50 protein-coding genes and 2 tRNA genes are annotated in these 48,334 nt (G+C 36.2%); 51 read left to right on the plus strand and 1 reads right to left on the minus strand.

Going from position 1 to position 48,334, the window contains the following annotated elements; all coding sequences use genetic code 11:
- Positions 1-225 precede the first annotated feature (225 nt).
- The 9 genes from BAU27_RS20805 to rsmI all read left to right on the plus strand — a co-directional run bounded on the left by BAU27_RS20805 (position 226) and on the right by rsmI (position 6,725).
- The gene (locus BAU27_RS20805; RefSeq protein WP_000842053.1) at positions 226-405 is read left to right on the plus strand and encodes a sigma factor G inhibitor Gin; all 180 of its coding nucleotides are present in this window, start codon (positions 226-228) and stop codon (positions 403-405) included.
- 71 nt (positions 406-476) lie between these two features.
- Positions 477-1,898: an aminotransferase class I/II-fold pyridoxal phosphate-dependent enzyme gene (locus tag BAU27_RS20810; protein ID WP_071771795.1), complete on the plus strand. Its 1,422-nt coding sequence runs from the start codon at positions 477-479 to the stop codon at positions 1,896-1,898.
- Position 1,899: 1 nt separating this feature from the next.
- Complete coding sequence (gene tmk, locus BAU27_RS20815; protein ID WP_071771796.1) at positions 1,900-2,526, plus strand: dTMP kinase; 627 nt, start codon at positions 1,900-1,902, stop codon at positions 2,524-2,526.
- Positions 2,527-2,561: 35 nt separating this feature from the next.
- On the plus strand, positions 2,562-3,545 hold the full coding sequence (holB, locus tag BAU27_RS20820; protein WP_071771797.1) for a DNA polymerase III subunit delta': 984 nt from the start codon (positions 2,562-2,564) through the stop codon (positions 3,543-3,545).
- 5 nt (positions 3,546-3,550) lie between these two features.
- Positions 3,551-4,378: a PSP1 domain-containing protein gene (locus tag BAU27_RS20825; RefSeq protein WP_002107285.1), complete on the plus strand. Its 828-nt coding sequence runs from the start codon at positions 3,551-3,553 to the stop codon at positions 4,376-4,378.
- A gap of 14 nt (positions 4,379-4,392) precedes the next feature.
- The gene (gene yabA, locus BAU27_RS20830; protein ID WP_000412059.1) at positions 4,393-4,743 is read left to right on the plus strand and encodes a DNA replication initiation control protein YabA; all 351 of its coding nucleotides are present in this window, start codon (positions 4,393-4,395) and stop codon (positions 4,741-4,743) included.
- Positions 4,744-4,863: 120 nt separating this feature from the next.
- Positions 4,864-5,604, plus strand: a complete 741-nt coding sequence (locus tag BAU27_RS20835) for a tRNA1(Val) (adenine(37)-N6)-methyltransferase (RefSeq protein ID WP_071745145.1) — start codon at positions 4,864-4,866, stop codon at positions 5,602-5,604.
- Positions 5,591-5,881 carry a GIY-YIG nuclease family protein gene (locus BAU27_RS20840; RefSeq protein ID WP_016131051.1) on the plus strand — a complete coding sequence of 97 codons (291 nt, stop codon included), beginning with the start codon at positions 5,591-5,593 and terminating at the stop codon, positions 5,879-5,881. Before BAU27_RS20835 ends, BAU27_RS20840 begins: the two co-directional genes overlap by 14 nt.
- A complete protein-coding gene (gene rsmI, locus BAU27_RS20845) occupies positions 5,850-6,725 on the plus strand; it encodes a 16S rRNA (cytidine(1402)-2'-O)-methyltransferase (protein ID WP_071771798.1) in 876 nt (291 codons plus the stop codon). The genes BAU27_RS20840 and rsmI overlap by 32 nt, the downstream gene beginning before the upstream one ends.
- A 20-nt stretch (positions 6,726-6,745) precedes the next feature.
- Here the strand turns inward: rsmI and BAU27_RS20850 are convergent, their stop codons facing one another.
- Positions 6,746-7,030, minus strand: coding sequence for a transition state genes transcriptional regulator AbrB (locus BAU27_RS20850; protein WP_071745147.1), 285 nt, complete (start codon positions 7,028-7,030; stop codon positions 6,746-6,748).
- Positions 7,031-7,397: 367 nt separating this feature from the next.
- On the opposite strand from BAU27_RS20850, the gene metG reads away from it, so the two are divergent.
- From metG to lysS, 42 genes are all read left to right on the plus strand, one after another.
- On the plus strand, positions 7,398-9,380 hold the full coding sequence (gene metG, locus BAU27_RS20855; RefSeq protein ID WP_071771799.1) for a methionine--tRNA ligase: 1,983 nt from the start codon (positions 7,398-7,400) through the stop codon (positions 9,378-9,380).
- Positions 9,381-9,548: 168 nt separating this feature from the next.
- Positions 9,549-10,316: a TatD family hydrolase gene (locus tag BAU27_RS20860; RefSeq protein ID WP_071771800.1), complete on the plus strand. Its 768-nt coding sequence runs from the start codon at positions 9,549-9,551 to the stop codon at positions 10,314-10,316.
- A 259-nt stretch (positions 10,317-10,575) separates the two neighbouring features.
- Positions 10,576-11,133 (plus strand): ribonuclease M5, encoded by a 558-nt coding sequence (gene rnmV, locus BAU27_RS20865; RefSeq protein ID WP_071745150.1) that lies wholly within the window; start codon positions 10,576-10,578, stop codon positions 11,131-11,133.
- The gene (gene rsmA / locus BAU27_RS20870; RefSeq protein WP_071745151.1) at positions 11,130-12,008 is read left to right on the plus strand and encodes a 16S rRNA (adenine(1518)-N(6)/adenine(1519)-N(6))-dimethyltransferase RsmA; all 879 of its coding nucleotides are present in this window, start codon (positions 11,130-11,132) and stop codon (positions 12,006-12,008) included. The genes rnmV and rsmA overlap by 4 nt, the downstream gene beginning before the upstream one ends.
- A 110-nt stretch (positions 12,009-12,118) precedes the next feature.
- Entirely contained in the window at positions 12,119-12,982 is an 864-nt protein-coding gene (gene yabG / locus BAU27_RS20875) for a sporulation peptidase YabG (RefSeq protein ID WP_071771801.1), read from the plus strand.
- 238 nt (positions 12,983-13,220) lie between these two features.
- Positions 13,221-13,484 (plus strand): biofilm formation stimulator Veg, encoded by a 264-nt coding sequence (gene veg / locus BAU27_RS20880; protein ID WP_000044339.1) that lies wholly within the window; start codon positions 13,221-13,223, stop codon positions 13,482-13,484.
- Between the two features lie 91 nt (positions 13,485-13,575).
- Positions 13,576-13,755 carry an acid-soluble spore protein SspF gene (sspF, locus tag BAU27_RS20885; protein ID WP_002094215.1) on the plus strand — a complete coding sequence of 60 codons (180 nt, stop codon included), beginning with the start codon at positions 13,576-13,578 and terminating at the stop codon, positions 13,753-13,755.
- A gap of 196 nt (positions 13,756-13,951) precedes the next feature.
- The gene (gene ispE / locus BAU27_RS20890; RefSeq protein WP_000772102.1) at positions 13,952-14,821 is read left to right on the plus strand and encodes a 4-(cytidine 5'-diphospho)-2-C-methyl-D-erythritol kinase; all 870 of its coding nucleotides are present in this window, start codon (positions 13,952-13,954) and stop codon (positions 14,819-14,821) included.
- Between the two features lie 54 nt (positions 14,822-14,875).
- The gene (purR, locus tag BAU27_RS20895; protein ID WP_071745153.1) at positions 14,876-15,724 is read left to right on the plus strand and encodes a pur operon repressor; all 849 of its coding nucleotides are present in this window, start codon (positions 14,876-14,878) and stop codon (positions 15,722-15,724) included.
- A gap of 123 nt (positions 15,725-15,847) precedes the next feature.
- Positions 15,848-16,222, plus strand: a complete 375-nt coding sequence (locus tag BAU27_RS20900) for a RidA family protein (RefSeq protein ID WP_000869819.1) — start codon at positions 15,848-15,850, stop codon at positions 16,220-16,222.
- A gap of 152 nt (positions 16,223-16,374) precedes the next feature.
- A complete protein-coding gene (gene spoVG / locus BAU27_RS20905) occupies positions 16,375-16,668 on the plus strand; it encodes a septation regulator SpoVG (RefSeq protein WP_000454041.1) in 294 nt (97 codons plus the stop codon).
- A gap of 324 nt (positions 16,669-16,992) precedes the next feature.
- On the plus strand, positions 16,993-18,372 hold the full coding sequence (gene glmU / locus BAU27_RS20910; protein ID WP_071771802.1) for a bifunctional UDP-N-acetylglucosamine diphosphorylase/glucosamine-1-phosphate N-acetyltransferase GlmU: 1,380 nt from the start codon (positions 16,993-16,995) through the stop codon (positions 18,370-18,372).
- Positions 18,373-18,390: 18 nt separating this feature from the next.
- Positions 18,391-19,344: a ribose-phosphate diphosphokinase gene (locus BAU27_RS20915; RefSeq protein ID WP_000107420.1), complete on the plus strand. Its 954-nt coding sequence runs from the start codon at positions 18,391-18,393 to the stop codon at positions 19,342-19,344.
- Positions 19,345-19,416: 72 nt separating this feature from the next.
- Positions 19,417-19,977 (plus strand): aminoacyl-tRNA hydrolase, encoded by a 561-nt coding sequence (gene pth / locus BAU27_RS20920; RefSeq protein WP_000767700.1) that lies wholly within the window; start codon positions 19,417-19,419, stop codon positions 19,975-19,977.
- 70 nt (positions 19,978-20,047) lie between these two features.
- Positions 20,048-20,272, plus strand: a complete 225-nt coding sequence (locus BAU27_RS20925; protein WP_000399437.1) for an anti-sigma-F factor Fin — start codon at positions 20,048-20,050, stop codon at positions 20,270-20,272.
- 105 nt (positions 20,273-20,377) lie between these two features.
- Entirely contained in the window at positions 20,378-23,908 is a 3,531-nt protein-coding gene (gene mfd, locus BAU27_RS20930) for a transcription-repair coupling factor (protein ID WP_071745156.1), read from the plus strand.
- Between the two features lie 136 nt (positions 23,909-24,044).
- Positions 24,045-24,581, plus strand: coding sequence for a stage V sporulation protein T (gene spoVT / locus BAU27_RS20935; protein WP_071745157.1), 537 nt, complete (start codon positions 24,045-24,047; stop codon positions 24,579-24,581).
- Between the two features lie 231 nt (positions 24,582-24,812).
- Positions 24,813-26,414 (plus strand): putative polysaccharide biosynthesis protein, encoded by a 1,602-nt coding sequence (locus tag BAU27_RS20940; RefSeq protein WP_071771803.1) that lies wholly within the window; start codon positions 24,813-24,815, stop codon positions 26,412-26,414.
- Positions 26,415-26,426: 12 nt separating this feature from the next.
- The gene (gene yabN, locus BAU27_RS20945) at positions 26,427-27,887 is read left to right on the plus strand and encodes a bifunctional methyltransferase/pyrophosphohydrolase YabN (protein WP_071745159.1); all 1,461 of its coding nucleotides are present in this window, start codon (positions 26,427-26,429) and stop codon (positions 27,885-27,887) included.
- 14 nt (positions 27,888-27,901) lie between these two features.
- Positions 27,902-28,177, plus strand: a complete 276-nt coding sequence (locus BAU27_RS20950; protein ID WP_001234880.1) for an RNA-binding S4 domain-containing protein — start codon at positions 27,902-27,904, stop codon at positions 28,175-28,177.
- A gap of 58 nt (positions 28,178-28,235) precedes the next feature.
- Positions 28,236-28,544: a sporulation protein YabP gene (yabP, locus tag BAU27_RS20955; protein ID WP_071745160.1), complete on the plus strand. Its 309-nt coding sequence runs from the start codon at positions 28,236-28,238 to the stop codon at positions 28,542-28,544.
- The gene (gene yabQ / locus BAU27_RS20960; protein ID WP_071745161.1) at positions 28,541-29,194 is read left to right on the plus strand and encodes a spore cortex biosynthesis protein YabQ; all 654 of its coding nucleotides are present in this window, start codon (positions 28,541-28,543) and stop codon (positions 29,192-29,194) included. Before yabP ends, yabQ begins: the two co-directional genes overlap by 4 nt.
- Positions 29,191-29,550, plus strand: coding sequence for a cell division protein DivIC (gene divIC, locus BAU27_RS20965; protein WP_001208735.1), 360 nt, complete (start codon positions 29,191-29,193; stop codon positions 29,548-29,550). The genes yabQ and divIC overlap by 4 nt, the downstream gene beginning before the upstream one ends.
- An 87-nt stretch (positions 29,551-29,637) precedes the next feature.
- Positions 29,638-30,126, plus strand: a complete 489-nt coding sequence (locus tag BAU27_RS20970; protein ID WP_000021449.1) for a S1 domain-containing RNA-binding protein — start codon at positions 29,638-29,640, stop codon at positions 30,124-30,126.
- A 160-nt stretch (positions 30,127-30,286) separates the two neighbouring features.
- Positions 30,287-30,360, plus strand: a tRNA-Met gene (locus BAU27_RS20975).
- Between the two features lie 13 nt (positions 30,361-30,373).
- Positions 30,374-30,445, plus strand: a tRNA-Glu gene (locus BAU27_RS20980).
- 258 nt (positions 30,446-30,703) lie between these two features.
- Complete coding sequence (gene spoIIE / locus BAU27_RS20985) at positions 30,704-33,175, plus strand: stage II sporulation protein E (protein WP_071771804.1); 2,472 nt, start codon at positions 30,704-30,706, stop codon at positions 33,173-33,175.
- A gap of 204 nt (positions 33,176-33,379) precedes the next feature.
- Positions 33,380-34,810: a tRNA lysidine(34) synthetase TilS gene (gene tilS, locus BAU27_RS20990; protein ID WP_071771805.1), complete on the plus strand. Its 1,431-nt coding sequence runs from the start codon at positions 33,380-33,382 to the stop codon at positions 34,808-34,810.
- Entirely contained in the window at positions 34,807-35,349 is a 543-nt protein-coding gene (gene hpt / locus BAU27_RS20995) for a hypoxanthine phosphoribosyltransferase (protein ID WP_000981839.1), read from the plus strand. The genes tilS and hpt overlap by 4 nt, the downstream gene beginning before the upstream one ends.
- Positions 35,350-35,434: 85 nt before the next feature.
- Complete coding sequence (ftsH, locus tag BAU27_RS21000; protein ID WP_071745164.1) at positions 35,435-37,336, plus strand: ATP-dependent zinc metalloprotease FtsH; 1,902 nt, start codon at positions 35,435-35,437, stop codon at positions 37,334-37,336.
- 224 nt (positions 37,337-37,560) lie between these two features.
- Positions 37,561-38,349 (plus strand): type III pantothenate kinase, encoded by a 789-nt coding sequence (locus BAU27_RS21005; RefSeq protein ID WP_002144522.1) that lies wholly within the window; start codon positions 37,561-37,563, stop codon positions 38,347-38,349.
- A 6-nt stretch (positions 38,350-38,355) separates the two neighbouring features.
- Positions 38,356-39,231 carry a redox-regulated molecular chaperone HslO gene (hslO, locus tag BAU27_RS21010; RefSeq protein ID WP_071745165.1) on the plus strand — a complete coding sequence of 292 codons (876 nt, stop codon included), beginning with the start codon at positions 38,356-38,358 and terminating at the stop codon, positions 39,229-39,231.
- Between the two features lie 117 nt (positions 39,232-39,348).
- Positions 39,349-40,272, plus strand: coding sequence for a cysteine synthase A (cysK, locus tag BAU27_RS21015; RefSeq protein WP_071771806.1), 924 nt, complete (start codon positions 39,349-39,351; stop codon positions 40,270-40,272).
- A 222-nt stretch (positions 40,273-40,494) separates the two neighbouring features.
- Complete coding sequence (gene pabB / locus BAU27_RS21020) at positions 40,495-41,892, plus strand: aminodeoxychorismate synthase, component I (RefSeq protein ID WP_071771807.1); 1,398 nt, start codon at positions 40,495-40,497, stop codon at positions 41,890-41,892.
- Between the two features lie 5 nt (positions 41,893-41,897).
- Complete coding sequence (pabA, locus tag BAU27_RS21025) at positions 41,898-42,485, plus strand: aminodeoxychorismate/anthranilate synthase component II (protein ID WP_071771808.1); 588 nt, start codon at positions 41,898-41,900, stop codon at positions 42,483-42,485.
- The gene (gene pabC / locus BAU27_RS21030) at positions 42,479-43,351 is read left to right on the plus strand and encodes an aminodeoxychorismate lyase (protein WP_071771809.1); all 873 of its coding nucleotides are present in this window, start codon (positions 42,479-42,481) and stop codon (positions 43,349-43,351) included. Before pabA ends, pabC begins: the two co-directional genes overlap by 7 nt.
- Positions 43,326-44,186: a dihydropteroate synthase gene (gene folP / locus BAU27_RS21035; protein WP_071745169.1), complete on the plus strand. Its 861-nt coding sequence runs from the start codon at positions 43,326-43,328 to the stop codon at positions 44,184-44,186. The genes pabC and folP overlap by 26 nt, the downstream gene beginning before the upstream one ends.
- Complete coding sequence (gene folB / locus BAU27_RS21040; protein WP_000358063.1) at positions 44,187-44,549, plus strand: dihydroneopterin aldolase; 363 nt, start codon at positions 44,187-44,189, stop codon at positions 44,547-44,549.
- Positions 44,546-45,061: a 2-amino-4-hydroxy-6-hydroxymethyldihydropteridine diphosphokinase gene (folK, locus tag BAU27_RS21045; RefSeq protein WP_071745170.1), complete on the plus strand. Its 516-nt coding sequence runs from the start codon at positions 44,546-44,548 to the stop codon at positions 45,059-45,061. The genes folB and folK overlap by 4 nt, the downstream gene beginning before the upstream one ends.
- The gene (locus tag BAU27_RS21050; protein ID WP_000387027.1) at positions 45,013-45,216 is read left to right on the plus strand and encodes a helix-turn-helix domain-containing protein; all 204 of its coding nucleotides are present in this window, start codon (positions 45,013-45,015) and stop codon (positions 45,214-45,216) included. Before folK ends, BAU27_RS21050 begins: the two co-directional genes overlap by 49 nt.
- A gap of 23 nt (positions 45,217-45,239) precedes the next feature.
- Positions 45,240-46,238, plus strand: a complete 999-nt coding sequence (dusB, locus tag BAU27_RS21055; RefSeq protein WP_000912239.1) for a tRNA dihydrouridine synthase DusB — start codon at positions 45,240-45,242, stop codon at positions 46,236-46,238.
- 160 nt (positions 46,239-46,398) lie between these two features.
- Positions 46,399-47,898 (plus strand): lysine--tRNA ligase, encoded by a 1,500-nt coding sequence (gene lysS / locus BAU27_RS21060; protein ID WP_071771810.1) that lies wholly within the window; start codon positions 46,399-46,401, stop codon positions 47,896-47,898.
- Positions 47,899-48,334: the final 436 nt, after the last annotated feature.

Raw genomic sequence — 48,334 nt, forward strand, 5'->3', positions numbered from 1 at the left:
GGACCTTGTCCCTGTGAGAGTAGGACGTCGCCAAGCAACTAAAAACACAAGTCTTTTGACTTGTGTTTTTTTGTATTGTTAAACAGTACGTAAAAGAAGTAATGATAATACAAACACGTTGCCCAAGAGTTAATCATATTATATAAGAGATTGATGTATATTTTTCTGTAAATTGTTAAGGAATAGAAGTATAAAATATGTCCATTTAAATAGGGAGGGAAGGTTATGAAATCGCAAAGCGAAGTTTGCATTGTTTGTGAGACAGAAAGAAAAGAAGGTATATATGTTTATAATAATTTGATTTGTTATGAATGTGAAAAAGATATGGTGAATACGGAGACAAATGATCCGAAGTATATATATTATTTAAAACAACTTCGAAAATTAGAAGTATCATATTTTTAAATAGGCATATGCCTATTATTTTTTTTGTTCTGTATAATAGATATAGAATGAATAATAAGGAAGAGATATAGATGAATCAAAATCGTATGCCTTTATATGAGGCTTTAATGGAATTTAAAGAAAGACGACCACTATCTTTTCATGTTCCAGGTCATAAGAATGGTTTAAACTTCCCTGAGGAAGCTACAGGAGGGTTTAAAGACATATTATCGATGGATGTAACAGAGTTAACAGGATTAGATGATTTACATAGTCCGTTTGAATGTATAGATGAAGCACAGCGATTATTAGCTGAAGTATATGGCGTGCAAAAAAGTTATTTTTTAATTAATGGTTCAACAGTTGGAAATTTAGCGATGATTTTGTCTTGCTGCGGCGAACATGATATTGTCCTCGTGCAAAGAAATTGTCATAAATCAATCATTAACGCTTTGAAATTAGCAGGGGCTAACCCCGTCTTTTTAAATCCATGGATTGATGAAGTACATAACGTACCAGTAGGTGTTCATGATGAAGCTATCAAGGAGGCGATTACAAAGTATCCGAATGCTAAAGCACTTATTTTAACACACCCTAATTACTATGGTATGGGGATTGATTTAGAGGCAAGTATCGCTTACGCACATGAACATAAAATTCCTGTTCTAGTAGATGAAGCACATGGGGCACATTTTTGCATAGGGGATCCATTCCCAAAGTCAGCATTAGCTTATGGTGCGGATATTGTGGTTCATTCCGCACATAAAACATTACCTGCAATGACAATGGGATCTTATTTACATATAAATAGCCATTTGGTGAGTAAAGAAAAAGTGTCCTCCTATTTAAATATGCTACAATCTAGTAGCCCATCGTATCCAATTATGGCATCCCTTGATATAGCCCGTTTTGCAATAGCGGTTATAAAGGAAAAAGGTCATGATGATATTGTTGAGTTTTTACGCCGATTTAAAGAAGAATTGCGATCAATCCCGCAAATAGCTATTTTACAATATCCGTTGCAAGATGAATTAAAGGTTACGGTGCAAACTCGTTGTCAGTTATCAGGGTATGAATTACAGTCCGTATTTGAACAGGTTGGTATATATACGGAAATGGCAGATCCATATAATGTCCTATTTATATTACCGTTACAAGTAAATGGGGAGTATATAAAAGCTATAGAGATAATTCGAGCAGCTTTGCAGCAATATAAGGTAAAAGACAAGACAGCATCAATTCGTTATACTTATAAAGGAGAAATTTCTCCTTTACCGTATACGTATAAACAATTAGAGAGATACGAGACGAAGTTAGCATCTATAGAAGAAGCGGTTGGTATGATAGCTGCAGAAATGGTGATTCCGTATCCACCTGGAATTCCATTGATCATGTATGGAGAGAGAATTACTCAGGAACATACAAATCAAATTACTCATTTAGAGAAAACAGGTGCTCGTTTTCAAGGTAGTACGAAATATATGAACGTGTATGATATAGAAAGTAGGTTTTAGGATGAAGGGATTATTTGTGACAATTGAAGGGCCAGAAGGTTCGGGTAAAACAACGTTAATTAAAAGTTTATTGCCATATTTTGAGCAAAAGGAACAAAAGGTAATGGTGACCAGGGAACCGGGTGGTATTGCAATTTCTGAAGATATTAGAACAATTTTACATAAACAAGAATATACGATGATGGAAGCACGTACAGAGGCACTTTTGTATGCTGCTGCACGTAGACAACATTTAGTGGAAAAAGTTATGCCAGCACTTGAGGAAAACTATCTTGTACTATGTGATCGTTTTATAGATAGCTCTTTAGCGTATCAAGGATATGCAAGAGGCTTAGGTATGGATAAAGTATTTGAAATTAATCGTTTCGCAACGGAAGATTGTATGCCTAGTTTAACAATTTATTTAGACATTGAGCCAGAGGTTGGGTTAGCACGAATTGAAAAAGATGCAGGACGCGAAGTAAATCGACTAGATATGGAAGACATCGCTTTCCATAAACGCGTGCGTGAAGGGTATTTACAAGTTGTAGAGCGCTTCTCTGATCGTATTGTAGTAGTGGATGCTGATCAACCAATGGAAAAACTTATAGAAGAAGTTATTCAGATTGTAGAAGATAAATTGTTATAATAGAAGGAAAGAATGAAATAAGTGAGGTATGCATTATGATAAAGACGTGGGAGCAGCTTTCTGCTATACAGCCCATCGGTGTCAAAATGTTGATGAATAGCATTGCAAAAGAGCGTATATCCCACGCTTACTTGTTAGAGGGAGGAAAAGGGACTGGGAAGTTCGCAACAGCAATTCAAATGGCAAAAAGTTTTCTCTGTTCACAAAGAAATGGTGTAGAGCCTTGTCATGTATGTACGAATTGTCGCCGAATTGATTCAGGTAACCACCCAAACTTACATATTGTAAAACCAGATGGATTATCTATTAAAAAACAGCAAATTCAAGATTTACAAGAAGAGTTTTCAAAAACAGGATTAGAAGCAAATAAAAAAGTATATATTATTGAGCATGCAGATCGTATGACAGCAAATGCAGCGAATACACTCTTAAAGTTTTTAGAAGAACCAAGTAGTGATACAACAGCCATTTTACTTACTGAACAAAGTCATCAGATTTTAAATACAATCTTATCTCGTTGTCAAGTTGTTACATTTAGGCCGTTACCTACAGAATCCTTAATTAAGAGATTAGAGGAAGAAGGTATTACAGTTTCTTTATCTACACTGGCTGCACAGCTTACAAATAGTTTTGAAGAAGCTTTATTAATGTGTAATGATGAATGGTTTGCACAAGCGAGAGCTTTAGTGATAAAATTATGTGAAGCGCTCGAAAAAGATAAGGCCTCTATTTTTTTTGTACAAGAAAAATGGGGGAAGCACTTTGGAGAGAAAGAACAATTACAGCAAGGCTTAGATATGTTACTCCTTATTTATAAGGATTTATTATATGTTCAACTTGGAGAAGAAGATCGTCTTGTTTTTCATGAGCAGAAAGAGATGTTTGAATCCTTTTCTTATGCTCAGAAGCGCATTGTATCAGCTCTCTTTCATATATTAGAGGCAAAAAATAGAATCAACGCTAATGTAAATGCGCAGCTTGTGTTCGAACAGTTAGTGTTGCGGTTGCAGGAGGGATGACCGTTTTGTATGATGTAGTAGGTGTTCGCTTTAAGAAGGCCGGGAAGGTATATTACTTTGATCCAAATCAGTTCGATATCTCAGAAAATGAGTTTGTAATTGTAGAAACGGTAAGGGGTATTGAATACGGAAAAGTAGTTATTACCAAAAAGCAAGTTGATGAAAATGACGTTGTATTACCGCTTAAAAAGGTTATTCGTATTGCAAATGAAAATGATCGTACCATTGTTGAAGAGAATAGGCATGCTGCGAAAGAAGCATATCAAGTTTGTCAACAAAAGGTAGGAGAACATAATCTTGATATGAAGCTTGTAGATGTAGAGTATACGTTCGATCGTAATAAGATTATTTTCTACTTTACTGCAGATGGTCGGATTGATTTCCGTGAACTGGTAAAAGACCTAGCAGCAATTTTTAGGACAAGAATCGAGCTAAGACAAATCGGTGTTCGTGACGAAGCAAAAATGCTTGGTGGTATTGGTCCATGTGGTCGTATGCTTTGTTGTTCTACTTTTTTAGGAGATTTTGAACCTGTATCCATTAAAATGGCAAAGGATCAAAATTTATCATTAAATCCTGCAAAAATCTCTGGTTTATGTGGTCGCTTAATGTGTTGCTTAAAATATGAGAATGATGAATATGAGGCAGCAAAGGAACAACTTCCTGATTTAGATCAACGTATACAAACCCCGCATGGTACTGGCCGTGTTATCGGATTAAATATTTTAGAAAGATTAATTCAAGTGGAACTAGTAGACAAGGAACGGATAGTAGAATATACGTTAGATGAATTAATTAATAAAGGGGTCGTTTCGAGTCAAACCACAGATTAATGAGGTGGGTGCTTGTGGAGAAAAAGGATATTTTTGCATCGGTTTCTAGTATGGAAGAGCAAATTGGACATTTATACAAACAGTTGGGAGAATTAAAACAACATCTTGCAGAATTATTGGAAGAAAACCAGCATATAAAAATGGAAAATGAAAATTTGCGACATCGTTTTGAAGAAGTGCAGAATAAGGAAAAACAAAAAACTCAAAAACGCAAAGAAATGAAGCCAAAAACAGATATCGGTGAGGGCTACGATAACTTAGCGAGACTGTATCAGGAAGGTTTTCATATTTGCAATCTACATTATGGAAGTGTACGTAAAGAGGGAGATTGTTTATTCTGTCTGTCATTTTTAAATAAAAAGTGAGATTACCTTTCCAATATAATTGGAAAGGTAATTTTTTATACATGAGAGTAGAATGAAATTTATTTTTACATTAATAGAGGATGAAATAGGGTAGGTTAAGTGTAAGAAAGGGAGCAATATATGAATTTATACGAAGATGAACGTTTAGATTACTTATTAGCACAGGATATGAAGATTATACAAAGTCCATCAGTATTTAATTTCTCTTTAGATGCTGTGTTACTTGCAGATTTTGCTTGGGTACCAATTCAAAAAGGTAATTTACTTGATTTGTGTACGGGGAATGCGGTTGTACCTCTTTTATTGAGTACAAGGACAAAGGGGACAATTACAGGTGTAGAGATTCAAGAGCGCTTATATGATATGGGAATAAGAAGCATTCAATACAATAATTTAGAAGAAAGAATTCATTTAATCCATGGAGATTTGAAAGATATGCCGGAGAAACTTGGACGCCATCAATATGATGTTGTAACGTGTAATCCTCCTTATTTTCAAACACCGCAAACTTCTGAGAAAAACATGAATGAACATTTAGCGATAGCTCGTCACGAAATTATGTGTACATTAGAAGATGTTGTATATGCAAGTAGCCAGTTGGTAAAACAGGGTGGGAAAGTTGCATTTGTACATCGTCCAGGTCGTTTTCTCGATATCGTTACATTGATGCGTAAATACAAAATTGAACCGAAACGTGTGCGATTTGTTTATCCTAAGGCTGGTAAAGAAGCGAATACATTGTTAATTGAAGGAATTAAGGATGGAAATGCAGATTTAAAAATCTTGCCACCTCTTTTTGTATATGAAGAGAATAACGAATATACAGAGGAGATTCGTTCAATTTTATATGGAGACGAATAAGCATTGTTTTTATGTGGTAGAGTGTTCTGATGGAAGTTATTATGCTGGATATACAAATCATATAGAAAAGCGGATTCAGACTCATAATAATGGAAAAGGTGCTAGATATACACGTGCTAGACTTCCGGTTGTTTTAAAATATGTAGAGGATCATGAGGATAAACGAACGGCTATGCAAGCTGAATATCATTTTAAGCAGTTAACGAGGAAACAAAAAGAAGAATACATGCAAAAAGGAGAACGCTATGTGGCAGCAAAAAAGCTTTCAGCAAAATGAAAAGGGAGTTTTATATTTAGTACCAACTCCAATCGGAAATTTAGAGGATATGACATTTCGTGCAATCCGAATTTTAAAAGAGGCAGATATTATTGCTGCTGAAGATACAAGACAAACGAAGAAGCTTTGTAATTATTTTGAAATTGAAACACCAGTTATGAGTTATCACGAGCATAACAAAGAAGTAAGTGGACGAAAAATTTTAGATAAGTTAGAAGATGGTAAGACTGTAGCCATTGTGAGCGATGCCGGTATGCCGTGTATTTCTGACCCTGGTTACGATATTGTTGTAGAAGCTGTAGCAGAACAATATCATGTTATCCCGCTTCCTGGAGCGAATGCGGCTCTTACAGCATTAATCGCATCAGGACTTGAAACAAAGCAGTTTTATTTCTATGGATTTTTGCAAAGAAATAAAAAGGAAAGAAGAATGGAATTAGAGAAGATTCGTTACGTACAAACTACAATGATGTTTTACGAAGCACCTCATCGTCTAGATGATACTTTAATCTCAATGCAAGAAGTTTTAGGGAATAGGGAAATCGTATTATGTCGCGAGCTAACGAAAAAATTTGAAGAATTTATTCGTGGAACAATTGAGGAAGCGATTGAGTGGACGAAGCAAAATGAAGTCCGTGGTGAGTTTTGTATTTTAGTAGCTGGTTCAACGGAAGAACCTGCTCCAGAAGAACAATGGTGGGAATCTGTTTCAGTATATGATCATATTGAACATTATATAAATGAAAAAGGCATGAATTCAAAAGAAGCGATTAAAACAGTCGCTAAAGATCGAGATTTGTCGAAAAGGGATGTATATCAAATCTATCATGTCGATAAAAAATAAGCTTCTCATAATTGAGAAGCTTATTTTGCTGTTTCGATATAATCATGAAGTTCGTTTAAGATTTGCTCAGCGCCTTCTTTGCTTAAGATAATTTTTCCTTCAGCTAAAGATAGGTTACCATCAGATACTTCACCAGTTACTTGGCAAGTCATGTTTGGTTTATATTTTTTTAAGATGATTTTTTCGTCATCAACGTAGATTTCAAGAGCATCCTTTTCTGCAATACCTAAAGTACGGCGTAATTCGATTGGAATTACCACACGACCTAATTCATCAACTTTACGAACGATACCAGTAGATTTCATAATTCTTTTCCTCCTAAATAAATAGTTTATAAGTTACGAGTCTATTTTTTTGATTCGTCATTTTTCGACAAAATACCCTATGGACATATGATACCAATCATTTACATTTCCGTCAATTCTTAAATTCTATATTTTTTAAAAAGATTTATAGATTTCTTACTTCTTATATATAATAGAATGTGGGTAATTACTATAATTATTTCGTTTTATTCTCTGAAAAATATATATATTTCAGAGAAGGGTTGTATAATTTTTAAAAATATGAGTAATAGATGATAAAGATATCGAGCATTAACTCGTTTTTATATGTGAGTTTTTGATATACTGTTTATAAATACATATGAGGTCATCCGGGAGGTCCAAAACAATGACAGAGGAAAATAAGTCCTTTTATATTACTACCCCAATTTATTATCCAAGTGGAAAGTTACACATTGGACATGCTTATACGACAGTAGCAGGAGATGCGATGGCACGATATAAGCGTATGCAAGGATACAATGTTCATTATTTAACAGGAACTGATGAGCATGGACAGAAGATCCAAAAGAAAGCAGAAGAACTAAATGTTACACCACAAGCATATGTGGACAACATTGTATCAGGGATTAAAGAACTTTGGGAGAAGATGGATATTTCTTATGATGATTTTATTCGTACAACTGAAGATCGTCATAAAGATGTCGTTGAGAAAATCTTCAAGCAGCTAGTAGATCAAGGTGATATTTATCTTGATGAATATGAAGGTTGGTATTCTGTACAAGATGAAACATTCTATACAGCGCATCAATTAGTAGATCCAATTATGGAGGGCGACAAAGTAGTTGGTGGAAAAAGCCCAGATAGTGGTCATGATGTAGAGCTTGTTCGCGAAGAGTCTTATTTCTTTAGAATGGGTAAATATGTAGACCGACTATTAAAGTTCTACGAAGAGAACCCTCATTTCATTCAACCGGAGTCTCGTAAAAATGAAATGATTAATAATTTTATTAAGCCAGGGTTAGAAGATTTGGCTGTTTCTCGTACTTCATTTGACTGGGGAGTTCGTGTTCCAGGGAACCCAAAACACGTTATTTATGTATGGGTAGATGCTTTGTCTAATTACATTACTGCATTAGGATATGGAACAGAAAATGAAGAGAAATATAAAAAATTCTGGCCAGCAGATGTTCATTTAGTTGGAAAAGAAATCGTTCGTTTCCATACAATTTATTGGCCAATTATTTTAATGGCGTTAGATTTACCACTTCCGAAGAAAGTCTTTGCTCATGGCTGGATTTTAATGAAGGATGGAAAAATGAGTAAGTCAAAAGGAAACGTAGTAGATCCAGTTACACTAATTGATCGTTACGGATTAGATGCATTACGTTACTACTTACTTCGCGAAGTTCCATTTGGATCTGATGGCGTATTCACACCAGAGGGATTTGTTGAACGAATTAATTTTGATTTAGCAAATGACTTAGGAAACTTATTAAATCGTACAGTAGCTATGATTGATAAATACTTTAATGGGGAAATCCCTGCATTTAAAGCGAATGTAACTGAGTTCGATGAAACGCTAGTTACATTTGCGAAGGATACATTGAAAAAAGTAGAAGAGGCAATGGAGAATATGGAGTTCTCTGTAGCACTAAGTTCTATTTGGCAGTTAGTTAGCCGTACGAATAAATATATTGATGAAACACAGCCGTGGGTATTAGCGAAAGATGAGAATGATCGTGAAAAGTTAGCTTCTGTAATGGCTCATTTAGCAGAAGTACTTCGTCAAACAGGTATTATGCTTATGCCATTCTTAACAGTAGCACCAAGCAAGATGTTTGCTCAACTTGGACTTACTGAAGAGGCACATAAATCTTGGGAAAGCCTATCTACAATTGGCTGTATTCCAGCTGGAACAAAAGTAGAAAAAGGAAACCCGATTTTCCCTCGTTTGGAAATGGAAGTAGAGGTAGCGTATATTAAAGAACAAATGCAAGCCTCTGCTCCTAAAGTAGAAGAGAAAAAAGAAGAAGAACCGAAAGCAGAAGAAATTACAATTGATGATTTCTTTAAAGTAGAATTACGAGTAGCTGAAGTAATATCGGCTGAACCTGTGAAAAAAGCAGATAAGTTATTAAAAATTCAGCTTGATTTAGGAACAGAAAAGCGTCAAGTTGTTTCGGGAATTGCAAAATTCTACTCACCAGAAGATCTAAAAGGTAAAAAGGTAATTTGTGTAACAAACTTAAAACCTGTAAAATTACGTGGCGAATTATCCCAAGGTATGATTTTAGCAGGTGAAGAAAATGGCGTATTGTCATTAGCAACAATCGACCAAAATTTACCTAATGGCACAAAGATCAAGTAATTGAGACAAGAAAAGAGATGTTTCACGTGTAACATGTGTGAAGCATCTTTTTTCTTTTTAAATTCCCTTTTTTTGCATTAAAATTGTAGTATTGTTATCGTTAAGTTAGAAAAGGCTTAATTTTTTTCTAGGATAGAATTGATTTCAATATAAAAGGAGTTATTTATTATGTTGTTTGATACACATTCACATTTAAATGCAGAGCAGTTTGAAGAAGATTTACAAGAAGTTATTGCAAGGATGAAAGAAGCAGGAGTTACATATACAGTTGTTGTGGGATTCGATGAAGTAACAATAAAAAAAGCGATTGAACTAGCTGAAGCCTATGATTTTATTTACGCTGCAGTTGGATGGCATCCCGTTGATGCAATCGACATGACAGAGGAACATTTGGCTTGGTTAGAAGAATTAGCTGCTCACCCTAAAGTAGTTGCTCTTGGAGAAATGGGATTAGATTATCACTGGGATAAGTCTCCAAAAGAAATACAGAAGGAAGTATTCCGTAAACAAATTGCATTAGCTAAAAAGGTAAAATTACCGATTATTATACATAACCGCGATGCAACTCAAGATATTGTTGATATCCTAGAGGAGGAGAATGCAGCTGAAGTGGGAGGCATTATGCATTGCTTTAGCGGCAGTGTAGAAGTAGCACAGCGATGTGTCGATATGAACTTTTTAATTTCATTAGGTGGGCCTGTTACATTTAAAAATGCGAAAAAACCGAAAGAAGTTGCTATGGAGATTCCATTAGAAAAATTATTGATAGAGACAGATTGTCCATATTTAACACCACATCCATTTCGAGGGAAACGAAATGAACCTAGTTATGTAAAACTAGTAGCAGAAGAAATTGCGAATTTAAAAGGAATTTCTTATGACGAGGTAGCACAAATAACAACAAAGAATGCAAAAGCTTTATTTGGTGTCGAATAAAAAAGAGTGGGGGAGCCCCATTCTTTTTTATTTTTTAGAAGAGGGATAGTAGAAATGCTAAGGGCCCATTATTTACTCATAACATAAGTGTAGAAATATTGCGGATAAATTAGGATGGAGATAGAAGTGTTACAATAAGAATAGTGAACAAAGATTTTTCTCTTCTACTTTTTAAAATGTACGATTGGGAAAATAATAATGGAAAAGTCGTCATTTTTTTGTTTTACTAAGTAGAGACGAAACGAGTGTGGAGGCAAGCATGAAAATTAAAGAGATTATCGTTGTAGAAGGTAAAGATGATACAGTTGCGATTAAACGTGCTGTTGATGCGGATACAATCGAAACGAACGGTTCAGCAATCGGTGATCATGTTATTGAGCAAGTTAAATTAGCGCAGCAAAAACGAGGCGTTATTATTTTCACAGATCCGGATTATCCTGGAGAGCGTATTCGAAAAATTATTTCTGACAAGGTTCCTGGATGTAAGCATGCTTTTTTACCGAAGGAAGAAGCACTTGCTAAAAGGAAAAAAGGTGTTGGTATCGAACATGCTTCTAATGAGTCGATTCGCCGTGCTTTAGAGAATATACATGAAGAAATGGAAGCTTACACAAGTGAAATTAGTTGGAGTGATCTAGTCGATGCGGGCTTAGTGGGCGGAGAAATGGCAAAGAGTCGCAGAGAAAGAATGGGTAAGCTATTAAAGATTGGTTATACAAATGCAAAACAGTTACATAAACGTTTACAAGTGTTTCAAGTTTCAAAGGAATCATTTGCAGAAGCTTATAAGCAAGTAATACAGGAGGAAAAAAAATGAAGGATATCGCAACACCAAATCGTACAAAAGACATTGTTGAAAAGTATGGATTTTCATTCAAAAAAAGTTTAGGGCAAAATTTTTTAATTGATACAAATGTATTAAATCGTATCGTTGATCACGCTGAAATCGGTTCAGAAAGTGGCGCAATTGAAATTGGACCAGGTATCGGTGCATTAACAGAGCAATTGGCAAAGCGCGCTAAAAAAGTAGTGGCTTTTGAAATTGATCAGAGATTATTACCAATTTTAGACGAGACGTTAGCTCCATATAGCAACGTTACAGTTATAAATAAAGATGTACTAAAAGCAGATGTACATGAAGTGTTTAGTGAGCAATTCGAAGAAGGACAAGATGTAATGGTAGTAGCTAACTTACCATACTACATTACGACGCCAATCTTATTTAAATTGCTTGAAGAAAAATTACCCGTTCGTGGATTTGTTGTTATGATGCAAAAAGAAGTTGGAGATCGTTTAGCTGCTAAACCTGGAACGAAAGAATATGGTTCTTTATCAATTGCCATTCAGTATTATACAGAGGTGGAAACAGTTATGACTGTACCGCGTACAGTGTTTGTACCACAACCAAATGTTGATTCTGCGATTATCCGTCTTCTAAAGCGTCCTAAACCAGTTGTAGAAGTGGCAGATGAAACTTTCTTCTTTGAAGTAGTACGAGCGAGTTTCGCACAGCGTCGTAAAACGTTAATGAATAATTTATCAAATAATTTAAATGGTTTCCCGAAAGATAAAGAGTTATTGGATCGAATTTTAACAGAAGTAGGGATTGATCCGAAGCGAAGAGGAGAAACGCTATCTATCGAAGAGTTTGCAACATTAAGTAATGCATTAGTTCTTCATAAATTGTCATAAGAATATGAAAGGGACAGTTCAACTTGAGCTGTCCCTTTTGTCACCTTTCCTTTCCTAAATTCATACTTTAAAAGCAGGTAAGATGGCCTAACGAGTTTGGAGGTAGGAGAATGGCTTTACATGTTGGAGAATTAGTGGAACGATATTCTCATAATAGGGATATTCTTTTTCGTATTATAGAAATAAAAGGCGAGATCGCGATATTGTTTGGGGAAGAAATTAGACTTGTGGCGGATGCGCCGCTTGAAGATTTAATTAGTATAGATCAAAGAGAACATAAAAAAAGAGTGAAGCGTGAAAAAGAAACAATGGAGCGTACGTACCGTTTATTTCAACAAGATTATGTATTAATGAAACAAAGACATGAACACACTTCAACAGGTGGATATACAAGTGAAGTGAATTATTTTCAAATGCCAGGGCGTGTATTGCATATAGATGGAGATCCTTTATATTTGCGCAAGTGTTTAGATTTATATAATAAAATAGGCGTTCCTGTACAAGGTATTCATTGTAAGGAAACGGAGATGCATGAAAAGGTAGTAGACTTAATCGATCATTTTCGTCCAGATATTTTAGTCATTACAGGACATGATGCATATACAAAGTCAAAAGGAGTTATGGGAGATTTAGCAGCATATAGACATTCTAGACATTTTGTACAGGCTGTTCGAGAAGTGCGAAAAAAATATCCATCATTAGATCAACTCGTTATTTTTGCTGGAGCTTGTCAATCACACTTTGAGGCGCTGATTCGAGCAGGTGCTAATTTTGCTAGTTCGCCATCTAGAATTAATATTCATGCTCTAGATCCTGTATATGTAGTTGGCAAAGTCAGTTTCACTTCATTTATGGAAAGAGTCAATGTATGGGATGTTGTGCGTAATACAATTACTGGTGAAAAAGGACTAGGCGGAATTGAAACGAGAGGGATTTTACGAACTGGATTACCCTTTCAACTTTATGATGAATGAGCAAGGTACATACGTATCTTGCTTTTTTATGTGGAAATGATGTAAATGGGTTTGGATAAAAAGTTTCAAGAACGTGCAGACTATACAATGATACTTGTACAATATAGTATTTCTTCTATCTATTCAAACGCATGATGTTTTTATAATGATATTGTCTGTAAATTGCGGTTAATAATTGGGATAGATATATCGTGTTTTAAGTGTTCAATCTAAATTACAGCGAGGTGTAGCAAGGGATATGTCAAAACGTTTAGATGATATTAAAAACGAATTAGATCACCATCTTGGACAGCGACTGATGTTAAAGGCGAATAGTGGAAGAAGAAAAACTGTGGAGCAATCGGGTGTACTTGCAGAAACGTATCGTTCGGTCTTTGTTGTACAATTAGACCAACAAGAAGACGCGTTGCAACGTGTATCGTATAGTTATGCAGATGTTTTAACAGAGACAGTAGAGTTAACATTTTACGATGAACCCCATAATGAAGCATTTTATAATTAATGTGTTATTTGTTACATATATTCCCACAAATGAAAAGCTATATTATTTTGCATACTAATTATACCGTAGCAAAATAAGGAGGGACTCTGCATTGAGTAGACGAAGAGGAGTCATGTCAAATCAATTTAAAGAAGAGCTTGCAAAAGAGCTTGGCTTTTATGATGTTGTTCAGAAAGAAGGATGGGGCGGAATTCGTGCGAAAGATGCTGGTAATATGGTGAAACGTGCTATAGAAATTGCGGAACAGCAATTAATGAAACGAAACCAGTAGTTGTAAGATACTTTCTATGCTACGGTAGCCGAGGAGAGATTCCTCGGCTTTTTGCACGCTAAAAGGTGCCATCATTTGATATAAGTAGTTTCATTCTGAATGCTTTTCGTTATAATTAGGGAAGTGTCATCGTCTTACTATAAATTTATGGTAAAATAAACGATAAAAGATTGAGTACATAGAGTGGGTGAATAGATTGAAGCTACTAGTGAAAGCGCCAGCAAAGATTAATCTGTCGTTAGATGTACTGGGAAAAAGACAAGACGGATATCATGAAGTGAAAATGATTATGACAACAATTGATTTAGCAGATCGTTTAGAGCTAACGGAATTAGCAGAAGACCGTATTGAAATTTTGTCCCATAATCGGTATGTCCCAGACGACCAACGCAACTTAGCTTATCAAGCAGCGAAATTATTAAAAGAGAAGTTTAATGTGAAAAAAGGTGTATCTATTACTATTGAAAAAACGATTCCAGTAGCCGCTGGATTAGCAGGTGGAAGTAGTGATGCAGCAGCGACATTACGTGGCCTTAATAAGTTATGGAATTTAGGGATTACAATCGATGAGTTAGCAGAGCTTGGCGCAGAAATTGGGTCAGATGTATCGTTTTGTGTATACGGCGGAACTGCGATCGCCACTGGAAGGGGAGAAAAAATTGAACACATAAAGACTCCACCTTCTTGTTGGGTTATTTTAGCAAAGCCTCACATTGGTGTATCGACTGCTGACGTATATGGAAATTTAAAATTGAATTGTGTTACACATCCAAATGTAGATAAAATGGTTGAAGTCATTAATGGCGGGGACTATAAAGGAATTTGTGATACTGTTGGTAACGTTTTAGAAGATGTGACATTTGCGATGCATCCTGAAGTTGCGCGTATTAAGGCGCAGATGAAACGATTCGGTGCGGATGCTGTATTAATGAGTGGAAGTGGCCCAACTGTATTTGGTCTTGTACACCATGATTCGCGAATGCATCGTATATATAACGGATTAAAAGGATTTTGCGAACAAGTATATGCGGTACGTTTATTAGGAGAGCGAGAAACGCTTGAATAAAGACGTATAATACGTTATGATTTGTTTAGAATATTCGTGATTTGAGGTGAGAGTATGAAAATTAGACGAAGTACAAGATTGGTCGATATGACTTATTACTTGCTACAAAATCCTCGTCAGCTAGTTTCTCTCACTTTTTTTGCTGAAAGGTATCAATCGGCTAAATCATCCATTAGTGAAGATTTAGTTATTATTAAGCAAACGTTTGAACAACAAGGGGTCGGCACATTGCAAACGATACCAGGAGCAGCAGGAGGAGTGAAATATATTCCCTATATAAGTGAAGAAGAGGCAAATCTGATTATTAATGAGCTTTGTAGCTTATTTGAAAATCCAGATCGCATTTTGCCTGGCGGTTACTTATATATGACGGATCTTTTAAGTAATCCTCGCCAGATTAATGGTGCGGGGCGTTTATTTGCTTCCGTTTTTGCTAGACAACCAATTGATGCAGTTATGACCGTAGCGACGAAAGGAATTCCACTTGCTTATGCAGTGGCGAATTACTTAGATGTACCGGTGGTAATTGCTAGAAAAGATAATAAGGTAACAGAAGGACCCACTGTTAGTATTAACTATGTATCAGGTTCCTCTAAGCGAATCCAAACGATGACTTTAGCAAAGCGTAGCCTTCCAGAAGGATCTAATGTTTTAATTATTGATGATTTTATGAAAGCTGGCGGAACCATTCAAGGTATGATGAGCATGCTAGAAGAGTTTAAAGCTAACGTTGTTGGAATTGGCGTATTAGTAGAATCTACGGATATCGAAGAAAGACTTATTAATAACTTTGTATCATTAATTCGTCTGTCAGAAGTTGATGTGAAAGAAAAAGCGATTCAAGTGGAGAAGGGGAATTATTCGCTTGCGCCATTTAATGAAGGAATTGTAGAGGCTGAGTAAAAAGGGTAAAGCAGATAGCTTTATCTTTTTTTATTCTATTTATAAATTATAAAATAGGTGGACAAACTGTTTTTCGTGCACTATTTTTAAAGAGTAAAAATAAATAATAAAAGGGTGAAAAGTATGAAAGTTGTTCAAACAAGCAAAGCACCACAAGCAATCGGACCATATTCACAAGGGATTATTGTAAATAATATGTTCTATAGTTCGGGACAAATCCCGTTAACGGCAAGTGGAGAACTCGTAACGGGGGATGTAACAGTACAAACAGAGCAAGTATTTGAAAATTTACAAGCAGTATTAGCAGAAGCTGGCGCTTCATTTGATACAGTGGTAAAAACAACAGTATTCTTAAAGGATATGGATGATTTTAATGCGGTTAATGAAGTATACGGTTCTTATTTCTCTACTCATAAACCAGCGCGTTCTTGTGTACAAGTAGCAAAATTACCGAAAGATGTTTCTGTTGAAATCGAAGTAATCGCCCTAGTTAAGTAACCCTTTGTAAGCGATAATCTCTACTAATCTCTATATTCAACTACAATAAAAATTTTTATCTTAAAAATTTTTAAAAAATTAAAGGGAAAATAGAAATTTTGTGGAATTTATACAAATATATCGCTTATTTAGAAAAGGGTGGTGAACACAAGATGGAAGTGACTGACGTAAGATTACGCCGCGTAAACACAGAAGGCCGCATGAGAGCAATTGCCTCTATTACTCTAGACCATGAATTTGTTGTTCATGATATTCGTGTAATTGATGGTAATAATGGATTATTTGTAGCAATGCCAAGTAAACGTACTCCAGATGGAGAATTCCGTGACATTGCACATCCGATTAATTCTGGTACACGCTCTAAAATTCAAGATGCGGTTTTAACAGAGTATCATCGTTTAGGCGAGTTAGAAGAGGTTGAGTTTGAAGAAGCAGGCGCTTCGTAAAATTCGAATGAAAAGGGCTTTCGAAAGAAAGTCTTATAATTTTGTAGCAAACTCCTGTAAGCATTTACAGGAGTTTGTTTTTTTTTTGAATAATACTTGTTTCTAATTATAAAAATTCATATTTTGAAAAATAAGGGTAAAAAACTTCTAATTTTTTCAAAATCATTTAAAATAGTATAGCTTATTTCTTAAAAAAGATACTAAAGAGTAAAACATCGTATAAGAATTATGGTAAAATTTAATAGTTATAATGTGTTTCTTGAAATATATGATGATTTAGGATAATATCGTTAATGGATAAATAGGTTGCGATGGAGGGTCTATATGTCAAACAGATTTGCAGTGATTCTAGCTGCAGGTAAAGGCACACGTATGAAGTCCAAGCTATACAAAGTGCTACATCCTGTATGTGGAAAACCAATGGTACAACATGTGGTCGATCAAGTATCTCAATTAGGGATGCAGAAACTTGTAACAGTCGTTGGACATGGTGCTGAAATGGTACAAGAACAGCTAGGAAACGTAAGTGAGTTTGCATTACAAGCAGAACAACTTGGTACAGCACATGCTGTCGATCAAGCTGCAAATGTACTTGCAAATGAAGAAGGAACAACTTTAGTTATTTGTGGTGATACACCTCTAATAACTGCTGAAACGATGGAAGCGTTGCTTCAGCAACACGAAGAAGCGGGAGCAATGGCAACGGTACTAACAGCGTACATAGAAGAGCCTGCTGGATATGGCCGTATCGTTCGTAATGAGAATGGTCATGTTGAAAAGATTGTTGAGCATAAGGATGCAAATGAAAAAGAATTAGCTATTAAAGAAATCAATACAGGTACGTATTGTTTTGATAATAAAGCTCTATTTGCTTCACTTTCTAAAGTTTCAAATGATAATGTACAGGGTGAATATTACCTTCCGGATGTTATTGAAATTTTAAAAAATGAAGGTCATATTGTATCAGCTTATCAAACAGAGCACTTCGATGAAACGTTAGGTGTTAACGACAGAGTCGCTCTATCGCAAGCGGAAATTATTATGAAAAATCGTATTAACCGAAAGAACATGGTAAATGGTGTTACAATTATTGATCCAAGTAACACATACATTTCTGCTGATGCAATTATTGGCAGCGATACAGTTCTTCACCCAGGAACAATTATTGAGGGTAACACTGTAATTGGTTCTGATTGTGAAATTGGACCACATGCAGTAATTCGCGATAGTGAAATTGGAGAGCGTACGGTAATTCGTCAATCTACTGTACATGACAGCAAACTTGGTACGGAAGTATCAGTCGGTCCATTTGCACATATTCGCCCAGATTCAGTTATTGGAGATGAAGTGCGCGTTGGAAACTTCGTAGAAATCAAAAAAACTGTTTTTGGTAATAGAAGTAAAGCTTCACACTTAAGTTATATCGGGGATGCACAAATTGGAGAAGACGTGAATCTTGGTTGCGGTTCAATTACGGTGAACTACGACGGAAAGAATAAATTTAAAACTGTGGTTGGTAACGGGGTATTTATTGGATGTAATTCAAATCTTGTTGCTCCTGTAACAGTTGAAGATGGTGCTTATGTGGCAGCAGGCTCTACAATTACAGAGAATGTTCCATCAAAAGCATTATCAGTAGCACGTGCACGTCAAGTTAACAAAGAAGACTATGTTGATCAATTGCTGAATAAGAAAAAATCATAATGTGGAGGGTTAATCTAGATGTCGACTCAATATCTAAATTCTAATTTGAAAGTATTCTCTTTAAACTCTAATAAGGAACTTGCTGAGCAAATCGCAAAGCATATTGGAGTAGGACTAGGAAAATGTTCTGTTGATCGTTTTAGTGATGGAGAAGTTCAAATTAACATTGAAGAAAGTATTCGTGGTTGCGATGTATTCATTATTCAATCTACAAGCTTCCCAGTAAACGAACATATCATGGAATTACTTATTATGATTGATGCATTAAAACGTGCATCTGCAAAAACAATTAATATTGTTATTCCTTACTATGGTTATGCGCGTCAAGACCGTAAAGCGCGTTCTCGTGAACCAATTACATCTAAACTTGTAGCAAACTTGCTTGAAACAGCAGGTGCAACTCGTGTAATCACTCTAGATTTACATGCTCCACAAATTCAAGGATTCTTTGATATCCCAATCGACCATTTAATGGGTGTACCGATTCTTTCAGATTACTTTGAAACAAAAGGTCTTAAAGATATCGTAATCGTATCTCCTGATCACGGTGGTGTAACTCGTGCTAGAAAAATGGCAGACCGTCTAAAAGCGCCAATCGCTATTATTGATAAGCGTCGTCCTCGTCCGAATGTATCGGAAGTAATGAACATTATCGGTAACATCGAAGGCAAAACAGCAATTTTAATTGATGACATCATTGATACAGCTGGTACAATTACATTAGCGGCAAACGCTCTTGTTGAGAACGGTGCTTCTGAAGTATATGCTTGCTGTACACATCCAGTATTATCTGGTCCAGCAATTGAGCGTATTCAAAATTCGAATATTAAAGAGTTAGTTGTAACGAACTCTATCGTATTACCAGAAGAAAAGAAAATTGATAAAGTACATGAACTTTCAGTGGCTCCATTAATCGGAGAAGCAATCATTCGTGTATACGAAGAAGAATCGGTAAGTGTATTATTCAATTAATTGGATAGAATGAGACGTAACCAAGATTGGTTACGTCTTTTCGTATCGAAAAAAGAAAGTAGTGGTACAAGAATGAAATTAATAGTAGGACTTGGGAACCCAGGTAGAGAATATGAATTAACAAGGCATAATATTGGTTTTATGGCGATTGATGAACTTGCCAAGCGTTGGAATATTTCTTTGAATGAACAAAAATTCAAAGGGTTATTTGGTGCAGGCTTTGTTAATGGGGAAAAGGTAATCTTATTAAAGCCACTTACATATATGAATTTATCTGGGGAAAGTATCCGTCCACTTATGGATTATTATAAAATTGATGTCGAGGACTTCATCGTCATGTATGATGATTTAGATATTCCTGTAGGTAAATTACGCCTTCGCATGAAAGGAAGTGCAGGTGGACATAATGGTGTGAAATCAACAATTTCACATTTAGGAACACAAGAATTTCAACGTATCCGCATGGGAATCGATCGTCCGAAAAATGGGATGAAAGTAGTGGATTATGTATTAGGGCGTTTTACGTCTGAAGAACTTCCTGGTGTTAATCAATCCATTGAAAAGACAGCAGATGCATGTGAAGAGTGGTTAAATAAACCTTTTCTCCAAATTATGAATACTTTTAATAGTTAAGCGTATAATCTGGAATATTTTATTTTGCTTTAACCCATACTAGTAGTAACTGGATATTTAGGAGGCTAGTATGGAAGGGTATTATTACTGCAGACATTGCGAGAGTAATGTAGGCTCCGTTACCGTAGAAAAAGTATATAGCGACGTTTTGCTTCAACTAACAGAGCAAGAAGTAGTGGATATGATTCATTTTCATGAGAATGGAAATATATATATAAAAACAATTTGTGAATCGTGTCAAGAAACGCTCGCATCTTATCCTGAGTATTATGAATATGAAAAATTTCTGCAATAAAATGTTATCGCTTTGGCATGTCCAAAGCATTTTTCTGTTTTCTTTTTCCAAAATATTTGCATAAAATATAGTAACTTGCTCTTTATGTTGAGAGGAGTTTTGATAATGATAGGTTTATTAGAGCAGTTTTATAAAAATGAAGAGATACAATCGGTTATTAATGGGTTAGAAGATGGGTTGAAAGAGCAACTTATATCGGGTATGGCTACATCTTCTCGTTCATTATTAATGGCAGCTTTATATAAAAAAACAAAAAAATCGCAACTAATTGTGACGCACAATTTATACCAAGCGCAAAAAGTACATGAAGATTTAGTGGCTTTACTTGGTGAAAAAGATGTGTGGTTATATCCCGTAAATGAATTGATAGCATCGGAAATTGGTGTTGCAAGTCCAGAATTGAAGGCGCAGCGTATTGAAGTGTTAAATCGCTTAGCGGCGGGAGAGAATGGGATTATTGTAGCGCCAGTTGCAGGACTACGTAGATTTTTACCGATAAAAGAATTATGGAAGCAAAGGCAAATTGAAATCAATCTAGGGCAAGAGATTGATTTAGATGCACTTTTGCATACTTTACATCATATTGGCTACGAGCGTAAGTCAATGGTAGAAGCTCCAGGAGAGTTCAGTTTACGCGGAGGAATATTAGATATTTACCCATTAACGGAAGAATTACCATTTCGTATTGAATTCTTCGATACAGAAGTCGATTCTATTCGATTGTTTGATGTGGATGAACAGCGCTCTCAAGATAAAAAGGAAAGTGTTAAGTTCGGTCCAGCAACAGAGTTTTTATTTTCACAGGAAGAATTGAAATCGGGAATTAAGCATCTTGAAGAAGGTTTGACTAAGACGATGCAAAAGCTTTCCGATGATAAATTAAAGACTACAGTACTTGAGACGGTAAGTCATGAAATTGAGATGTTGAAAAACGGGCAAAGTATAGAACAAATGTTTAAATATTTATCTATTTTCTACAAAGAACCTGCTAGTCTGATAGATTATTTACCAGAAGATGGTGTTGTGATTTTAGATGAAATTTCCCGTATTCAAGAAACGGCATCACATCTCGAAACAGAAGAAGCGGAATGGTATATATCACTTCTTGGTGAAGGAACAATTATTCAGGACTTATCTTTCTCCCATTCGTTTGAGGAGTTTCTTCATCATAAAAAAAGAAGTTTTGTATATTTAACGTTATTCTTGCGCCATATAGCACATACACATCCACAAAATATTGTGAATGTGACATGTAAAACAATGCAAGATTTCCACGGGCAGATGCAGTTGTTAAAAACTGAAATTGATAGATGGAATGAAGGGCATTTTACGACCGTTGTGCTCGGAACAGATGATGAACGTGTAAAAAAACTACAACATATTTTAAGTGATTATGATATTGATGCAGACATTGTAGAGGCTACAGATATTTTATTGCCTGGAAGGTTACAAATTGCTGTTGGTGATTTACATGCAGGGTTTGAAATGCCGATGCAAAAGCTTGTTGTTATTACTGAAAAGGAGCTTTTTCATAAGAAGGTTAAAAAATCACAACGTAAGCAAAAGTTATCTAACGCTGAACGTATTAAAAGTTATTCGGAATTAAAAGTTGGAGACTATGTAGTTCATGTAAATCATGGTATAGGTAAATTTTTAGGTATTGAGACATTAGAGATTAAGGGTGTTCATAAAGATTATTTAAATATTAAATATCAAGGTAATGATAAGTTATATGTTCCGATTGAACAAATTGATCAAGTGCAAAAATATGTAGGATCTGAAGGTAAGGATCCGAAAGTTTATAAATTAGGTGGGAATGATTGGAAGAAGGTTAAAACGAAAGTTGAAAAATCTGTACAAGACATTGCAGATGACCTAATTAAATTGTATGCCGAGCGCGAAGCTTCAAAAGGTTATGCATATACACCAGATACGGCAGAACAACAAGAATTCGAATCTTCTTTCCCATATCAAGAGACAGAGGATCAATTACGTTCTATTGACGAAATTAAGAAAGATATGGAACGTGGACGTCCGATGGATAGGCTTCTTTGTGGTGACGTAGGGTATGGAAAGACTGAGGTAGCCATTCGTGCGGCATTTAAAGCAATTATGGATGAAAAACAAGTTGCGATTTTAGTACCGACAACCATTCTTGCACAACAACACTATGAAACAATTCGAGAGCGTTTTCAAGATTACCCGATTAATATAGGGTTACTAAGTAGATTCCGTACGCGGAAACAACAAAATGAAACGATTAAGGGTTTAAAAGATGGAACGGTAGATATTGTAATCGGAACACATCGTATTTTATCTAAAGATGTTACCTATAAAGATTTAGGACTTCTTATTATTGATGAGGAACAAAGATTCGGTGTTACGCATAAAGAAAAAATTAAACAATTGAAAGCAAATGTTGACGTTTTAACGTTAACGGCAACTCCGATTCCGCGTACACTTCATATGTCTATGCTTGGTGTGCGTGATTTATCTGTAATTGAGACACCGCCAGAGAATAGGTTCCCAGTACAAACATATGTAGTGGAGTATAATCCAGCATTAATGCGAGAAGCGATAGAGCGAGAGCTTGCAAGAGGAGGTCAAATTTACTTCTTATATAACCGTGTGGAGGATATTGAAAGAAAAGCAGATGAAATTTCGATGTTAGTTCCAGACGCTCGTGTAACATACGCACACGGGAAAATGAATGAAAGTGAATTAGAGTCTGTTATGCTATCGTTTTTAGAGGGGCAGCATGATGTTCTTGTAAGTACAACAATTATTGAGACAGGTGTAGATATTCCGAATGTAAATACATTAATTGTATTTGATGCAGATCGTATGGGATTATCACAGTTGTATCAGCTTCGTGGTCGTGTTGGACGTTCTAATCGCGTCGCGTATGCATACTTTGCATACAAACGCGATAAAGTGTTATCGGAAGTTGCAGAGAGGCGTCTGCAGGCAATTAAAGAGTTTACAGAGCTTGGATCTGGTTTCAAAATTGCGATGAGAGACTTATCAATTCGTGGTGCGGGTAATTTGTTAGGGGCAGAACAACATGGATTTATTGATTCTGTCGGATTTGATCTATATTCTCAAATGCTAAAAGATGCAATTGAACAGCGCAGGGGAACAGACGGAGTTGAAAATACAGTTAATGTTGAAATTGATTTAGAAGTAGATGCATATTTACCGGATGCGTATATTTCAGATAGTAAGCAAAAAATTATGATGTATAAACAATTTAGAGGTGTTTCTGCAATTGAGGATATTGAAGAGCTGCAGGAAGAGATGATAGATAGATTTGGTGATTACCCACAAGAAGTTGGTTATTTATTACAAATCGCAAATATTAAAGTGTTAGCAATGAAAGAACAAATTGAGTTAATTAAGCAAAATAAATTTGAAGTAACGTTCCTGTTTTCTGAACAAGCAAGCCAAAATATCGATGGTGGAAAATTATTTATGCTAGGGAATAGTTTTGGTCGTATGATTGGTCTTGGTATGGAAGGATCACAATTGAAAATTGTGATGAAAACGAATGGATTAGAGACATCGAAATGGTTAACAATTGCTGAAAATTTATTAAAAGGCTTACCAGATGTAAAAAAAGAAGTAATAAATGCCTAATTTAAGATAAAAAATACAATTCGACGTGCATAGAAGAACTAATGTGTAAAATACTATGTTTAACAGTTGGTGATTTTTACATGAACAGGTAAATTCACCACTTTTGATCATCAGTAGAAAGTGAGGCAGCATTAGAATGAAAGCAACTGGAATCGTACGTCGAATTGATGATTTAGGCAGGGTAGTAATCCCGAAGGAAATTCGTAGAACTTTACGTATTCGAGAAGGAGACCCACTAGAAATATTTGTTGATCGCGATGGAGAAGTGATTTTGAAAAAATATTCTCCAATTAGTGAACTGGGTAATTTTGCAAAAGAATATACGGAAGCTTTATACGATAGCTTAGGACATAATGTGCTTGTATGTGATCGTGATTCTATTATCGCAGTAGCAGGCATATCTAAAAAAGAATACTTAAATAAAAGTGTTGGCGATTTAATTGAGAAGACAATGGAAGAGCGTAAGTCTGTAATTATGACAGATGAAAGCGAAATTTCAATTATTGATGGAGTAACAGAAAAGGTTACTTCTTATACAATTGGCCCAATTGTTGCGAATGGGGATCCAATTGGAGCTGTTGTTATCTTCTCTAAAGAGGCTATTATAAGTGAAGTAGAGCATAAGTCAGTAAATACAGCTGCAAGCTTTTTAGCGAAACAAATGGAGCAGTAGTGAAGTGTAATTTCTATAAGTAGCAATCTTTCCTAATTATGATATTTCTATTTGAGAAATTAACTATTTGGAGATATAAGTATATTGAACGAAGGTAGCTCTTTGCTACCTTTTTTCATTGAATATTTTTGTTGTTGAAAGAAGTCAGTGGATGTAAGGAATATGAAGGAGAGCCAGTTTTTCTTTGTGATATAATACGAGGGGTGAGAATAGAAAAAGGAGTTTTCTTGTATGGAAGCGAAGAAGTATCAAGCCTTTTGGCGTGGGGCTATTATATTAACAATCGCAAGTTTTGTTACGAAAGTATTAAGCGCTTTTTACCGTATTCCATATCAAAATATAGCGGGTGATATTGGTTTTTATATTTACCAACAAATTTATCCGTTTTATGGATTTTGTTTAATTTTAGCTACTTATGGGTTTCCTATTATTATTTCAAAAATGGTCGCAGAAAGATTAGAACAAGGAAAACAAAAAGAAGCGGAAGAAATTATTTGTGTATCTTTTTGGTTTTTATTGGGAATCGGATTTGTGGGGTTTTTCACACTGTTCTTCGGTGCCGAAACAATTGCATCGGCTATGGGCGATATACATTTAGATAAATTATTACGTGTTATTTCGTTTTCATTCCTACTAATGCCATTTTTATCTGTAGCGAGAGGATATTTTCAAGGATTCAATAATATGATGCCGACGGCTGTTTCGCAAGTAATTGAACAAACGATTCGTGTTTCTATTATTGTATTTTTATCACTATTCCTTATCGCTCATGGATTTGATTTATATACAGTTGGTGCGGGTGCTATGCTAGGCTCAATTGCAGGTGGGCTTATTGGGATTATCGTACTTTTACTTTATATGCGTCATGATTTCCGGTCTATTTTCTTTAAAAGTTGGAAGAGAGTTGGAGATAAAAAAAGGATTATTAGAATCCTTTTTTGGCAGGGATTAGCGATTTGTGTTAGTAATTTAGTCCTTATTTTTATACAAATGGCAGATTCTATTTCTTTTTATACCTTGCTTATTCGCGCGGGAGAGCAAGTTGAAAATGCAAAGGTACTAAAAGGTGTTTATGATAGAAGTATCCCGCTTATGCAATTAGGTACCGTTGTGACAACTTCTTTCTCATTGTCACTTATTCCTATTATTACAGCGGCGAAAGAAAGAGGAGATCTTTCCTTTATTCAAGAAAAGGTAAAGTTAGCAATGAAAATAACATTTGTTATTGGATTTGCAGCAGCCATCGGATTAACTTGTATTATTCAGCCTACAAATATTATGTTATTTGAGAATAGTGATGGGTCAGATGTGTTATCGATTTTATCTTTATCTATTTTATTTAGCTCATTGTCAATTACAACTGCTTCTATTTTGCAAGGGTTGGGACAAATATTAAAACCAGCAATATTCGTTTTATTTGGAGGTTGTTTGAAGCTAGCTTTAAACTATATATTAATGCCTTATTTTGGTGTGAAGGGAGCTGCAATTGCAACTTTAGTTGCGCTTATTGTAATTGCCTTGCTAAATAGTGTGTTACTTATGCGAGCTGTATCAGAGCCGCTTATTGATAAGCGGAATATGTTAGGTGTAGTTATTAGTGGTATTGGTATGGGATTTGTATTATTAATCTTTATGCGTGTGTTGCGAATGTCTGGATTAGTAATTGATACAGGACATAGAGGAATTGCGACGCTTGAAGCGCTGTTAGGTGTAGCCATCGGCGGATTAGCATATATGTTTTTGATTTTAAAATTACGTGTATTTACAAAAGAAGAATTAGGAACCGTTATGAAACAAGAGAAAAAAGAAGGTTCATTGAAGAAGAGTGGATAGAGGTGACTGGTTGTGAGTGGAATCATTACTATTTTAGGATTAGGTGCTGGTGAGTTAGATCAGTTAACGATGGGTGTATATCGAAAGATAAAAGAAGCGGACCATATGTTTGTTAGAACGAAGGAACACCCAGTTATAGAAGAATTGGAGAAAGAAGGCATAAAATATACAGCTTTTGACGATGTATACGAAGCGCATGATACATTTGAAATCGTATATGAAACAATCGCGAATACGTTGTTAGAACAAGCTAAAGGTACAGAAATTATTTATGCAGTTCCTGGTCATCCGCTTGTAGCAGAAAGAACAGTTCAGCTACTTTTGGAAAAAGGAGAGGTAGCAAATATTGAAGTGCGACTTGAAGGTGGACAAAGTTTCCTTGATCCGATGTTTGCGAGTCTAAAAATTGATCCGATTGAAGGATTTCAATTAATTGATGCTACATCATTTGAAAGAGGACAATTAGAATTACGTCAACATTTAATCTTTTGTCAAGTGTATGATGCGTTTGTTGCTTCAGATGTGAAACTGCCGTTAATGGAGATGTTGCCAGATGATTACGAAGTGTATATCGTAACAGCTGCCGGAACTTCATTTGAGCAAGTAAAAAAAGTGCCATTATACATGTTAGATCATGAAACGGAATTAAATAATTTAACGAGTGTATATGTACCGCCAGTTAAGGAACGTGAATCCTTGTATCAGCAGTTTGATGTGCTTAGAGCAATTATTGCTGATCTTCGTGGACCGAATGGTTGCCCGTGGGATAAAAAGCAAACTCATCAATCTTTAAAGAAATACTTAATTGAAGAGGCATATGAAGTGCTAGAAGCCATTGATGAAGAGGATGATGATCATTTAGTAGAAGAACTGGGTGATATATTATTACAAGTTATGCTTCATGCCCAAATTGGAGAGGATGAAGGTTGGTTCTCCATAGATGATATTATTCGAACTTTATCTGAGAAAATGGTTCGTCGTCACCCACATGTGTTTGGGAATACGGATGTAAATAATGCTGATGAAGTAATCGCGAATTGGGAAGAGATTAAAAAACAAGAAAAGGGATTCGTGAAAGAATCTGTTTTAACGGGTATTCCAAAAAGCTTACCGCAGCTAATGCGTGCTTATGAAATTCAGAAGAAAGCTGGAAAGGTTGGATTTGATTGGGTTGACGTGCAGCCGATGATAGAGAAAGCCTTAGAAGAATGGCAAGAATTCCAGCAAGAAGTTGTAAACATGGATGAGGAAAAGATGCTAGGTGAATTTGGTGATTTACTATTTGCATTTGTTAATATAGCTCGTCATTATAAAATAGATCCAGAAGAAGCGTTGCGTTCAACTAATGAGAAATTTACCGGTCGTTTTTTATACATGGAAGCAAAAGTAGCAGAAATGAATAAAGAAATGCAAGATTTATCATTAGAACAGTTAGATGTTTTATGGGAAGAGGCCAAACAAACAGAGCGTTAATAGGGGGACTTGATATGCGTTTAGATAAGTTTTTGAAAGTGTCACGTTTAATTAAAAGAAGAACATTAGCAAAAGAAGTATCTGATCAAGGAAGAATATCCATTAATGGTCAAGTGGCAAAAGCGAGTTCAGATGTAAAGGTAGATGATGAATTAACAATTCGTTTTGGTCAAAAAATAGTAACTGTGAAAGTAAATGAATTGAAAGAAACGACTAAAAAAGAAGATGCGGCAAACATGTATAGTATAGTTCGCGAAGAAAAAGTAAAAGCAGAAGAAGGCTTGTTCTAAAATGGATCACCCCTTCATACATTACTATTAGCTAGTATAAAGCTATGGGGGGATTTTCGTGAATAATGGTTACTCACCTACGTCTTCTAATCAACAAAATGTTTCTGTAGAGCATGATATTATTATGCGTGGCAGGCGTGTAATCGATATTACTGGTGTAAAGCAAGTGGAGAGTTTTGATAGCGAAGAGTTTTTACTTGAGACTGTAATGGGTTTTTTAACAATTCGTGGTCAAAATTTACAAATGAAGAATTTAGATGTAGAAAAGGGTGTTGTATCGATTAAAGGGAAAATTCATGAGATGCTGTATATCGATGAGAATCAAGGGGAGAAAACTAAAGGTTTCTTTAGTAAGTTGTTTAAATGAGCCTAACAATTCAATTGTATACAATGCTTTCAATGATTGGAATGGGTGCTTGGATTGGTGCATCTTTAGATACGTATCAACGATTCTTAAAACGCCAAGAGCGTAAACGTTGGCTTGTATTTATACATGATATACTATTTTGGATTGTCCAAGCCTTATTCGTTTTTTATGTATTGCTGCTCGTGAATGAAGCTGAATTACGTATATATGTATTTTTGGCATTACTATGCGGTTTTGCGGCATATCAAAGTTTATTGAAAGCAGTATACATGAAGATGTTAAATTTTCTCATCTATATTTTTGTACAAACAATACAATTTTTTGTTCGAATTATACAGCTACTCATGATAAAACCTGTTATTATTATAGCGCAGCTATTTATTGCATTTATATTATTCTTATTTCGTGTACTGCTTTCAATTGGACATGTGTTATGGAAAATGGCGATTTGGATATTACTTTTCATTTGGAAAGTTTTTTTCTGGCCTGTTCGATTTATTGCTTCACTCATATGGAAACTTCTCCCTAATCGTGTTAAACTTTTTATAACGAAGCATGTAGGGTTCCTGCAATATATAGCAAAGTTGAAGGGACATATCTTCCAATTATGGGAGCGTATAAAAAAGAAGTTAGGGGGACCTCGGAAATGAGGGAACTGAGACAAAGAACAATCGAAAAACAGAGTCCAAATCCTGTTAAAGAACATATAATACAAACGGATGAGAACAGGAAGCGACTTTATCGCCGTTTAGCGGTTTTTCTTGTCTTTGCTTTTACAATTATTGCGAGTATTAGTGTAACGTTTTATCAACAAAACAGTTCCATTAAAGCAAAAGAAGCAAAAGTTAAGGACATGAAAAAAGAACTGGATTCATTAACGAAAAAAGAAAAAAGTCTAAAAGACGAAGTTCAAAAGTTAAATGATGAAGAGTACGTTTTAAAGATTGCTAGAAGGGATTATTTCTTCTCCGGAAAAGGGGAGATAATTTTTCCTGTTTCTAAGTAGAGTATGTCTTATTGACACTATATTTTAGGATTATATATAATAAAGTAAAATTTGACTTTTTAACCACTAAGGAGGAGCATTTTTTTTATGTCAATCGAGGTAGGCAGCAAGTTACAGGGTAAAGTAACAGGTATTACAAATTTTGGCGCTTTTGTGGAGCTGCCAGAAGGCTTAACGGGTCTTGTTCATATTAGTGAAGTTGCTGATAATTATGTGAAAGATATTAACGATCACTTAAAAGTGGGCGACCAAGTAGAAGTAAAAGTTATTAATGTTGAAAAAGATGGAAAAATTGGTCTATCTATTAAAAAAGCGAAAGAACGTGAAAAAACAGAAGGAGATCGTCCACGTGGTGAATACCAACAACGCGGTGGTGATCAACAACGTTCTGGACGTCCACAACGTAATAATCGTTCTTTCAACAGAGATAACCGCGGTGGCGGTAACGACCGAGCTCCAAAAGAAACATTTGAGCAAAAGATGGCACGCTTTTTAAAAGATAGTGAAGATCGTTTAACTTCTTTAAAGCGTAACACAGAATCTAAACGTGGTGGCCGTGGCGCGCGTCGCGGATAATAAGAACGTTTAATGTTTAACGTATAGAGAGGTACCCAGGGTCATTACTCAGGGTACTTTTTTATATGAGAGAATGTATTTTAAAAAAAGTTTTCAAGATGTGTTGACTTTAAATTGTATCTGATGTAAGATACTAATTGTCCGTTAAATACGACGACATGGCGGTGTAGCTCAGCTGGCTAGAGCGTACGGTTCATACCCGTGAGGTCGGGGGTTCGATCCCCTCCGCCGCTATATTTAATTTAACGGCCCGTTGGTCAAGTGGTTAAGACACCGCCCTTTCACGGCGGTAACACGGGTTCGAATCCCGTACGGGTCATCTAAAAAGATCATGCAAATTGCATGATCTTTTTTTGTTAAGTAAATTAAGACATACAACACTTCTACAAAATCACCCTATATTTTCTGAATATTCCACCAACTATAAAAGGATAAATTAAATACTGTGTATATATGTAGACTTATTTCGAATAAAACGTCGAACGATTATAAAAGTGAAAACTGTTGTTTTGACAAAAATCCCAATAATCATCTTTTATAATGACAGTAATTAAACTATGCAGGTGGTGTTAAAAATATGCCTAAAGCAGGAAGGAATACTATGAATACAAGTACATTGGCGATGAATGAAAGTCAGCTTGGAACAATGAAGTGGACAAGTAAGTTGCGAATGAAATTTGAACAAGTTTTCTTTAGATGGGGATTCATAATTGTTGTTATTGGTTTTCTTTTAGGACGAGCATATATATTAACGAACATCTTACCTTTTGCATTGCCGTTTTTTGCTGCTGTTTATGTTATGAAGCGAGATAAAATGCCGCTCGCATTTTTAGCTCTGATGGGAGGAGCACTTTCAGTTTCGATAGATAATTTATTTTTTATTTTTGCATCTATTTTTACGTTCTTCATTTATAATATCTTCTTTAGTCGATTTACACGTAAAACTGTTGGACTTGTACCATTCCAAGTATTTATCTCCGCATTAACCGCACATTTAGTTGTTGTATATTTTGCGCAACAAACCGTCACCATGTATGACTTGCTCGTTAGTACGATCGAAGCGGGGCTTAGTTTCGTATTAACGATGATATTTCTGCAAAGTGTTCCACTCTTGGTGGAAAGGAAAGGGAAACAACAAGCGTTAGAAACAGAAGAAATTGTTTGTTTAATTATATTACTAGCATCTGTTTTAACGGGTACAACAGATTGGTTCGTTTATGATGCTTCTATTCAACATATTTTCACTAGATATTTAGTATTAGTATTTGCATTTATTGCTGGTGCGGCTACAGGGTCCACGGTGGGAGTCGTCACTGGATTGATATTAAGTTTAGCGAATGTGTCTAGTTTGTCTCAACTTAGCCTCCTTGCCTTTTCAGGATTGCTTGGGGGATTATTGAAAGAAGGAAAGCGTATAGGAGTTAGTTTAGGATTATTAATTGGTACAAGTTTAATTACGCTATATGTAGACAAGCAAACGAGTATTGTAACAACTTTAATTGAATCTGGTGTGGCAATGGTTTTCTTTTTATTAACACCGAAGCTTGTTATGGATCGTATTGCTAAATTTATGCCAGGTACACAAGAACACTCACAAGATCAACAACAATATTTACGAAGAATGCGCGATGTTACAGCGAACAAAATCAATCAATTTGCTAATGTATTTGCTGCTTTGTCTAATAGTTTTTCTGTATATGGGTACGTGGAAGAGGAAGATAAAGAAACAGAAGCGGATTTATTTTTAAGTACAATTACTGCAAAAACATGTCAAACGTGCTTTAAGAAGGATCAATGTTGGGTAGTTAATTTTGATAAAACGTACGATTATATGAAACAAATAATGAGTGAAACGGAAGAAGGAACACTGCAACATAATCGGAAGTTAGTTCGTGAATGGGACAAGCATTGTGTGAGAGGTAAGAAAGTAACAGATTTAGTAGCCGGTGAATTAGATCACTTTTATGAGGGGCAAAAATTACGAAAACAAATGAAAGAAAATCGCAGAATAGTGGCGGAACAATTATTAGGTGTATCAAAAGTTATGGAGGATTTCGCACAGGAAATACAAAGAGAGCGAGAAAATCATCAAGTACAGGAAGAACAAATTTTACAAGCGTTTCGTGATTTTGGTGTCGAAGTGGAGCATGTTGATATTTATTGTTTAGACAGAGGAAGTATTGATATTGAAATGTTGATTCCAGCTGCATCTAATGAGCATGGAGAATGTGAGAAGTTGGTTGCGCCGATGCTCTCGGATATTTTAAAAGAAAATATCGTTGTTAAGCATGAAGAGAAATCCTCTTATCCAAATGGTCACAGTTTAATATCATTTGGTTCAGCGAAGACCTATTCTCTTGATACAGGATTGGCTACGGCTGCAAAAGGTGGTGGGTTTGTTTCAGGCGATTCTTACGCGATGATGGATTTAAGTGTTGGGAAATATGCACTTGCGATTAGTGATGGTATGGGAAATGGGCAAAGGGCTCATATGGAGAGTAGGGAAACGGTAAAATTATTACAAAAGATACTTCAATCAGGTATTGATGAGGAAATAGCGATTAAGTCCATCAATTCAATTCTTTCTTTAAGAACGACAGAGGAGATGTATACCACGCTTGACTTGGCTATGGTAGATTTACGGGATGCGAGTGCGAAGTTTTTAAAGGTTGGATCGACGCCGAGTTTTGTTAAACGCGGCAATAATATTTTGAAAATTGAGGCAAGTAATTTACCGATAGGAATTATTGAAGATGTTGAAGTTGATGTGGTTGGTGAGCAATTAAAAACGGGTGATATTCTTATTATGATGAGTGATGGCATTTTTGAGGGAGCACAACATGTGGAGAATCACGAGTTATGGATAAAGCGTAAAATTAAAGAACTACAAACAGAGGATCCACAAGAAATAGCTGATATTATTATGGAAGAAGTAATTAGGTCTGGTGATGGCTATATAAATGATGATATGACTATTGTTGTGGCGAAAGTAAAGAAAAATATGCCGAAGTGGGCTACGATTCCGATAGTGGGAATGCAGGCGCAATAAAATAATCAAAAAAACCTAGGTATTTACCTAGGTTTTTTTGATTAAAAAGGTAATGTAATTACTTTGTTGAATCTACAGGAGGAATGTAAGATAAAAATGTAATTTTTGTATATCTTTTTTTTGCACAATGTTTGTAAAAGTTGTACCATTATAGACAAGGTAACTAACGTTGCTGTTCTTGTTTAATGAAAGGTGATTACGAAGTTGAAAGATACATTTGTTGGAAAAGTGGATGACTTTGTAAAGCAGCATGATGTATTAAAGAAACATTCAACAATTGTTGTAGGGGTTTCTGGCGGTCCTGACTCTTTAGCTCTTCTATATTATTTGTTAGAAAAAAGGGCAGAAAAGCAACTCGAAATTGTAGTAGCACATGTGGATCATATGTTTAGAGGTAATGAATCTCATGAGGACCTACAGTTTGTGCAGGGTCTTTGCAAAGAGCTGGGAGTTATTTGTGAGACGATAAGGATTAATGTGTCGCAATATCAACAGCAATATGGAATGAATGCACAAGTTGCTGCTAGAGAATGCAGATATGCATTTTTGGAAACAATAATGAAGAAATATGATGCGAGATATGTAGCTCTTGGTCACCATGGAGATGATCAAGTAGAGACGATTTTAATGCGCCTTGTACGAGGCAGTACTCCGAAAGGGTACGCAGGAATTGCAGTGAAGCGTCCTTTTCATAATGGATATTTAATTAGGCCGTTACTTGGGGTAACTAAGGAAGAAATTGTTGATTACTGTAATAAGTTAAAAATTATTCCGCGTATAGATCCGAGTAATAAAAAGGAAGTATATACAAGGAATCGATTACGTAAATATGTCCTTCCTTATTTGAAAGAGGAAAATCCACAAATGCATGAGAAATTCCAAAAATTTAGCGTGCAGATGCAAGAGGATGAGGCTTATTTGCAGGAATTAGCTTTTGAGAAAATGAATAAAGTAATTACAAAAAAAAGCGATAAACAAATTAGCTTATCAATTCCTGCCTTTGAATCCATGTCTATGCCTTTACAAAGGAGAGGGATTCAACTAATATTAAACTATCTTTATGAATATAAGATTCCATCTTCGCTTTCTTCTATACATATTGACAAGGTGATTGAATTTTTTAAGCGGATACAACCTTCAGGTTCATTGGATTTTCCAGGTGGCTTGAAAATTATTCGTACATACGAAGAATGTAGCTTTGGATTTAAACAAGAAATTGTTTCTCCTTTTTTGCAAGATTTATCAGTACCCGGGACAATTACATTACCGAACGGAGATAAATTTGTAACAGAGGTGAGCGAGGATATACCAAGTAACATGAATGAAACAGTGTTTGTTGCTAAGTATAATGATATATCGTATCCACTTCGTATTCGTTCTAGGGAAAATGGAGATCGCATGTCAATAAAAGGTATGGATGGTACAAAAAAGATAAAAGCTATTTTTATCGAATCGAAAGTACCGAAAGAAAAAAGAGAAGAATGGCCGATCGTTTGTGACGCAAGTGAAAATATTATTTGGGTACCCTTGTTGAAACGATCTGCATTTGCTATTTCGAAAGAGGTAGCAAAGAAGGATAAATATATTATTATTCACTACAAAAGCAAGGAGTCTTCCGGGAGGATAATGAAATGATGAATCAAGATATCGAAAAAGTATTAATTTCTGAAGAACAAATACAGGAAAAGGTGCTTGAATTAGGTGCAGTTATTGCAGAGGATTACAAAAATACAGTACCGCTTGCAATTGGTGTACTAAAGGGTGCAATGCCATTTATGGCAGATTTATTAAAGAGAACAGATACATATCTTGAAATGGATTTTATGGCTGTATCTAGCTACGGTCACTCTACTGTTTCAACAGGCGAAGTAAAAATCTTAAAAGATCTTGATACTTCTGTAGAAGGTCGCGATATTTTAATCGTTGAAGATATTATTGATAGCGGTCTTACACTAAGCTATTTAGTAGACCTGTTTAAATATCGTAAAGCGAAATCTGTAAAAATTGTTACATTATTAGATAAACCAACAGGTCGCAAGGTTGATCTGAAAGCGGATTATGTTGGATTTACTGTCCCTCATGAATTCGTTGTAGGGTATGGATTAGATTATAAAGAGCAATACCGTAATCTTCCGTATGTGGGAGTATTAAAACCAAGTGTTTACTCAAATTAATTAAATACAGGCGTGACAATTGTATAGGAAAGTTTTTCTATGTTACGATTTACTATAGTGTTTATGCCGTGAGAGGAGGTTAGGAATGAATCGTATCTTCCGTAATACCATCTTTTATTTACTGATATTCTTAGTAGTAATTGGGATCGTAAGCTATTTTAATGGTTCGACGCAAAAAACGACATCAGTTAGCTACGATAAATTCATTACTAAACTTGAAAAAGGTGAAGTGCGCAATGTGCAGCTTCAACCGAAAAATGGTGTATTTGAAGTAAAAGGACAATTCAATACTTCTAACCAAGGAGAACAATTTGTTACTTATGCACCAAATACTGAGGAATTACAAAAGAAAATTAATGATAAAGCGCAAGGGGCCGAGGTTAAGTATCAACCAGCAGAAGAAACAAGTGCTTGGGTAACATTCTTTACTTCTATCATTCCGTTTGTCATTATCTTCATTTTATTCTTCTTCTTATTAAATCAAGCTCAGGGCGGCGGTAGCCGTGTTATGAACTTCGGGAAAAGTAAGGCGAAGCTATACAATGATGAAAAGAAAAAAATTCGTTTCAGAGATGTTGCTGGAGCTGATGAAGAGAAACAAGAGCTTGTTGAGGTAGTTGAATTCTTGAAAGACCCTCGTAAGTTCGCTGAAGTTGGTGCCCGTATTCCGAAGGGTGTTCTATTAGTGGGACCTCCAGGTACAGGTAAAACTTTACTAGCACGTGCTGTTGCAGGTGAAGCAGGCGTTCCGTTCTTCTCTATTAGTGGTTCTGACTTCGTAGAGATGTTCGTCGGTGTCGGTGCATCCCGTGTACGTGATTTATTTGAAAATGCAAAGAAAAATGCTCCTTGTATCATTTTCATTGATGAAATTGATGCAGTAGGACGTCAACGTGGCGCGGGTCTTGGCGGTGGTCATGATGAGCGTGAACAAACGTTGAACCAATTGCTTGTTGAAATGGATGGATTCGGTGCAAACGAAGGTATTATTATCATCGCTGCGACAAACCGTCCTGATATTCTTGATCCAGCATTATTACGTCCAGGTCGTTTTGACCGTCAAATTACAGTAGATCGTCCAGATGTAAATGGTCGTGAAGCTGTACTTAAAGTACACGCTCGTAATAAACCGCTTGATGAGAATGTCAACTTAAGAGCAATTGCAACTCGTACACCAGGATTCTCTGGTGCCGATCTTGAAAACTTATTAAACGAAGCTGCTCTAGTAGCTGCGCGTCAAGATAAGAAGAAAATTGATATGAGCGACATCGATGAAGCAACGGATCGCGTTATTGCAGGTCCTGCTAAGAAAAGTCGTGTTATCTCTGAAAAAGAACGTAATATCGTTGCATTCCATGAAGCTGGCCATACTGTAATTGGTGTTGTCCTTGATGAAGCGGATATCGTTCATAAAGTAACAATTGTCCCTCGTGGTCAAGCTGGTGGATATGCAGTAATGCTTCCGAAAGAAGATCGTTACTTCATGACAAAACCAGAGTTACTTGATAAAATCACTGGTTTACTTGGTGGTCGAGTAGCTGAGGAGATTGTATTTGGTGAAGTAAGTACAGGTGCTCACAACGACTTCCAACGTGCGACTGGCATTGCAAGACGTATGGTTACGGAATTCGGTATGAGTGATAAACTTGGCCCGATGCAATTCGGTAGCTCACAAGGTGGTCAGGTATTCTTAGGAAGAGACTTCCACTCAGAGCAAAACTACAGTGATGCAATTGCACATGAAATCGATGTGGAAATGCAAACTATTATGAAAGACTGTTACGCTCGTGCGAAACAAATTCTTACTGAAAAACGTGATAAGCTAGATATTATTGCGAAAACGTTACTTGAAGTAGAAACATTAGATGCAGAGCAAATCAATCATTTATATGATTACGGCAGACTGCCAGAGCGTCCAACATCTTCAGATGATGTGAAGGTAAACATCAACATGAAGAAAGATGATGAAGACGTAGAAGATAAGTAAGAGATGAAGGAGTGACAATAGTCACTCCTTTTTTATTTGTGGAATGAATGTAAGTGGCAAAAGAATTTAAATAAAACTATTATTAAAAATTGAAATAGAGAGCAATCTTTTTGTACAATGATGAGTATAGAAAAACTGATTATATAAGTATGTGTGATATGATGTTTTTATAAGTTTTATACATACTGCACAAATATAGATTAAATAAGATAAGTGGTGAGAATATGATTTTTGTATTGGATGTAGGGAACACAAATGCGGTATTAGGTGTGTTTGAAGAGGGGAAACTTCGTCAGCATTGGCGCATGGAAACAGATCGTCATAAAACAGAAGATGAGTATGGGATGCTTGTAAAGCAGTTGCTTGAGCATGAGGGTCTTTCGTTTGAAGATGTGAAAGGTATTATTGTGTCTTCAGTCGTGCCGCCAATTATGTTCGCTTTAGAGCGTATGTGTGAAAAGTATTTTAAAATTAAACCGCTTGTAGTAGGGCCTGGGATAAAAACTGGCTTGAATATTAAATATGAAAATCCACGTGAAGTAGGCGCGGACCGAATTGTAAATGCAGTAGCAGGAATCCACTTATATGGAAGTCCGCTTATTATTGTTGATTTTGGTACGGCTACTACATATTGTTATATTAACGAAGAGAAGCATTATATGGGTGGCGTTATTACACCGGGAATTATGATTTCGGCAGAAGCGTTATATAGTAGAGCAGCAAAACTTCCTCGTATTGAAATTACAAAACCGAGTAGTGTTATCGGGAAGAATACAGTAAGTGCGATGCAATCAGGTATTCTTTATGGATACGTTGGGCAAGTGGAAGGTATTGTTAAGCGTATGAAAGAAGAAGCTAAACAAGAACCGAAAGTTATTGCAACGGGTGGATTAGCAAAATTAATTTCAGAGGAATCAAATGTAATTGATATTGTAGATCCATTTTTAACGTTAAAAGGTTTGTATATGTTATATGAACGTAATGCAAATTTACAACATGAGAAAGGTGAATAAATAAGTATGAAAGATTATTTAGTAAAAGCGTTAGCGTTTGATGGAGAAGTGCGTGCGTATAGTGTACGTACGACAAACACAGTAAGTGAGGCGCAAAAACGTCACGATACATGGAGAACAGCTTCAGCGGCACTTGGTCGTTCTTTAACTGCGGGTACAATGATGGGTGCTATGCTAAAAGGCGAGCAGAAGCTAACGATTAAGGTAGAGGGTAACGGTCCGATTGGTCCTATCTTAGTAGATGCCCATGCAAATGGAGATGTACGTGGTTATGTAACGAATCCACATGTTGATTTTGAAGGAACAGAACAAGGGAAATTACGTGTATATCAAGCGGTAGGTACAGAAGGATTTGTAACAGTAATTAAAGATATTGGTATGCGTGAGCCGTTTATCGGTCAATCTCCCATCGTTTCAGGAGAACTAGGGGAAGACTTCACATATTATTTCGCAGTTTCTGAGCAGACGCCTTCTTCTGTTGGTGTCGGTGTTCTTGTAAATGGAGATGACAGCGTATTGGCGGCGGGTGGATTTATCCTTCAAATTATGCCGGGCGCACAGGAAGAAACAATTTCATTCATTGAAGATCGTTTGCAAAAAATCCCTCCTGTATCAACATTGATCGAACAAGGTCTTTCTCCAGAAGAGCTACTATATGCAGTCCTTGGAGAAGATAAAGTAAAAGTATTAGAAACTATGGATGTTCAATTTAATTGCACGTGCTCACGCGAACGTATTGAGAGTGTGTTAATTAGTTTAGGTAAAACAGAGTTAGAGCAAATTCGTGAAGAAGAAGAAGAGACGGAAGTTCACTGTCACTTCTGTAATGAACGATATAAATTCGCTAAAGAAGATATTACAAGCCTGATTGAGAGTCTGTAATAAAGAAGTTTAGGCGGAGAATCGGCTGCCCAAATAGATTGACAAACAGAGAATTTTCTGACAAAATCTAAATATAGATAAAACCAATAAAAATACTCGGTGTTAGGAGTGACAGGAATGCGAGTGGCACAATCAGTTTCAGAATTAATCGGGAAAACGCCGATCGTTAAGTTGAACCGCATCGTAGAATCAGACAGCGCAGATGTATACTTAAAATTAGAATTTATGAATCCGGGGAGCAGTGTTAAAGATCGTATCGCGTTAGCTATGATTGAAGATGCTGAAAATAAAGGATTATTAAAAGAGGGCGATACAATCATTGAGCCGACAAGTGGTAACACAGGTATTGGCTTAGCGATGGTAGCGGCTGCTAAAGGATATAAGGCAATTTTAGTAATGCCAGAAACAATGAGTATTGAGCGTCGTAATTTATTACGCGCTTACGGTGCCGAATTAGTATTGACTCCAGGACCTGAAGGAATGGGTGGAGCAATTCGTAAGGCAACTGAATTAGCAAAAGAACATGGGTACTTTATACCACAACAGTTCCAAAATCAAGCGAATCCAGAAATCCACCGTTTAACAACAGGTCCAGAAATTGTTGAACAGATGGGTGATCAATTAGATGCGTTTATCGCGGGTATTGGTACGGGTGGAACAATTACAGGCGCTGGCGAAGTGCTGAAGGAAGCGTATAAAAATATTAAAATTTATGCGGTAGAACCTGCGGATTCGCCAGTATTATCTGGTGGGAAACCAGGACCACATAAAATCCAAGGAATTGGAGCGGGATTTGTTCCAGAGACATTGGATGTAGCGGTATATGATGAAATTATCCAAGTGAAAACAGAGCAAGCATTCGAATATGCAAGAAGAGTTGCTCGAGAAGAAGGTATTTTAGTAGGTATCTCTTCAGGAGCGGTCATCTATGCAGCGACAGAAGTTGCGAAGAAATTAGGTAAAGGGAAAAAGGTACTTGTTATTATTCCGAGTAACGGTGAGCGTTATTTAAGTACACCACTTTATCAATTTGAATCATAATTGAATGCGATTGAAAAAGCATCCTTGAAAGAGGATGCTTTTTCTTTTTGGATTGGAAAAAGGAAAAGAGTGAATGACTAGAAAACTTCATGTAAAATAAGAGGTAGTATAATTAATTTATTTTCACTAGCCCTTGAGTATAATCATTCTCTGTATACATAACTCATGTAGTTGGAGCTGGTTAGTCTAAGAGGGTGGGATAAAAGAAGACGGGGTGTTGATATGCAACGAAGAAAATCTTTAGCGCTTTCTATTCCATATCAGTTAGATTTCTTTAAGCAATATAAATTTCTTTCCAAAAATAAGCCACAACATATTTTGTTAGAAAGTGGACGTGGTGGTCGTTATAACATTATGGGGCTGGACCCAGTAGCGGTAATTCAAGGGAAGAATGAGACGTTACATATAAGGGAAAGTGGTAAGGAAACAATAAAGCGAGGGAATCCATTAGATTTAATGCAAGAATATATGGAGAAATGGAAAACGGACTATAATCCGGAGTACCCGCCTTTTCAAGGTGGTGCAATTGGTTACTTTAGTTATGATTGTATCCGTTATATCGAAAAACTTCCTTCTCTTGCAGAGGATGATCTGAATATACCGGATATATTCTTTTTATTATTTGATGACGTGTTTGTGTACGATCAAAAAGAACAAGTGTTATGGATTATTACGCATTATGTAGATGAACATGAAAAGGCAGAAGAACGATTAAATGCATGGAAGGATCTTTGGGTGAAAGAAGCACCTGAATTGACTATGCCGTTTGAATGCCCTGGAAAGAAAAATGAAGCAGTTGCTTTTACGGAAGAGGGCTTTATGAAGGCCGTTGAACGTATTCAAGAATATATTGGAAATGGAGATGTGTTTCAAGTAAACTTGTCGACAAGACAAGAAAGGACGTTGCAAACACATCCGCTAGAAATTTATACAAGTCTTCGTGAAATTAATCCATCTCCATATATGGGCTACTTGGAGCTTGGGGATTTTCAAATTGTTAGTGCTTCGCCTGAATTGCTAATTAAAAAACAAGGGCCAGAAGTAAGTACAAGACCAATTGCTGGTACAAGATCCCGCGGTGCAAATGAACAAGAGGATGAAGAATTAGCAAGGGAATTAATTGAGAACGAAAAGGAAAGAGCAGAGCATGTAATGCTTGTGGATTTAGAACGAAACGATTTAGGCCGGATTTGTAAATATGGAACGGTTGAAGTAGATGAATTTATGGTAATTGAAAAGTACTCGCACGTTATGCATATTGTTTCTAATGTGCGCGGTGAAGTGGAAGAAGGTAAGGATGCGTTCGATTTAGTAAAGGCCGTATTTCCTGGCGGGACAATTACTGGTGCCCCGAAAATACGTACGATGGAGATTATTGAAGAATTAGAGCCTGTTCGCCGAGGGATTTATACAGGTTCAATTGGTTGGATTGGTTATTCCGGAGATACGGAATTGAATATTGTAATTAGAACGCTGCTTGCTAAAGATGGGCAAGCACATGTACAAGCTGGAGCGGGAATTGTAATTGATTCGAATCCAAAAAATGAATATAAAGAGTCGTTAAAAAAGGCAATCGCTTTATGGCGTGCGAAAGAAAGTAGCGAAGAAACGGTTAGGTGAGAGAAATGATATTGATGATTGATAATTATGATTCTTTTACATTTAATTTAGTGCAGTTTCTTGGAGAACTTGGACAAGAGCTTGTTGTTAAGCGTAATGATGAGGTGACTATTTCGGATATTGAGAATATGAAGCCAGACTTTTTAATGATTTCGCCAGGTCCATGTAGTCCTAATGAAGCGGGTATTAGTATGGAGGTTATTCAATACTTCGCTGGAAAGATTCCGATTTTTGGAGTTTGTCTTGGGCACCAATCAATTGCGCAAGTGTTTGGTGGAGAGGTTGTTCGTGCAGAACGATTAATGCATGGGAAAACGTCGCCTATGCATCATGACGGAAAGACGATTTTCTCGGATATTCCTAATCCGTTTACTGCAACGCGTTATCATTCTCTTATCGTTAAGAAAGAGACGTTACCAGAATGCTTAGAGATCACATCTTGGACGGAAGAGGGAGAGATTATGGCGCTTCGTCATAAAACGGTGCCGATTGAAGGCGTACAATTCCATCCAGAATCTATTATGACTTCTCATGGGAAAGAGTTGTTGCATAATTTTATTCGTAAATATAGCCCAAGTGTGACGTTATGTTAATTTACGTAAATGGCGCGTATGTAGAAGCGAGTGAAGCGAAAATTTCTCCTTATGATCATGGTTATTTATATGGGCTTGGAGTTTTTGAAACGTTTCGTATTTATAATGGTCATCCTTTCTTGTTGGATGATCATTATGAACGTTTAATGGATGCGCTGGATACATTGCAAATCAAATGGACGATGACGAAAGATGACATAATACGTATTTTGGAGAATCTACTCGCTAAGAATGGATTGAAGCATGCGTATATACGCTTTAATGTATCGGCGGGTATAGATGAAATAGGATTGCAAACGAATGTGTATGAAGAACCATCTGTTATTGTTTTTATAAAACCTTTAGCAATTCCGGGGGATGTAGTGGAGAAAGAAGGGGTTATTTTAAAACAAGTACGAAATACACCAGAGGGTGCGTTTCGCTTGAAGTCCCATCATTATTTAAATAATATTTTAGGGAAACGCGAAATCGGAAATGGTGTGAATAAGGAAGGGATTTTCCTTACTGAAACAGGTTATGTTGCAGAGGGGATTGTTTCGAATCTCTTTTTTGTTAAAGGAGGTACTTTGTATACTCCTTCATTAGAAACAGGGATTTTAAACGGTATCACTCGTGCATTTATTATAAAGGTTGCTGAAGAGCAGGGTATAGAAGTAAAGGAAAGTTTCTTTACGAAAGATGAATTGCTTTCAGCGGATGAAGTGTTCGTAACGAACTCTATTCAAGAAATTGTGCCTCTTTATCGTATAGAGGGGGAAGATTTCCCGGGCAAAGTGGGAATAGTTACAAAAAGATTTATGGATCTTTATGAAGTGCAGAGAGAGAAATTGTGGAGCAGAAATGAATTGCGAAGAGGAGATGTGTAATTTGAAGTGGGATTATGATTTACGCTGCGGCGAATATACATTGAACTTAAATGAAAAGACATTAATTATGGGGATTTTAAATGTAACACCAGATTCGTTTTCTGATGGCGGGAGTTACAACGAGGTAGATGCTGCAGTGTGTCACGCGAAAGAAATGAAAAATGAAGGCGCTCATATTATTGACATCGGTGGTGAATCTACCCGCCCGGGTTTTGCTAAAGTTTCGATAGAAGAAGAAATAAAGCGAGTCGTTCCGATGATTCAGGCGGTTTCGAAAGAAGTGAAATTACCTATTTCAATTGATACGTATAAAGCTGAAGTTGCAAAACAAGCGATTGAAGCTGGTGCTCATATTATTAATGATATTTGGGGAGCGAAGGCGGAACCGAAGATTGCTGAAGTTGCAGCCTATTATGATGTGCCCATTATCTTAATGCATAACCGAGATAATATGAACTACCGTAACTTAATGGCTGATATGATTGCTGATTTGTATGAAAGCATTAAAATTGCTAAAGATGCTGGTGTGCGAGATGAGAATATTATTTTAGACCCAGGTATCGGTTTTGCGAAAACGCCTGAACAAAATTTAGAAGCGATGCGTAATTTAGAACAGTTAAATGTACTGGGTTATCCAGTCCTCTTAGGTACTTCAAGAAAGTCCTTTATTGGCCATGTATTAGATTTGCCAGTGGAGGAGCGTCTTGAAGGGACGGGCGCTACAGTTTGTCTTGGTATTGAAAAGGGCTGTGAGTTTATCCGTGTTCATGATGTGAAAGAAATGGCGCGTATGGCTAAGATGATGGATGCGATGATTGGTAAGGGGGCAAAGTAATTGGATAAAATTTATATCCATGATATGGAATTTTACGGTTATCATGGTGTATTCCCAGAAGAGAATAAATTAGGTCAGAGATTTAAAGTAGATTTAACGGTGGAGTTGGATTTAAAACGCGCAGGAGAAAGTGATGACTTAGAGCATTCTGTCAATTACGGGGAGCTTTTCGAACTATGTAGAAAAGTTGTTGAAGATAGAACGTATAAGCTTGTGGAGAGTATCGCTGAAAATATCGCTACAGATATATTGAAACAATATGAGAGTATTTCACGGTGTACAATTAAGGTAATTAAACCAGATCCGCCAATACCGGGGCATTATCGTGCTGTAGCTGTGGAAATTACGAGAGAGCGTCCATGAATAATATAGCGTACATTGCATTAGGTTCAAATATTGGAGAGCGTTATACGTATTTAACTGAAGCGATTCAGTTTTTAAATAAAAACCCTTATATCCAAGTTGATGATGTTTCGTCTGTATATGAAACGGAACCAGTTGGCTATACTGACCAAAGTTGCTTTTTAAATTTAGTTATAAAAATTTCTACCAATTTATCGTCGCAAGAATTATTGAAAATAACGCAAAAAGTAGAGAATGATTTAGGAAGAAAAAGGGAAATCAGGTGGGGCCCGAGGACTATCGACCTTGACATTTTACTATATAATCAAGAAAATATTGAAGCAGAGAATCTTATTGTTCCGCATCCGCGGATGTTCGAAAGAGCTTTTGTTATCGTTCCGTTGTTAGAAATTAATCAAGATATAAAACAAGACATTTCATGTTCGCAAGTAGAAGAAATGAAAAGGCGAGAGGGAGTAACGGTATGGAAGCAGAAAAATGGGGAAGACGCATTCGTGCTTTTCGAAAGCTAAAAGGCTATACACAAGAAGGTTTTGCTAAAGAATTAGGGGTATCTGTATCTGTTTTAGGTGAAGTTGAGAGAGGGAATCGATCGCCTTCCCAAGATTTTGTAGTAGAAGTTGCTAAAGCATTAAAGGTCTCGATAGATGAACTAATGCCGAAGTGACTATGAAGGAAGGAGTAAATCGAGTGTTAAAGATTGCAAATATTGAGATGAAAAATCCGGTTGTATTAGCACCGATGGCGGGAGTGTGTAACTCTGCATTCCGTTTGACAGTAAAAGAATTTGGTGCAGGTTTAGTTTGTGCTGAAATGGTAAGTGATAAGGCAATATTACTTAATAACAAAAGAACATTAGATATGCTATATATCGATGAGAGAGAAAAGCCATTAAGTTTACAAATTTTTGGTGGAGAGAAAGAGACTCTTGTAGATGCTGCGAAATACGTAGATAAATATACGACAGCAGACATTATTGATATTAATATGGGTTGCCCAGTACCGAAAATCACTAAGTGTGATGCAGGAGCAAAGTGGCTTTTAGACCCAAATAAAATATATGAGATGGTAGCGGCGGTTGTAGATGCTGTTGAAAAACCAGTTACAGTTAAAATGCGTATTGGTTGGGATGAAGATCATATTTTTGCAATAGAAAATGCTAGAGCTGTTGAGCGTGCTGGTGGACAAGCGGTAGCGGTTCATGGGCGTACACGAGTGCAAATGTATGAAGGTAAAGCGGATTGGAATATTATTAAACAAGTAAAGCAGGCTGTAAATATTCCGGTTATCGGAAATGGTGATGTCGAAACACCACAAGATGCAAAGCGTATGCTTGATGAAATTGGTGTAGATGGAGTTATGATTGGTCGCGCTGCTCTTGGGGATCCGTGGATGATTTATCGTACGGTAAAGTATTTGGAGACAGGTGAGTTAATGCCAGAACCAACAGTGCGTGAGAAAATTGATGTATGCATGTTGCATCTAGATCGTCTTATCGATTTAAAGAACGAAAATGTTGCCGTAAGAGAGATGAGAAAGCATGCAGCTTGGTATTTAAAAGGTGTTCGTGGTAATGCGAGTGTGCGTAATGGTATCAATACTTGCAACACACGTGAAGACCTTGCGAATGTATTAGGTGCATTTGTAGAAGAAGTAGAAGCGAAACAACAAACGATTTACGTTGGTTAATAAGGGGGCGTAGAAGATTGACATTCTTCTATACACTTCCTATAATTACGTGAAAGAAAGAAGAACTGCCAGTTAGTTGCTGGCAGTTTTTCTAGTTGAGTAGAAAATGCTATACTGTATATATTGTAAAAATTAATAGAGCTGGAGTGATATTAATATCATGGATAACATGAACCACGAAGAATTAAACGACCAATTGCTTGTTCGTCGTGAAAAGCTACATAATTTACGTGAGCAAGGAATCGATCCGTTCGGTAAACGATTTGAACGCACAAATTCAACAACTGACTTAGTAAGTCTATATGGAGAATTCTCTAAAGAAGAATTAGAAGAGAAAGAAATCACGGTTTCTATCGCTGGTCGTATTATGACAAAACGCGGTAAAGGAAAAGCAGGATTTGCGCACATTCAAGATTTACAGGGGCAAGTTCAAATTTATGTTCGTAAAGATACTGTTGGAGATGAAGAGTATGAGTTATTTACGACAGCAGATTTAGGTGACTTAGTAGGTATTGAAGGTAAAGTGTTCAAAACAAACGTTGGAGAACTTTCAGTAAAAGCAACAGGATTTACACTTTTAACGAAATCTCTTCGTCCATTACCGGATAAATACCACGGATTAAAAGATGTTGAACAACGCTATCGTCAACGTTACTTGGACTTAATTACAAGTATGGAAAGCCGTGAAACGTTCGTTACCCGTAGTAAAATCATTCGTGAAATGAGAAGATATTTAGATGACAACGGTTATCTTGAGGTAGAAACGCCTATGATGCACGCGATTGCAGGTGGAGCGTCTGCTCGTCCTTTCACTACACACCATAATGCGTTAGATATGGAATTATATATGCGTATCGCAATTGAACTTCATTTAAAACGTCTTATTGTGGGTGGATTAGAAAAGGTTTATGAGATCGGCCGTGTATTCCGTAATGAGGGTGTATCAACTCGTCATAACCCTGAGTTTACGATGATTGAATTATATGAAGCGTACGCTGATTATAATGATATTATGAAACTAACAGAAAATATGGTTGCTCATATCGCGAAAAAAGTATTGGGTACAACAACAATCCAATATGGTGATTATGAAATTAATCTAGAGCCAGAATGGACACGTCTTCATATGGTAGATGCAATTAAGCAACACTCTGGGGCAGATTTCTGGAATCCAATGAGTGTAGAAGAAGCGCGTGAACTTGCGAAAGAACATAATGTAGAAATTAAAGATACAATGGAAGTTGGTCATATTATTAATGAGTTCTTCGAACAAAAAGTAGAAGATAAATTAATTCAACCAACATTTATTTACGGTCATCCGGTAGAAATTTCGCCACTTGCGAAAAAGAATGACGAAGATCCACGATTCACAGATCGTTTCGAGTTATTTATCGTTGCACGTGAACATGCAAATGCATTCACTGAGTTAAATGATCCAATCGATCAAAAAGAACGTTTTGAAGCTCAATTAAAAGAGCGCGAGCAAGGTAATGACGAAGCTCACATGATGGATGATGATTATATCGAAGCTCTTGAGTACGGCATGCCTCCTACGGGCGGATTAGGAATCGGTATTGATCGTTTAGTTATGTTATTAACAAATGCACCATCTATTCGTGATGTACTACTATTCCCTGCTATGCGTCATAAACAAGACTAAGCTTTGGAGATTTCTCCAAAGCTTTTTTTATTTTACTATGAGTGACATGAAGGCAGTGGATCTTGATAGGGTAGATAATGCGTGTAGAAATTATATTTATATAGAAGAAACATGCTATTTTTATACTTTTTTACTAAGTTAAAAATTTTATTAGAAAAACTATTGCATTTTAATAATCAAACTGGTATATTTATATTCGTTGCCACGAGAGGTAACAAAAGAAACAAACGAAAACAACTTATTGAAAAAAAGTTGTTGACGAAAATATAACGAAATGTTATATTAATAAAGTCGCTTCTGAGCGATGAAGTAGTTCTTTGAAAACTGAACGAAACAAACAACGTGAACGTCAATTTTTATTTTCAGATGCTAGACAAACTAACTTTATTGGAGAGTTTGATCCTGGCTCAGGATGAACGCTGGCGGCGTGCCTAAT

The sequence above is a fragment of the Bacillus sp. NH11B genome (genome assembly GCF_001884205.1).
Taxonomy (GTDB): domain Bacteria; phylum Bacillota; class Bacilli; order Bacillales; family Bacillaceae_G; genus Bacillus_A; species Bacillus_A proteolyticus.

Bases quoted from the DNA above. Each gene is read 5' to 3' on its own strand.
- BAU27_RS20860 (WP_071771800.1), top strand. From the start codon at position 9,549: ATGTTGTTTGATACACATTCACATTTAAATGCAGAGCAGTTTGAAGAA.
- tmk (WP_071771796.1), top strand. From the start codon at position 1,900: ATGAAGGGATTATTTGTGACAATTGAAGGGCCAGAAGGTTCGGGTAAA.
- spoVT (WP_071745157.1), top strand. From the start codon at position 24,045: ATGAAAGCAACTGGAATCGTACGTCGAATTGATGATTTAGGCAGGGTA.
- divIC (WP_001208735.1), top strand. From the start codon at position 29,191: ATGAGGGAACTGAGACAAAGAACAATCGAAAAACAGAGTCCAAATCCT.
- veg (WP_000044339.1), top strand. From the start codon at position 13,221: ATGTCAAAACGTTTAGATGATATTAAAAACGAATTAGATCACCATCTT.
- BAU27_RS20915 (WP_000107420.1), top strand. From the start codon at position 18,391: ATGTCGACTCAATATCTAAATTCTAATTTGAAAGTATTCTCTTTAAAC.
- BAU27_RS20850 (WP_071745147.1), bottom strand. From the start codon at position 7,030: ATGAAATCTACTGGTATCGTTCGTAAAGTTGATGAATTAGGTCGTGTG.
- mfd (WP_071745156.1), top strand. From the start codon at position 20,378: ATGATAGGTTTATTAGAGCAGTTTTATAAAAATGAAGAGATACAATCG.
- purR (WP_071745153.1), top strand. From the start codon at position 14,876: ATGAAAATTAGACGAAGTACAAGATTGGTCGATATGACTTATTACTTG.
- BAU27_RS21050 (WP_000387027.1), top strand. From the start codon at position 45,013: ATGGAAGCAGAAAAATGGGGAAGACGCATTCGTGCTTTTCGAAAGCTA.
- BAU27_RS20940 (WP_071771803.1), top strand. From the start codon at position 24,813: ATGGAAGCGAAGAAGTATCAAGCCTTTTGGCGTGGGGCTATTATATTA.
- metG (WP_071771799.1), top strand. From the start codon at position 7,398: ATGACAGAGGAAAATAAGTCCTTTTATATTACTACCCCAATTTATTAT.
- folP (WP_071745169.1), top strand. From the start codon at position 43,326: ATGAATTGCGAAGAGGAGATGTGTAATTTGAAGTGGGATTATGATTTA.
- rsmA (WP_071745151.1), top strand. From the start codon at position 11,130: ATGAAGGATATCGCAACACCAAATCGTACAAAAGACATTGTTGAAAAG.
- holB (WP_071771797.1), top strand. From the start codon at position 2,562: ATGATAAAGACGTGGGAGCAGCTTTCTGCTATACAGCCCATCGGTGTC.
- BAU27_RS20925 (WP_000399437.1), top strand. From the start codon at position 20,048: ATGGAAGGGTATTATTACTGCAGACATTGCGAGAGTAATGTAGGCTCC.
- yabG (WP_071771801.1), top strand. From the start codon at position 12,119: ATGGCTTTACATGTTGGAGAATTAGTGGAACGATATTCTCATAATAGG.
- glmU (WP_071771802.1), top strand. From the start codon at position 16,993: ATGTCAAACAGATTTGCAGTGATTCTAGCTGCAGGTAAAGGCACACGT.
- pth (WP_000767700.1), top strand. From the start codon at position 19,417: ATGAAATTAATAGTAGGACTTGGGAACCCAGGTAGAGAATATGAATTA.
- yabQ (WP_071745161.1), top strand. From the start codon at position 28,541: ATGAGCCTAACAATTCAATTGTATACAATGCTTTCAATGATTGGAATG.
- spoVG (WP_000454041.1), top strand. From the start codon at position 16,375: ATGGAAGTGACTGACGTAAGATTACGCCGCGTAAACACAGAAGGCCGC.
- hpt (WP_000981839.1), top strand. From the start codon at position 34,807: ATGATGAATCAAGATATCGAAAAAGTATTAATTTCTGAAGAACAAATA.
- pabB (WP_071771807.1), top strand. From the start codon at position 40,495: ATGCAACGAAGAAAATCTTTAGCGCTTTCTATTCCATATCAGTTAGAT.
- cysK (WP_071771806.1), top strand. From the start codon at position 39,349: ATGCGAGTGGCACAATCAGTTTCAGAATTAATCGGGAAAACGCCGATC.
- BAU27_RS20900 (WP_000869819.1), top strand. From the start codon at position 15,848: ATGAAAGTTGTTCAAACAAGCAAAGCACCACAAGCAATCGGACCATAT.
- spoIIE (WP_071771804.1), top strand. From the start codon at position 30,704: ATGCCTAAAGCAGGAAGGAATACTATGAATACAAGTACATTGGCGATG.
- pabC (WP_071771809.1), top strand. From the start codon at position 42,479: ATGTTAATTTACGTAAATGGCGCGTATGTAGAAGCGAGTGAAGCGAAA.
- BAU27_RS20840 (WP_016131051.1), top strand. From the start codon at position 5,591: ATGGAGACGAATAAGCATTGTTTTTATGTGGTAGAGTGTTCTGATGGA.
- BAU27_RS20835 (WP_071745145.1), top strand. From the start codon at position 4,864: ATGAATTTATACGAAGATGAACGTTTAGATTACTTATTAGCACAGGAT.
- BAU27_RS20805 (WP_000842053.1), top strand. From the start codon at position 226: ATGAAATCGCAAAGCGAAGTTTGCATTGTTTGTGAGACAGAAAGAAAA.
- BAU27_RS20950 (WP_001234880.1), top strand. From the start codon at position 27,902: ATGCGTTTAGATAAGTTTTTGAAAGTGTCACGTTTAATTAAAAGAAGA.
- BAU27_RS21005 (WP_002144522.1), top strand. From the start codon at position 37,561: ATGATTTTTGTATTGGATGTAGGGAACACAAATGCGGTATTAGGTGTG.
- folK (WP_071745170.1), top strand. From the start codon at position 44,546: ATGAATAATATAGCGTACATTGCATTAGGTTCAAATATTGGAGAGCGT.
- BAU27_RS20810 (WP_071771795.1), top strand. From the start codon at position 477: ATGAATCAAAATCGTATGCCTTTATATGAGGCTTTAATGGAATTTAAA.
- hslO (WP_071745165.1), top strand. From the start codon at position 38,356: ATGAAAGATTATTTAGTAAAAGCGTTAGCGTTTGATGGAGAAGTGCGT.
- rnmV (WP_071745150.1), top strand. From the start codon at position 10,576: ATGAAAATTAAAGAGATTATCGTTGTAGAAGGTAAAGATGATACAGTT.
- ftsH (WP_071745164.1), top strand. From the start codon at position 35,435: ATGAATCGTATCTTCCGTAATACCATCTTTTATTTACTGATATTCTTA.
- lysS (WP_071771810.1), top strand. From the start codon at position 46,399: ATGGATAACATGAACCACGAAGAATTAAACGACCAATTGCTTGTTCGT.
- rsmI (WP_071771798.1), top strand. From the start codon at position 5,850: ATGTGGCAGCAAAAAAGCTTTCAGCAAAATGAAAAGGGAGTTTTATAT.
- pabA (WP_071771808.1), top strand. From the start codon at position 41,898: ATGATATTGATGATTGATAATTATGATTCTTTTACATTTAATTTAGTG.
- BAU27_RS20970 (WP_000021449.1), top strand. From the start codon at position 29,638: ATGTCAATCGAGGTAGGCAGCAAGTTACAGGGTAAAGTAACAGGTATT.